The 57,671-nt window shown below is 55.2% G+C and carries 50 protein-coding genes and 5 pseudogenes (2 of these 55 cut by a window edge); 25 read left to right on the top strand and 30 right to left on the bottom strand.

The window, feature by feature from the left end:
- From rhaB to CVE23_RS02420, 5 genes are all read left to right on the top strand, one after another.
- Positions 1-968 carry the 3' portion of a rhamnulokinase gene (gene rhaB, locus CVE23_RS02440; protein ID WP_100848798.1) on the top strand. The gene continues 505 nt to the left of window position 1, outside the view, so 968 of the gene's 1,473 nt are visible here — the last part of the coding sequence; the start codon falls outside the window, past its left edge; it ends in the stop codon at positions 966-968.
- Positions 965-2,221 (top strand): L-rhamnose isomerase, encoded by a 1,257-nt coding sequence (locus CVE23_RS02435; RefSeq protein ID WP_100848797.1) that lies wholly within the window; start codon positions 965-967, stop codon positions 2,219-2,221. Before rhaB ends, CVE23_RS02435 begins: the two co-directional genes overlap by 4 nt.
- 9 nt (positions 2,222-2,230) lie before the next feature.
- Entirely contained in the window at positions 2,231-3,058 is an 828-nt protein-coding gene (gene rhaD, locus CVE23_RS02430) for a rhamnulose-1-phosphate aldolase (protein ID WP_100848796.1), read from the top strand.
- Between the two features lie 197 nt (positions 3,059-3,255).
- Positions 3,256-3,570 (top strand): L-rhamnose mutarotase, encoded by a 315-nt coding sequence (gene rhaM, locus CVE23_RS02425; protein ID WP_100848795.1) that lies wholly within the window; start codon positions 3,256-3,258, stop codon positions 3,568-3,570.
- 345 nt (positions 3,571-3,915) lie between these two features.
- Positions 3,916-5,505 (top strand): methyl-accepting chemotaxis protein, encoded by a 1,590-nt coding sequence (locus CVE23_RS02420; RefSeq protein ID WP_038917681.1) that lies wholly within the window; start codon positions 3,916-3,918, stop codon positions 5,503-5,505.
- Between the two features lie 87 nt (positions 5,506-5,592).
- Here the strand turns inward: CVE23_RS02420 and CVE23_RS02415 are convergent, their stop codons facing one another.
- Positions 5,593-6,399, bottom strand: a complete 807-nt coding sequence (locus CVE23_RS02415) for an IclR family transcriptional regulator (protein ID WP_049854644.1) — start codon at positions 6,397-6,399, stop codon at positions 5,593-5,595.
- Between the two features lie 1,326 nt (positions 6,400-7,725).
- Here CVE23_RS02415 and CVE23_RS02410 point away from each other — a divergent pair.
- Together CVE23_RS02410 and CVE23_RS02405 are read left to right on the top strand one after the other, a co-directional pair.
- The gene (locus CVE23_RS02410; protein WP_100848794.1) at positions 7,726-8,355 is read left to right on the top strand and encodes a carbonic anhydrase; all 630 of its coding nucleotides are present in this window, start codon (positions 7,726-7,728) and stop codon (positions 8,353-8,355) included.
- Entirely contained in the window at positions 8,352-9,821 is a 1,470-nt protein-coding gene (locus CVE23_RS02405) for a SulP family inorganic anion transporter (protein WP_049854646.1), read from the top strand. Before CVE23_RS02410 ends, CVE23_RS02405 begins: the two co-directional genes overlap by 4 nt.
- A 56-nt stretch (positions 9,822-9,877) precedes the next feature.
- Here CVE23_RS02405 and CVE23_RS02400 read toward each other — a convergent pair whose 3' ends face one another.
- On the bottom strand, positions 9,878-10,588 hold the full coding sequence (locus CVE23_RS02400; protein WP_038917676.1) for an HD domain-containing protein: 711 nt from the start codon (positions 10,586-10,588) through the stop codon (positions 9,878-9,880).
- A 418-nt stretch (positions 10,589-11,006) separates the two neighbouring features.
- On the opposite strand from CVE23_RS02400, the gene CVE23_RS02395 reads away from it, so the two are divergent.
- The 3 genes from CVE23_RS02395 to CVE23_RS02385 all read left to right on the top strand — a co-directional run bounded on the left by CVE23_RS02395 (position 11,007) and on the right by CVE23_RS02385 (position 13,839).
- Positions 11,007-12,239 carry an MFS transporter gene (locus CVE23_RS02395; RefSeq protein ID WP_049854647.1) on the top strand — a complete coding sequence of 411 codons (1,233 nt, stop codon included), beginning with the start codon at positions 11,007-11,009 and terminating at the stop codon, positions 12,237-12,239.
- Positions 12,240-12,630: 391 nt separating this feature from the next.
- Positions 12,631-13,161, top strand: a complete 531-nt coding sequence (locus CVE23_RS02390; protein WP_038917674.1) for a chorismate mutase — start codon at positions 12,631-12,633, stop codon at positions 13,159-13,161.
- A gap of 174 nt (positions 13,162-13,335) precedes the next feature.
- A complete protein-coding gene (locus CVE23_RS02385) occupies positions 13,336-13,839 on the top strand; it encodes an Lrp/AsnC family transcriptional regulator (protein ID WP_033568499.1) in 504 nt (167 codons plus the stop codon).
- Between the two features lie 365 nt (positions 13,840-14,204).
- Here CVE23_RS02385 and CVE23_RS02375 read toward each other — a convergent pair whose 3' ends face one another.
- From CVE23_RS02375 to CVE23_RS02330, 9 genes are all read right to left on the bottom strand, one after another.
- On the bottom strand, positions 14,205-15,194 hold the full coding sequence (locus CVE23_RS02375) for an IS110 family RNA-guided transposase (protein WP_100850391.1): 990 nt from the start codon (positions 15,192-15,194) through the stop codon (positions 14,205-14,207).
- Positions 15,195-15,554: 360 nt separating this feature from the next.
- On the bottom strand, positions 15,555-16,571 hold the full coding sequence (locus CVE23_RS02370; RefSeq protein WP_038917673.1) for a 1-aminocyclopropane-1-carboxylate deaminase: 1,017 nt from the start codon (positions 16,569-16,571) through the stop codon (positions 15,555-15,557).
- Positions 16,572-16,813: 242 nt separating this feature from the next.
- The gene (locus CVE23_RS02365) at positions 16,814-17,746 is read right to left on the bottom strand and encodes a LysR family transcriptional regulator (protein ID WP_100848793.1); all 933 of its coding nucleotides are present in this window, start codon (positions 17,744-17,746) and stop codon (positions 16,814-16,816) included.
- Positions 17,747-18,102: 356 nt separating this feature from the next.
- Positions 18,103-19,521, bottom strand: a complete 1,419-nt coding sequence (locus tag CVE23_RS02355; protein WP_100850390.1) for a M20 family metallopeptidase — start codon at positions 19,519-19,521, stop codon at positions 18,103-18,105.
- 40 nt (positions 19,522-19,561) lie between these two features.
- Entirely contained in the window at positions 19,562-20,425 is an 864-nt protein-coding gene (locus CVE23_RS02350; RefSeq protein ID WP_038662849.1) for an ATP-binding cassette domain-containing protein, read from the bottom strand.
- Positions 20,422-21,447: an ABC transporter ATP-binding protein gene (locus tag CVE23_RS02345; protein WP_049854648.1), complete on the bottom strand. Its 1,026-nt coding sequence runs from the start codon at positions 21,445-21,447 to the stop codon at positions 20,422-20,424. Before CVE23_RS02345 ends, CVE23_RS02350 begins: the two co-directional genes overlap by 4 nt.
- A 37-nt stretch (positions 21,448-21,484) precedes the next feature.
- Positions 21,485-22,411 (bottom strand): ABC transporter permease, encoded by a 927-nt coding sequence (locus CVE23_RS02340; protein WP_100848792.1) that lies wholly within the window; start codon positions 22,409-22,411, stop codon positions 21,485-21,487.
- A gap of 9 nt (positions 22,412-22,420) precedes the next feature.
- Positions 22,421-23,338, bottom strand: a complete 918-nt coding sequence (locus tag CVE23_RS02335) for an ABC transporter permease (protein WP_100848791.1) — start codon at positions 23,336-23,338, stop codon at positions 22,421-22,423.
- Between the two features lie 46 nt (positions 23,339-23,384).
- Entirely contained in the window at positions 23,385-24,917 is a 1,533-nt protein-coding gene (locus CVE23_RS02330) for an ABC transporter substrate-binding protein (protein ID WP_038917669.1), read from the bottom strand.
- 746 nt (positions 24,918-25,663) lie between these two features.
- On the opposite strand from CVE23_RS02330, the gene CVE23_RS02325 reads away from it, so the two are divergent.
- On the top strand, positions 25,664-27,100 hold the full coding sequence (locus CVE23_RS02325; protein WP_100848790.1) for an SGNH/GDSL hydrolase family protein: 1,437 nt from the start codon (positions 25,664-25,666) through the stop codon (positions 27,098-27,100).
- 92 nt (positions 27,101-27,192) lie between these two features.
- Here CVE23_RS02325 and CVE23_RS02320 read toward each other — a convergent pair whose 3' ends face one another.
- The gene (locus CVE23_RS02320) at positions 27,193-28,530 is read right to left on the bottom strand and encodes an MFS transporter (RefSeq protein ID WP_188726115.1); all 1,338 of its coding nucleotides are present in this window, start codon (positions 28,528-28,530) and stop codon (positions 27,193-27,195) included.
- Positions 28,531-28,797: 267 nt separating this feature from the next.
- Between CVE23_RS02320 and CVE23_RS02315 the strand changes: the two genes are divergently transcribed.
- The gene (locus CVE23_RS02315) at positions 28,798-29,574 is read left to right on the top strand and encodes an HNH endonuclease (protein ID WP_049854653.1); all 777 of its coding nucleotides are present in this window, start codon (positions 28,798-28,800) and stop codon (positions 29,572-29,574) included.
- A 145-nt stretch (positions 29,575-29,719) separates the two neighbouring features.
- On the top strand, positions 29,720-30,346 hold the full coding sequence (locus CVE23_RS02310) for a LysE/ArgO family amino acid transporter (protein ID WP_100848788.1): 627 nt from the start codon (positions 29,720-29,722) through the stop codon (positions 30,344-30,346).
- Here CVE23_RS02310 and CVE23_RS02305 read toward each other — a convergent pair.
- From CVE23_RS02305 to CVE23_RS02265, 9 genes are all read right to left on the bottom strand, one after another.
- On the bottom strand, positions 30,306-31,319 hold the full coding sequence (locus tag CVE23_RS02305; protein ID WP_100848787.1) for a ribokinase: 1,014 nt from the start codon (positions 31,317-31,319) through the stop codon (positions 30,306-30,308). The genes CVE23_RS02310 and CVE23_RS02305 overlap by 41 nt on opposite strands.
- 38 nt (positions 31,320-31,357) lie before the next feature.
- Positions 31,358-32,254 carry an allose kinase gene (alsK, locus tag CVE23_RS02300; RefSeq protein ID WP_100848786.1) on the bottom strand — a complete coding sequence of 299 codons (897 nt, stop codon included), beginning with the start codon at positions 32,252-32,254 and terminating at the stop codon, positions 31,358-31,360.
- Complete coding sequence (gene alsE, locus CVE23_RS02295; RefSeq protein ID WP_100848785.1) at positions 32,251-32,943, bottom strand: D-allulose 6-phosphate 3-epimerase; 693 nt, start codon at positions 32,941-32,943, stop codon at positions 32,251-32,253. The genes alsK and alsE overlap by 4 nt, the downstream gene beginning before the upstream one ends.
- The gene (locus CVE23_RS02290) at positions 32,943-34,007 is read right to left on the bottom strand and encodes an ABC transporter permease (RefSeq protein ID WP_100848784.1); all 1,065 of its coding nucleotides are present in this window, start codon (positions 34,005-34,007) and stop codon (positions 32,943-32,945) included. Before CVE23_RS02290 ends, alsE begins: the two co-directional genes overlap by 1 nt.
- 19 nt (positions 34,008-34,026) lie before the next feature.
- On the bottom strand, positions 34,027-35,016 hold the full coding sequence (locus CVE23_RS02285; RefSeq protein ID WP_038662887.1) for an ABC transporter permease: 990 nt from the start codon (positions 35,014-35,016) through the stop codon (positions 34,027-34,029).
- A complete protein-coding gene (locus tag CVE23_RS02280) occupies positions 35,009-36,514 on the bottom strand; it encodes a sugar ABC transporter ATP-binding protein (RefSeq protein WP_100848783.1) in 1,506 nt (501 codons plus the stop codon). Before CVE23_RS02280 ends, CVE23_RS02285 begins: the two co-directional genes overlap by 8 nt.
- A 3-nt stretch (positions 36,515-36,517) precedes the next feature.
- Entirely contained in the window at positions 36,518-37,498 is a 981-nt protein-coding gene (locus tag CVE23_RS02275) for a substrate-binding domain-containing protein (RefSeq protein ID WP_042858441.1), read from the bottom strand.
- Positions 37,498-38,343, bottom strand: a complete 846-nt coding sequence (locus CVE23_RS02270; RefSeq protein ID WP_100848782.1) for a DeoR/GlpR family DNA-binding transcription regulator — start codon at positions 38,341-38,343, stop codon at positions 37,498-37,500. The genes CVE23_RS02275 and CVE23_RS02270 overlap by 1 nt, the downstream gene beginning before the upstream one ends.
- 362 nt (positions 38,344-38,705) lie before the next feature.
- Positions 38,706-39,509, bottom strand: coding sequence for a hypothetical protein (locus tag CVE23_RS02265; protein WP_100848781.1), 804 nt, complete (start codon positions 39,507-39,509; stop codon positions 38,706-38,708).
- A 280-nt stretch (positions 39,510-39,789) separates the two neighbouring features.
- On the opposite strand from CVE23_RS02265, the gene CVE23_RS22600 reads away from it, so the two are divergent.
- Together CVE23_RS22600 and CVE23_RS02255 are read left to right on the top strand one after the other, a co-directional pair.
- On the top strand, positions 39,790-40,395 hold the full coding sequence (locus CVE23_RS22600) for a hypothetical protein (RefSeq protein ID WP_145958394.1): 606 nt from the start codon (positions 39,790-39,792) through the stop codon (positions 40,393-40,395).
- A gap of 225 nt (positions 40,396-40,620) precedes the next feature.
- A pseudogene (locus CVE23_RS02255) lies at positions 40,621-40,737 on the top strand (transposase); the annotation flags it as partial.
- A 218-nt stretch (positions 40,738-40,955) separates the two neighbouring features.
- Here the strand turns inward: CVE23_RS02255 and CVE23_RS02250 are convergent.
- Positions 40,956-41,978 (bottom strand): IS110 family RNA-guided transposase, encoded by a 1,023-nt coding sequence (locus CVE23_RS02250; protein WP_100848778.1) that lies wholly within the window; start codon positions 41,976-41,978, stop codon positions 40,956-40,958.
- A 66-nt stretch (positions 41,979-42,044) separates the two neighbouring features.
- On the opposite strand from CVE23_RS02250, the pseudogene CVE23_RS02245 reads away from it, so the two are divergent.
- From CVE23_RS02245 to CVE23_RS02225, 5 genes and pseudogenes are all read left to right on the top strand, one after another.
- Positions 42,045-43,039 (top strand): annotated as a pseudogene (locus CVE23_RS02245) (IS3 family transposase); the annotation flags it as partial.
- An 18-nt stretch (positions 43,040-43,057) separates the two neighbouring features.
- Positions 43,058-43,756, top strand: a complete 699-nt coding sequence (locus CVE23_RS22595) for a hypothetical protein (RefSeq protein ID WP_145958393.1) — start codon at positions 43,058-43,060, stop codon at positions 43,754-43,756.
- 387 nt (positions 43,757-44,143) lie between these two features.
- Positions 44,144-44,482 (top strand): hypothetical protein, encoded by a 339-nt coding sequence (locus CVE23_RS02235; RefSeq protein WP_100848776.1) that lies wholly within the window; start codon positions 44,144-44,146, stop codon positions 44,480-44,482.
- Positions 44,483-44,934: 452 nt separating this feature from the next.
- The gene (locus CVE23_RS02230) at positions 44,935-45,192 is read left to right on the top strand and encodes a YjhX family toxin (RefSeq protein WP_049855262.1); all 258 of its coding nucleotides are present in this window, start codon (positions 44,935-44,937) and stop codon (positions 45,190-45,192) included.
- A gap of 7 nt (positions 45,193-45,199) precedes the next feature.
- The gene (locus CVE23_RS02225) at positions 45,200-45,922 is read left to right on the top strand and encodes an SAM-dependent methyltransferase (protein ID WP_100848775.1); all 723 of its coding nucleotides are present in this window, start codon (positions 45,200-45,202) and stop codon (positions 45,920-45,922) included.
- A 262-nt stretch (positions 45,923-46,184) separates the two neighbouring features.
- On the opposite strand, the pseudogene CVE23_RS02220 reads toward CVE23_RS02225, so the two are convergent.
- Positions 46,185-47,303, bottom strand: a pseudogene (locus CVE23_RS02220) (IS3 family transposase).
- A 265-nt stretch (positions 47,304-47,568) separates the two neighbouring features.
- Between CVE23_RS02220 and CVE23_RS02215 the strand changes: the two are divergent.
- From CVE23_RS02215 to CVE23_RS02205, 3 genes are read left to right on the top strand one after another with little or no spacing between them, the layout of a single operon-like run.
- A complete protein-coding gene (locus CVE23_RS02215) occupies positions 47,569-47,841 on the top strand; it encodes a type II toxin-antitoxin system TacA family antitoxin (RefSeq protein ID WP_019843650.1) in 273 nt (90 codons plus the stop codon).
- The gene (locus CVE23_RS02210; RefSeq protein ID WP_015855199.1) at positions 47,832-48,311 is read left to right on the top strand and encodes a GNAT family N-acetyltransferase; all 480 of its coding nucleotides are present in this window, start codon (positions 47,832-47,834) and stop codon (positions 48,309-48,311) included. Before CVE23_RS02215 ends, CVE23_RS02210 begins: the two co-directional genes overlap by 10 nt.
- 28 nt (positions 48,312-48,339) lie before the next feature.
- A complete protein-coding gene (locus CVE23_RS02205) occupies positions 48,340-48,741 on the top strand; it encodes a hypothetical protein (protein WP_100848774.1) in 402 nt (133 codons plus the stop codon).
- 144 nt (positions 48,742-48,885) lie between these two features.
- Here CVE23_RS02205 and CVE23_RS02200 read toward each other — a convergent pair.
- Positions 48,886-49,098: pseudogene (locus tag CVE23_RS02200) on the bottom strand (transcriptional regulator); the annotation flags it as partial.
- Between the two features lie 105 nt (positions 49,099-49,203).
- On the opposite strand from CVE23_RS02200, the gene CVE23_RS02195 reads away from it, so the two are divergent.
- Positions 49,204-49,470 carry a helix-turn-helix domain-containing protein gene (locus CVE23_RS02195; RefSeq protein WP_013316114.1) on the top strand — a complete coding sequence of 89 codons (267 nt, stop codon included), beginning with the start codon at positions 49,204-49,206 and terminating at the stop codon, positions 49,468-49,470.
- A gap of 222 nt (positions 49,471-49,692) precedes the next feature.
- Here the strand turns inward: CVE23_RS02195 and CVE23_RS22985 are convergent, their stop codons facing one another.
- From CVE23_RS22985 to CVE23_RS02175, 5 genes and pseudogenes are all read right to left on the bottom strand, one after another.
- Positions 49,693-50,838 (bottom strand): helicase RepA family protein, encoded by a 1,146-nt coding sequence (locus tag CVE23_RS22985; protein WP_373287837.1) that lies wholly within the window; start codon positions 50,836-50,838, stop codon positions 49,693-49,695.
- A 9-nt stretch (positions 50,839-50,847) separates the two neighbouring features.
- Positions 50,848-51,735 (bottom strand): annotated as a pseudogene (locus tag CVE23_RS22980) (primase-helicase zinc-binding domain-containing protein); the annotation flags it as partial.
- Positions 51,728-52,267 carry an ash family protein gene (locus CVE23_RS23190; protein ID WP_100848772.1) on the bottom strand — a complete coding sequence of 180 codons (540 nt, stop codon included), beginning with the start codon at positions 52,265-52,267 and terminating at the stop codon, positions 51,728-51,730. The pseudogene CVE23_RS22980 and the gene CVE23_RS23190, both read right to left, overlap by 8 nt.
- Complete coding sequence (locus CVE23_RS02180) at positions 52,264-52,464, bottom strand: helix-turn-helix transcriptional regulator (protein ID WP_188726100.1); 201 nt, start codon at positions 52,462-52,464, stop codon at positions 52,264-52,266. The genes CVE23_RS23190 and CVE23_RS02180 overlap by 4 nt, the downstream gene beginning before the upstream one ends.
- 2 nt (positions 52,465-52,466) lie before the next feature.
- Positions 52,467-53,348 (bottom strand): integrase domain-containing protein, encoded by an 882-nt coding sequence (locus CVE23_RS02175; RefSeq protein WP_100848770.1) that lies wholly within the window; start codon positions 53,346-53,348, stop codon positions 52,467-52,469.
- Positions 53,349-54,547: 1,199 nt separating this feature from the next.
- On the opposite strand from CVE23_RS02175, the gene CVE23_RS02165 reads away from it, so the two are divergent.
- Positions 54,548-56,944: an SIR2 family protein gene (locus CVE23_RS02165; RefSeq protein WP_100848768.1), complete on the top strand. Its 2,397-nt coding sequence runs from the start codon at positions 54,548-54,550 to the stop codon at positions 56,942-56,944.
- Positions 56,945-57,006: 62 nt separating this feature from the next.
- Here the strand turns inward: CVE23_RS02165 and CVE23_RS02160 are convergent, their stop codons facing one another.
- Positions 57,007-57,671, bottom strand: the 3' portion of a protein-coding gene (locus CVE23_RS02160) for a tyrosine-type recombinase/integrase (RefSeq protein ID WP_100848767.1). 586 nt of this gene lie beyond the right edge of the window; only the last 665 of its 1,251 coding nucleotides appear in the window; its start codon lies beyond the right edge, outside the window — the gene reads right to left on this strand; it ends in the stop codon at positions 57,007-57,009.

Raw genomic sequence — 57,671 nt, 5'->3', positions numbered from 1 at the left:
CCGGCCAGATGGCCTGCGAATACACCAACGCCAGCACCACCCAGTTGCTGAATCTGGATAGCGGCGACTGGGACCGCTGTCTGCTGGATTATCTGGGCGTGCCGCCCAACTGGCTCGCCGCGCCGCGCCGGCCGGGCCGCCGGGTGGGCGACTGGGTAGCACCCAGCGGCCGCGCCGTGCCGGTAGTGACGGTCGCCACCCACGATACCGCCAGCGCGGTGGTCGCCACCCCGCTGACCGACGCGGACAGCGCCTACCTCAGCTCCGGCACCTGGTCGCTGATCGGTATTGAAAGCCGTGAACCGTTGACCGGTCCGGCGGCGCTGGCCGCCAATATCACCAATGAAGGCGGGGTCGGCGGCCGTTACCGGGTACTGAAAAATATTATGGGACTCTGGCTGTTGCAGCAGGTGTGTCAGGAACAGCAGATCGCAGACCTGCCGGCGCTGCTTGACGCCGCGGCGGCGCAGCCGGGCTTCGTCAGCCTGATCAATCCGAACGACGCGCGGCTGATTAATCCGCCGTCGATGAGCGACGCGCTGTATGAACTCTGCCGCGAACACGGCCAGCCGCGGCCTGCCAATACCGCCGCGCTGGCGCGCTGCATTCTGGACAGCCTGGCGCTGTCCTACCGTCAGGGCCTGCTGACGCTGGGTGAGCTACGCGGTGCGCCGCTGCGCCATCTGCATGTGGTGGGCGGCGGCAGTCGTAATAGCCTGCTGAACCAACTGTGCGCCGATGTCTGTCAGGTGCCGGTGCTGGCCGGCCCGGCCGAAGCCTCGACCCTCGGCAACATCGGCTGTCAGCTGATGGCGCAGGGCGACGTGGCGGATCTGGACGCCTTTCGCCGTCTGCTCACCGACAACATCCCGCTGCAACCGTTTATCCCCCGACAGGATAGTGATTTTGCTGGTCACTGGCGCCGTTTTCAGGCGCTGTGCCAGGTTAACGAGGAGCTTACCGTATGAATACCGCGATAGAAACCGCCTGGCGGCTGGCCAGAGAACGTTACGCCCGACTGAATATTGATGTGGATGCCGCGCTGCGCCAGCTGGATCAGATTCCGGTCTCCATCCACTGCTGGCAGGGCGACGACGTCGCTGGCTTCGAGCACGACAGCGGCGCGCTGACCGGCGGTATTCAGGCCACCGGCAACTATCCTGGCAAAGCGCGCAACGCCGCCGATCTGCGCGCCGATCTGGAGCAGGCGTTCCGCCAGATCCCCGGCCCGAAGCGGTTGAATCTGCACGCCATCTATCTGGAATCGGATACGCCGGTGGCGCGCAACGCCATCGAACCGCACCATTTCAGCCACTGGGTAACCTGGGCCAAAACACATCAACTGGGGCTGGACTTCAACCCCACCTGTTTTTCGCACCCGCTTAGCCGCGACGGTTTTACCCTGTCGCACCCGGATGAAAACGTGCGCCGTTTCTGGATTGAGCACTGTCAGGCCAGCCGCCGTATTTCCGCCTGGTTCGGCCAGGAACTGGGCACCGCTTCGGTAATGAATATCTGGATTCCGGACGGCATGAAGGACCTGACCGTCGACCGGCTGGCGTTCCGTCAGCGGCTGCTGGCGTCGCTCGACGAGGTTCTCGCCGAAAAACTGGACCCGGCGCACCATATCGACGCGGTGGAGAGCAAACTGTTCGGGCTGGGGGCGGAAAGTTTTACCGTCGGCTCCAGCGAGTTTTATCTGGGCTACGCCACCAGCCGCCAGACCGCGCTGTGTCTGGACGCCGGTCACTTCCACCCCACCGAAGTGATTTCCGACAAAATCTCCAGCGCCAGCCTGTTCGTACCGCGCCTGTTGCTGCACGTCAGCCGACCGGTGCGCTGGGACAGCGACCACGTGGTGCTGCTGGACGACGAAACGCAGGCCATCGCCCACGAAGTCGTGCGCCACCGACTGTTCGATCGGGTGCATATCGGGCTGGATTTCTTCGATGCTTCCATCAACCGCATCGCCGCCTGGATTATCGGCACCCGCAACATGAAAAAAGCGCTGCTGCGCGCGCTGCTGGAACCCACCGACACCTTGCGTACGCTGGAACAAAACGGCGACTACACCGCCCGGCTGGCGCTGCTGGAAGAGCAGAAATCGCTGCCGTGGCAGGCGGTGTGGGAACACTACTGCCAGCAGCATGACGTCACGCCCGGCGGCGACTGGCTGCAGTCCGTGCGTCATTACGAAAACACCGTTCTCTGTCAACGTTAAGGATTTGCCATGCAATCACTACTCACCTCCTGGTTTGTACAGGGAATGATCAAGGCCACCGGCGACATGTGGCTCAAAGGCTGGGATGAACGCAACGGCGGCAACATCAGCCTGCGTCTGACCACAGACGACGTAACGCCGTTCGAAAGCGACTTTTATCCGCAACCGCGGCACGAAGCGCTGTCCCAGCCGATGCCGGAACTGGCAGGCTGCTGGTTTATCGTCACCGGCTCCGGCAAGTTCTTTCGCAATGTCCAACTGGACCCGGCCGACAGTCTGGCGCTGTTGCAGGTGGATGATGATGGCCGCGGTTACCGTATCTTCTGGGGGCTGACCCACGGCGGCCTGCCGACCTCGGAGCTGGCGGCGCATTTTCAGTCGCACATCGTGCGCATGAACCTCAGCGACGGGCGGGATCGGGTCATCATGCACTGCCACGCCACCAACCTGATCGCCCTGAGCTACATGCTGGAACTGAACAGCGCGGCGTTTACCCGCGAGCTGTGGGAAGGCAGCACCGAATGTCTGGTGGTATTCCCGGACGGCGTCGGCATTGTTCCGTGGATGGTGCCGGGCACCGATGCCATCGGCAGCGCCACCGCCGAACAGATGCAACACCATTCGCTGGTGCTGTGGCCGTTTCACGGCATCTTCGGCACCGGCCCGTCGCTGGATGACGCCTTCGGTCTGATCGATACCGCCGAAAAATCGGCAGAGGTGATGGTCAAGGTGCGCGCGATGGGCGGGAAGAAGCAGACGATCTCGACTGAAGAGTTGATCGCGCTCGGCGAGCGGTTTGGGGTCACGCCGATGGCGTCCGCCTTACGTGTCGGGTAAATGGCGCTATGTCGGGTAAATGGCGTCATGCCGGGTGAATATAACCATCAGGATACCATGCGGGCAGAAACGCCGTCGGGGTTCACCGGTAATGGTGAAAAGCAGGCGGAACCCTGACGTCGTGCGCGGCCGGCATGGAACACAAGGATGTTTCCCGCCGAATGCGGGCCACTGTCACTGTCTACAGGATGACGAATATGTTGAAAAAAGCCTTTGTGATGCCGATCTTTCCGGATTGCCACGAGGAATATCAGCGTCGCCACAACCCAATCTGGCCGGAGCTGGAAGCGGAACTGAAAGCGCACGGCGCACACCACTACAACATCTTCCTCGACCCGGCGCGCAACCTACTGTTCGCGTACGTGGAAATTGAATCGGAAGAACGCTGGAACGCCGTCGCGCAAACCGACGCCTGCCAGCGCTGGTGGAAATACATGAAAGAGGTGATGCCCGCCAACCCGGATAATAGCCCGGTCAGCACCGAGCTCAAGGCGGTTTTTTATCTGGATTAATTCGCGTCAGCACGCCAGCCGCTAAAATTAATAGCGCCGAATCATACGATTATTTATTTTGTATGAATTCGTCTCGCAAATAGAAAACTTCCCTTTCTCCCCAATAACTTGAGGCGCAGGACAACGCGCCCGCGCCTTGCACAGCGTGACGCGCTGCTCCTGCAACCTGCATTATGTTGGGCATATTCACAAAAAGAACAAAAAATCATAAATCGGCATCACAAAATCACCATTCAAAAAATAAAAAACAATTCGTCAAAATGACGACTCCCCCCTATGAAGGGAATAAATTTTTGAATTACCCTGCCGTTATTAAAGATACTTTCCCTTGCCAAGAAAAAAACTATGAAAAAATTCTCGCAATTAACCGTCTTTTCCAAGCTGCTGTTCGGTTTTTCCGTGCTGATCGTGATGATGTTGCTGATTGGCGCCGTTTCCATCTATCAACTCAGCGCCAATAATGACCGTATCGACGCCTACCGCGACAATCGCCTGCCGGGGGTGCGCTATACGCTGGAAATGCGTGGCGTCCTGTCTGAATTACGTCTGCAGCAGATACAGTACATCTCTTCCAAAACGCCCGACGAGCGAGAGGGCCATCGCAAGGAACTGTTGCAGAATCAGGATGTATTTCTGAACGCCCAGGCCAATTACGCCAAACTGGTGAAAAACGACGCACAGGACAAACAAGCGCTGTTCGGCCAGGTAACGGATAATTTCAAGAATTTCGTGGACGTCAACGCCAAAGTGATTGACGCGGTCAACAGTGAAAAACTGGACGATGCCAGCAAAATCAGCGGCGCGGTTTCGGCTAAATACCGCACCCAGTTGATGAAGGATCTGGCGAAACTGGTGGAAATGGAGATCGCCAGCGGCGATCAGGCCGCCGTTGAGGCAGCAACGGGTTATCGTACCGCGCTTTATATTCTGTCCGGTTTGTTACTGCTGGCGCTGATCGCAACCGGCGTTATCGCCACGCTGATTGCCCGCAACCTGTCCCGTCAGCTTGGCGGCGAGCCGGCCTATGCGGTATCGATCATGAACCAGATCGCCGCCGGGCACCTCAATACCGCCATCAACCTGCGCGCTGGCGACACCCAGAGCCTGCTGGCCACCATGAAGAACATGAATGAAAAGCTGGCTGACATCATCCACAACATCGTGAACGGCAGCGAATCCATCTCGCTGGCGGCCAGCGAAATCGCTCAGGGCAACAGTGACCTGTCGCAGCGTACCGAGGAACAGGCGGCGTCGCTGGTGCAAACCTCCTCCAACATGCAGCAGATCACCGAAACCGTGAAACGCAACGCCGATAATGCCCATCAGGCCAGCGAACTGGCGCGTCAGACGTCGCAAACCGCGGTGCACGGCGGCAACGTGGTGGACGACATGCTCAAGCGTATGCATGAAATTTCCGACAGTTCGCAGAAAATCGTCAACATTATCTCGGTGATCGAAGGCATCGCCTTCCAGACCAACATCCTGGCGCTCAACGCCGCGGTGGAAGCGGCGCGTGCCGGTGAGCAAGGCAAAGGGTTCGCCGTCGTTGCCGGGGAAGTCCGCAATCTGGCGCAGAAGAGCGCGAACGCCGCCAAAGAGATCAAAACGCTGATCGAAGGCACGGTGGAGAAAATCACCGATGGCTCCCGCCACGCCGACACCGCCAGCCACGCGATGGAAGAGATCGTCAGTTCGGTCACCAAGGTCACCGACATCGTGGCGGAAATCTCGATGGCTTCCAACGAACAGCATCAGGGGATCAAGGAAATCGGCATCGCCATTGACCAAATGGACCGCGTGACCCAGCAGAACGCCGCGCTGGTCGAGCAGGCCGCCACCGCCGCCCAGTCCATGACGGAACAGGGTGAGCAGTTACGCGACTCCGTGCGCTTCTTCCATCTGGAAGCACAACAGTCTCCGCTGCGCCTCAACTGATCCATCCCGCCGGGTCGTCGCGTCGACGGCCCGGTTTTCCTGCCTTCCTTCTTACCCCCTCGCCCCGCTGTACGGATTCGCGCTTATTTACATGTCGTCGGGCAGGGTTTTCAGCGCCTGAGAAAGCGCGTCAGCGGTCTGGCGCAACGGCGTCAACAGAGTTTCCTCATCGATTTGGCGCAGCTTGGCCGAAGAAAGCGATAACGAAATGGCGTATTTCACGCGCTGCTGCGCATCAAATACCGGCGCCGCCATGCAGGACACCCCGACTTCGTGCTCTTCCCGATCGAACGCCACCTTGCGCTGGCGCACGTCTTCCAGCTCTCGCTGCATGTGTCCCGGATCGGTAATGGTATACGGGGTTAGCTTGCGGATATGCGGTTGATGGCGGCCCCAGTAGGAAAAGAGCGCGTCTTTGGTGTCGTCAGCCAGAAACAGTTTCCCCATCGCCGAACTGAACAAGGTCATCTGCTGCCCGAGGTAAGCGCGGGTGCGCAACATACCGGTGGTGGGCTCCAGCTTGTGGAGCAGAATGCAGTAATCGCCGTCGCGCCGGGAAAAATTGACGGTTTCTCCGGTCGCGGCGTTCAGCGCCTGCAACGGCGGTGTAATCAGCCGGATCACCTCTGGCGGCGCCAGCGATGTCAGCCCAACCGTAATGAACCTGGTGGTCAGACGATAACTGCCTGCGGCGGGCGCCGGGGTGACGTAGCCACACGCCTGCAATCCCTGCAACAGGCGATGCACGGTGCTTTTGTTGAGCCGGGCCAGCCCGGCCAAATGCGCCAGCGGGCACCCGTTCGGGTAATTGCTTAAAATCTCAAGCAGCAGAAATCCCCGCAGCAGGCTTTGGTTCCCCGCGGGTTTGTCATGACCGCGCGACATCGTTTCCATGCATCGCTCCCTCTGGCTAAACATTAGCGTCTATCGATACCACGATTCAGCGCAACATGACGTGATCCCAGCCCGCTCTGCTTCACATCGTCAGAAAAAAAGCCGCCTAAGTAGTACGGACACTTTCTACGCGGCGCGACAATAGCTGACAATCATTTACAACGAAAAAGAAAAAATTATCTATTTCCGCAATACCAAATAAATTCGAGTCGCCTTTTTTATCTTCAAAAAAGAAGATAAACATATTATCCGTTATTTATTCGATAAGAAAAATAATACACACCAGGAACAAAACCAGTCCAAAGTCAATTCACTTTCCGGATTAACCGTCTTAACTAAAAATAAAACCCGTCTCTTGATGTGGATTTATTGAAAATAAATTTTATCATCGGACTGGTATTGTCAGATTATTGTTGCTATACATTTAGGCAGTGTTGAAAATAAGGGTGACAGTCAAACCGTGACAGGACGACGACGTAAAAGGACAACAACACAACAGAAAAACACATTGTCACCCTGGTGATAATCGCTGTGTTAAAACGGGTAAGGATGCCTTTCCCTCCGGCGTATTTCCGCTGTACATACGATGATTTTTACAGAGAAACCTGATACTTAAATTAGAAGATAATTTGATAAAAATCATACTGTTAATTTTTTATGACATCCCCACAGGCTTATCTGCTATCGCCTGCGGCGGCTGGCGCTTGCCATGAATAAACCAGACGGCGATCCACGATGCAGGACGACCGGCGCCGTAAAATAACTAAATAAAACAAAGCATAACGAGCGTATCCAACATAATTCGAGTTGCAGAAAGGCGGCGACGCAGCGAATCCCCAGGAGCTTACTCGATTAAGTGACTGAGATGAATGATAAATATTCTTTGAGCAGCGTTAAACGCCACGTGCTGCGGCCCCGAAGGAGCGAGGCTCATGTATGGCCGAGATGGATGGCCGGGTAATGTAATAAAGCCAACGTACCTGCGACTTGAAGTATGAAGGGTATAAAAATAATGCTGACTGGGACTGGGTAATATTATTACCTCCTGAACTGTCGTTATTTCCCCACAGCAGCAACTGACAGATGTCGTCATTCTTTTTTCTTATTGAATAAAGAATGACAGAGATAAACCGCAGTAATTACTGATCGGAATTATCTTATTTAACAGAAAAAATCATTCCGAATAAGAACGGATGTGACAGTTCCGGTATCGGATAAATACGCGCCGTGAATATGCGACGCGTTAATTAGGCCGTGTCCCGCCATTATCCGGCGAGGCACCTTCTCATTGTGAGTTATGTTCAACCTGGTAGAGAGAGTTCTGTTGTGACGACGCTAAAACCTTTGCTCGCCAAAAACCGCAGTTGGGCACTGCAACGGCGGCAGCGCCACCCCCACTATTTCAGGAAGCACGCGCTGGTGCAAAAACCTCACTCGCTGTGGATCGGCTGTTCCGACAGCCGGGTGCCGGCGGAAGTGCTCACCGGATCCGATCCGGGCGAACTGTTCGTGCACCGCAATATCGCCAACATGGTGAGCCACGACGACGACAACTTCATGAGCGTACTGCAATACGCGCTGGAATACCTGAAAGTGTCGCGCATTGTTCTGTGCGGCCACTACGGCTGCGGCGGGGTGCAGGCGGCGGTCAACCTGCCGGGCATGCCACTGGTGAATGAAGATTCGCCGCTGTCCCGCCGCATCCGATCGTTGCGCGCCTCGCTGGCCCACCATATCGCTTTGCCGGACGACGGCGCGGACGACGCAGCCCAACGTCAGAATCAACTGGTGGAAGCCAACGTGCTGGAGCAGTTCGCCCGGCTGGTGAACGCGCCGCCGGTGCGGCAAGCCTGGCGCGACGGCGTCGAACTGGGCGTCTATGGCTGCGTTTACGACCTGCACAACGGTCATCTGAAAGAGCTTATTCATCAATACGCCGTGGAGGAATCGACATGAACCTGAGTACGCTTCGGCAGGATATTCCCGCCGGTCTGGTGGTTTTCCTGGTGGCGTTGCCGCTGTGCCTCGGCATCGCCCAGGCCAGCGGTCTGCCGCCATTCGTCGGCCTGCTGACCGGCCTGATCGGCGGGCTGGTGGTCACCCTGTTCAGCCCATCCCGTTTCGCAGTCAGCGGCCCGGCCGCCGGGCTGGTCACCATTGTTTCCGGCGCTATCGAAACGCTGGGCTCATTCTCCGCGCTGTTGCTGGCGATCATGCTGGCCGGCGTGTTGCAGTTCCTGATGGGGGTCGCCCGCGCCGGACGCTTCATTTCGGTGATTCCCGGCAGCGTCATCCGCGGCATGCTGGCCGCCATCGGTCTGCTGCTGATCATCCAGCAGTTCCCGCTGGCGCTGGGGGCGGACGCCAAAGCCAAGTTCAGCAGTCTGTGGCAAAACCCGGCCGCGGCGCTCTCTATCGGCGCTATCGTCGTCGCGGGCGGCGGTTTGCTGCTGCAATGGCTGTGGGGAACCTCGGCGGTAAAAAACCACCGCTATCTGACCTGGCTGCCAGGGCCGCTGGTCGCGGTGCTGTTCGGCGGGATATTCACCCTGTATGGCGCGCAGGCGATGCCGGAAATCCTCGGCAGCATGCCGCGCATCGTACTGCCGGAATTCGCCGGCTTCACCGAAATGACCGACGAGCTGCTGCGCCCGGACTGGCTGGCATGGCGTAACCCGGCCGTCTACATGGTGGCGGTTACGCTGGCGCTGGTCGCCAGCCTGGAAACCCTGCTGAGCCAGGAAGCATTGAAGAAAATCAAGCCGCAGACGCCACCCCCATCGCCGGACAAGGAACTGCGCGCCCAGGGGATCGGTAATTTTCTGAGCGGCTTTCTCGGCGGTCTGCCCATCACGGCGGTGATCGTGCGCAGTTCGGTCAACGTCAACGCCGGCGCGCGCAGTAAAATCTCCATCCTGCTGCATGGCGTGCTGTTGCTGTTGAGCGTGCTGTACCTAACCGACCTGCTCAACGCCATTCCACTGGCCAGCCTGGCGGCGGTACTGCTTTATACCGGCTACAAACTGGCGTCGCCGTCGCTGTTTGTCGAACAGTGGAAACAGGGCTGGCAACAGTTCGTACCGTTTATCACCACCATCGTCGGCATTATCGCGCTGGGCATGCTGGCGGGGATCGCGCTGGGGATGGTGACGCAGTTGCTCATCAATTTCTACGGCAGCCACCGCAACGCGCTGCAGCTCACCCGCTACAGCGATCACTTCGTGCTGCGTTTCCAGCAGAACCTGACGTTTGTCCACAACCCGCGTCTGCAGGGCCTGCTGAACCGCATCCCGGCCAACAGCGTGGTGATTGTGGAACACGACAACGCGGACTATATCGACCCGGATGTACAGGCCGTGTTGCAGGATTTCCGCGATAACGCGCCAGCGCGCGGCATCCGGCTGGCGCAGTGGCCGGTGTGAGATAAGCGTCGTACCGGCAACAGCCGGTACGACGCTTCGGGATTAGCTGGCGCGCGTCAGGTCAGCCAGGGATGCCAGGCGCTGAATTGCGCGCGAACCAGCGGATCCAGCAAGGTCGGGTCGCCATTGACTTCCCCGGCCAGCTTGGCCAGAAAATCCACCAGCCAGGATGCATTGGCTTCGGCGATGCGTTTGCCTTCCGCCGTATTCATGGTTTCCGGCAAGCGCATCAGTTTGACGCGGAAGTGATCCAGCGTGTAGAGGCGATCGTCCAGCTCGCGATCGCAAGCGAACAGATCCTGCGGATCAAACAACGGCCGCCCCATCATGCCCGCCACATAGAACACCCGCGCCAGCCCCAGCGCGCCGAGCGAATCTAACCGGTCGGCATCCTGCACAATTTTGGCTTCCAGCGTTTCCGCCGTAATGCCGGCGCTGAAGCTGTGCGCCTCAACCGCATGAAACACCGCCGGGTACAGCGCGTAGGGAAAATCGGGGAAATCCAGCGACAGAATACGCACCGCTTCTTCCGCCGCCATGCGCGAAGCCCGGCTGCGATCCGGGTGATTTTTCGGGATCAAAACAATGTCATGCAGCCAGGCGGCGGCGATAATTACCCGCAGGTCGCCCCCTTCCGTGCGCTGAATGTGCCGGGCGCTGTTCGCCACCCGCACCAGATGGTGGTGATCGTGCGCGCTATCCACGGAGTCCGCCAGATGCCGGGCGACGTACTGACTGAGCGTCTGTTCAAAACCAAGTAAATCCATGCCGTTCTCCTGCACCAATCCATTTAGATCACCACAGAATAGCCAAAAAGTAATGACAGCAACATGACTGATGTGGGCAGCGCATTTTTCAAAATTGATAATAAGCGGTAAAATTATTTTAAACAAAAAATGTTTACCCCGGTTTTGTCAATAAATAAACATTTACTTTCCCGACGACACATTATTATATTGAGGCGCTTATACGGTGCCGTAGCGTTTATTTTTTGTTTCCGCTTACGTCATTTTTTTAATTTACAAAACATGACCTGATATACCCGAAATAATTCGAGTGGCAGGACGACGGCGACGCAGTGAATCCCCAGGCGCTTACAACAGCAGGCGGCCGGGGTGGCGGAGAAAACCGATGTCCCCGCAACTTGCAGCTATGGAGGGTTATGCTGTCAGGGGTATTTATCCCATGAGTCCGGTTTTGCTTTTTTTTCTTGCATTGGTGTTTATCGCCGATGGTTTGATGGTGTTCCTGATTCCGGTGCTGGTCTACGCCGAAACCCAAAGCCTGACCTACTCCGGTTTGTCTTATACGTTATGGTGGCTGCCGCGCATTGTGCTGATCCCGGCGCTGGGCGCGCTGATTGATCGCTGGGGCGTCCGCCCCATTTCTATCGCGTCCGACGCGGTCAAGGCGTTTGGCTGCCTGCTGCTCTGTCTGGTGCTGAATTTTGCCGAACAACCGTTGACGCTGGCGCTGGCCTGCGGGCTACTGGGCGCCGGGGTGTCTATCGGCAACGCGCAAACCCTCACCGCCGTGGAAAAGCTGATCGCCGCCCATAGCCGCCACATCGATCGGGACGCCAACCTGCTGACCCGGCTGGATTTACTCGGCATGGTGTTGGGGCCGTTGATTGGCATACTGTTGTATGAATACGGTTTTTTGACGCTTTTGTATATCGCCGCCACATTCTATTTATGCAACGCTTATTATTTCCTCACCTCTCGCTTGTTTTCTTTCACCCCGGACCCGGCGCCGGAAAATAAAATCAACTCGCCTCGCCCAGCGCCAAAAAAATTATTCCCGCTACTGATGATAATCAGAAATCCATTTATTATTTTGATGATCGTACTGGCGGCCGGAAATAATATGTTCGATGGGCTGGTGGAGTCCGGCGGCGCCGCCCTGATTGAAAATCAGATGGGGTTATCAGTGAAATATTTTGGTTTCATTGATATTTGCGCCGGCGCGGCAGGATTTTTATCCACGCTGGTTTACGGCGCGGCGCTCAGTCGCCTGAGCCGGGAAGCGCTGCTGGCGGCAGGACTCGGCCTGATTGTCGTCGCTTCGTTGCTGCTGACCACCACGCTCGATCACCTGGGGCCGTTTCTGACGTTCTACGCGCTGGGCATCGTCGGTAAGGTCTTCACCGGCAATATCATGCGCACCCTGCGCCTGACGCTGATTCCCTACGAGCGGCTGGCCAGCGTTTCCTCGCTGATCCTGATGCTGAACCAGTCGGTGCTGCCGCTGATGGGTGTGTTCCTGTTTCTGTCCGAGCGCTACGACTGGCCGCTGACCTGGTTCATGCATATCGCCATCGCGCTCTCGCTGCTGGCCGGCATCGGATTGCTGATCGGTCTGCGGCGCAAACTGGCGGACACATCGCTGCCATCGCCCCGTCCCGACCACTCCGGATGACGCCGCGTTCCGCCACGCCCGCTGGCGGAACGTATCAATATATGTCCAACAGTATGAAAATTTTATAAAAATGAAGCGGCTTCTACTATCGCTTCCCTTTCCGGCTCCAGCGATTACGGGTGAAATAATCTACGGCAGCGCGCGTGGAATCAGGGTAGCCGCATCGGCTGATAACACGAATTCATACAATCACATCCAGTAATCACCGCACAGAATGCAAAACAACATGTACGTCTGGTTACGAATCCGCCATCGCCGCGTTGATCACAACGCTATGCCATGCACTTAAGATGGTGGCGCGATGATTGCCGTGTTCGCCGCAGGCGTCCGTGGCGACGGCAGGGTCGATATGGCGGCTTTGCCTTCTTACTTTCAACCACCTGGAGACAATATGTTACGGACAATGTGTCTGGTAGCCTGCCTGATCAGCACCAGTGCGCTGGCAGCGGAAAGCGCCGATCTGGCATCACTGGTTAACCAACGCCTCGGCTATATGAAGGATGTGGCGGGCTACAAAGCGGCTCATCATCTGGCGATTGAGGATCTGCAACAGGAAGACAACGTACTGAAAGCCAGCCGACAGCAGGCGACGCAGTACGGGCTGGACGCCGACTCGGTTACGCCGTTCATTCAGGCGCAGATGGATGCCGCCAAGGCGATTCAGTATCGCTACCGCGCCGACTGGTTGGCTGTGCCGGAGAAAGACTGGCAGCCGCGCCCGCTGGACGAAGTGCGCGCCCAAATCGCCAAACTGAACGGCGTGCTGCTACAGCAACTCGCCGATACCCTGCACAAACAGGGCGGCAGCCTGAGCCGGCTGAATCACGCTGCGTTTATGCACGCCGTGACCCAGAAGAACCTCAGCGAGCACGATAAGGCGCGGTTATATACCACGCTGAAGCAGGCCAGATTACAGAAATAACCCTCAGACGGCGCGCCTCATGCGCGCCGTTTTACGCCGTCCGCACATACCCTTATCCGCCATCAAGCGCGTCGCCCTGAAATAGTCGGTGTTATGTTGAAGGAAATTGCGCCATACTCATCTAATGCGCAATTTTGCTGCGTCAATGTGACTTCCAGTGGAGATTAAACCACCATGAAAACCAAAACCGCCGCCGCCGATAGCCCGGACGAAAAAAGCCTCAATCTTGACCGTTTTGATCTCGCCATCCTGCGTTATCTCCAGTCCGACGCCTCCATCTCCAACGTGGCGCTGGCGGAAAAGGTCAAGCTCAGCGCCCCGGCCTGCCTGCGCCGGGTGGAGCGATTAAAACAGATAGGGCTGATCAAAGGTTATGTCGCCCTGTTGAACCCGCAGGCGCTGAATGTCGGCATGGTGGTGTTAATCGGCGTGGTGCTTGACCGCTCTACCCCGAAAAGCTTTGAAGACTTTGAAGCGGCGGTGCAGAAAATCAGCGGCTGCATGGAGTGCCACGTGGTCACCGGCGAGTTCGATTACATCCTGATGATCCGCACCAAAGACAACCAGAGCTTCAACAAACTGCATGCCGAACAGTTACTGTTCCTGCCGGGCGTACGTCAGATCCGCTCTTTTATCGGCCTGCGGGAAGTGCTGTCGACAACGCAGTTGGTGTTTTAAAGGCGAGCACACAAAACAATAACGCCGGGATATTCCCGGCGTACAGTGCTGACAAATTCTATAAGTGCCAGATTAAGGGTTTTCCCGGCGTTAAAAACTGTGCTGAGGCAAACGACTTCGCCGGATGCGCGGCAGGGAAGCCGCGCAAGCCCGTGCCGTGTTGGACAAAAACGTCGGGAACGTTTTTGAACAGCGTTTACGCTGGCACGAAGGGCGAGCCCCAGGGATGGGGCGAGTAAACACGTCACGGGCGGTCCGAATAGCGAAGGCGAATGCCGAAGGAACCGCGTCAGCGGCACAGTTTAGCCACCAGCCAGTGGTCAAGGAGAGGCGGCGTTGAGTAACCGTGTTGCCAGTCAAGTATTTCAACTGACTACCAACCCATAATTCTTGTCATAGCGCTGCTGCGTATGCAGCACGCCATAACACAGATGGACCAGTTTCCTCATCGCCGCGCCTACCGCCAACATCTTCGCCTTGCCTTTCAGCAAAAGTCGCTCGTATTGCGCTTTTACATGACGATTGTGACTGATGGCGGCTATGGCTCCCATATACAGCTTTGCCCGCATCGCGGGCGGCCCTATTTTCGACAACCTGGCTCTGCCTCGTACCGAGGTGCCTGAGCGACGCTCTACCGGGATAACCCCCAGATACGCCGCCACCTGCTCCGCGCTCCTGAAGTGACCGCTCCGGATGGTGGCTAACATATTCCAGCCGATTTGGTCGCCAACACCATCAATCGATTTCAGGAGCTTCAGGTCGTTTTTTAGTCCAGGATGCTTGTCTATGTGGTCTTCTATCAGTCGCTCAATACGTTCCAGTTCACTCTTTACATGCCGCACCATCGAGTCCAGCGACGCCACAACCTCTTCCGGGGCCTGTGTGGATGCTAACGTGCTCAGCCGATTTTCTATGCGTTGTTTATCACTCAGCAGACTATCCCTGTGCTGGAGTAATGCCTTGAGTTTCCTTATTTCTGGCGAAGGCGGGCTCCAGCCCTCCGGTTGGCGCAAACCGCCATAACAGGCCAGCACATAGGCATCCACTTTATCCGTCTTCGTGAGTATCCCCATTCCCCTGGCGAATTCACGCAACCGATGAGGGTTTATCACGGATACGGCAATGCCTGACTGATGAAGACCATAAGCGAGGTGTTCGTGATAAACCCCCGTGGCTTCCATGATGATATGGGCCTGACCCGGGTCACATTTTTGTCGCGTTAGCCATTCAGCCAAAGCCTGAACGGCGTTGGGGCCATTGGGTAACGTTTTCGTCTTCCGTTTACCTTTCATGCCATCAGCTAACAAACACACATCGACAAAACGCTTACTGATATCAATACCAACGTAATACATAATGATGTCCCCTTTCACTGAAGCCATCACGCCCGTTCCGCTTGTACATTCAGAGTCAGTGCTCTGGGTAACCGTTCAATGTTAATGCTGGCGTGAAAGGTGAAACAGAGGGCTTAAACTCAACCACAAGGTTTATAGCCCTGGCTCTCCTTCGAAGCTCACTCTGTTTCATGTCGTGATAGCTAATCACGACATGAGCAAGATACAAGCCTCTCCTTGTCGTGCGTGTGGTGGTGGTGCAAGGGATGACCAATGCCGTCAAGCACGAAACTACGCACCGTTCTGGCATAAATCGACGATAACAAAATAGTGAGACTGTTTGTCTACAGTCTCAACGCCGGAACATACCCGGCATGGTACTCAGCCATTGCGGAAAATATAGCTGTAAGCGCTCAATGCCGGCGCGCCGCCGAGGTGGGCGTAGAGCACTTTGGAGCCTTTCGGGAATTCGCCGTTGCGCACCATGTCGATCATGCCGTGCATCGACTTGCCTTCATACACCGGGTCGGTCAGCACCCCTTCCAGACGCGCGCACAGGCGAATCGCTTCCAGCGTGCCGTCGTTCGGCAAGCCGTATTCCGGGCCGCCGTAGCGGGTATCCAGCACCACGTCTTCTTCAGTGATCTCGCGGCCCAGCTCCACCAGCCCGGCGGTGTTCTGCGCGATGCGCAGGATCTGCGCCTTGGTTTTTTCCGGCTTGGCGGAGGCGTCAATGCCGATCACATTGCGGGAACGGCCGTCGGCGGCAAACCCTACCACCATGCCGGCCTGGGTGCTGCCGGTTACCGAGCACACCACGATGTAGTCAAATTTGAAGCCCAGCTCTTTTTCCTGCTGGCGCACTTCTTCAGCGAAGCCAACAAAACCCAGACCGCCGTAAGGGTGCTCGGAGCAGCCGGCCGGGATCGGGAACGGTTTGCCGCCGTTCTGCGCCGCTTCGTCCATCGCCTGCTTCCAGCTTTCGCGGATGCCGATGTCGAAACCGGCCGGATCGAGACGCACGTCGGCGCCCATAATGCGCGACAGCTCGATATTACCCACCCGGTCGTACACCGCGTCGGCGTAATTCACCCAGTTTTCCTGTACCAGAATACATTTCATGCCCAGATGCGCGGCGACGGCGGCCACCTGACGGGTCTGGTTCGACTGCACGCCGCCAATCGACACCAGCGTGTCGCAGCCTTGCGCCAGCGCTTCCGGAATCAGGTACTCCAGCTTGCGGGTCTTGTTGCCGCCGAACGCCAGACCGCTGTTGCAGTCTTCACGCTTGGCGTAGATCTCCACATCACCGCCCAGGTATTCACTCAGGCGTTTCATCGGGGTAATCGGCGACGGTCCGAAGGTTAAGGGGTGACGCGGAAATTTTTCCAGGTTCATAGTCAGGCTCCGGTGGCTAACGTGGGTCAATCAGGCATCAGATGACCGCTTTCCGGCAGGAAAACCGCGTCATCGCTTACCCCTGATACTACACAAAACCAACTTGATTTAAATTGCGTTTTTAACCATTATTTTTTTAAAAAATTAACCAATTTATATTTTTATGAAACTTAAAATAAAAATAAAAACGAAAAATAGAAATAAAATTAAATCACAATTTGATGCATTAAAACCGATGCCGCTCAACGCAGCGGCAGCCCGAAATCCTGCCGGCATTGCAGGTCATATTGCTGCAACGCCTGCTTCAGGAAGGTAAAAAAGCTGTTGAGAATGGCGGTGCGGGGTTTCCCCATTTCGGTTTGCAGTTGCAGCGTGCGCTGGCTCAGTTGATCCAGATTGACCGCCTTCATCGTCAGGCCGTCGCGCCGGGCGCTGCACAGAATGGAGAAATGACTGCACACGCTGACCGCCGCCGGCGTGTTGCGCACATACTCGTACAATGAAGAAAAGTGATTACAGGTGAATACCGGTTCGATAAAGACGTTGTTCATCCGGCAGGAGAGATCAAACAGTTGCCGAATGGTGGCGGACTGATCCGGCAACACCACCGGCCAGGCGTTGAGATCCGCCAGTTGGAAATCCCGGTTGGCCAGCGGGTGGTCCGCCGCCATAAACACCAGCACCGGCGCCGGAAACGACGCCAACACCTCCACACCATGCTCCGGCGCCAGACTGAACTTGATGGCGACGTCGCATTCGCCGTTACGCAGCAGCTCCGGCACCTGCCGGGCGCTGCCGACCGTCAGGTAAAAATTGACGCGCGGGTGCTGTTCGCGAAAGCGCGACATGAGGGCCGGCAGTAGGTTGAGCGCCAGACCATCGGTGCACACCACCCGCAGGGTAGTCTGGCGCGCCGACTTCATGCCTTCGATTTCCGCCATCGCCAGTTCCATGTCGGCCATACTGCGCCGCACATGATTCGCCAGAATGTGCCCGGCGTCGTTCAATATCATGCCGCGGGTGCTGCGCTCAAACAGCGGCATACCCAGCCGGGTTTCCAGCCGCTGGATCTGCCGGCTGATGGCGGACACCGCCACAAACAGCTGCTGACTGGCGGCGCTGATGGAGCCGGTATTCACCACCGCCATGAAGTAACGAATTTCGCTATTGTGCATGGATTATCTCCGAGAGATAGAATCTTTCGGAAACGTTATGTCATCACATTCAGAATCCGAGAGGATTTCGGGCGAATTAACCTCATATTTTCTCTTTAATATCTACCGCTCCGCCCGACACAGGGAGGCTCAAACGCCGCCTCCCTGTGAACCCGGGCTGCTGGCTAAATTTTGCCGCTAACGCGGTCCCTTCGGAATACGCGGCCGCTTAACGGGCCGCTCGTGACGCGCTCCCGGCGCGGCACGAGCTTTCGCCGCGTCCATGCGGCTCACCCTACGGCCACTTATCCCTCAGCAAAATTTTTTACGCCAGAAGACAACACGCTAGTATCAAGATATGAGTGACATCTGCGAACTTACGACATTACCTGTTGATCTCTTAACTGCTTCACCTTGCTGCCCTCTTCCGCCAGATCCCAAAATAGGCCGGTCATGATTTGCAGCGCTTCGCGCGCCACGTCCGCCAGCAGGTGCTCGTTGGGAGCGTGCTGGGAGCAGGCGGGATAGGAGTGCGGCACCCACAACGTCGGCAGGCCGAGCGTGCGCAGGAAGCAGGCGTTGGGCAGGCCGCCGCCGAAGTTGGGCAGCACCGCCGCCTGCTTGCCGACCGAGCGTTCGATAGAATCCACGCCCCAGCGCACCCAGAGGTCGTCCGGGTCGATGCGGGTGGCTTCGAAACAGTTATCCGGTTTGACGATCGCCACATCCTCGAACCCGCAGGCATCAAGACGGCGGCGAATATGCACGGCAAAATTATCGACATCGCTGCCCGGCACGTAGCGCATATGGCATTGCGCGCGGGCGCTGGGCGGAATGGCGTGTTCCGGTTTGTCCGGATTGCCGGTAACGAACGCCAGCACATCCAGCGTGTTCCAGCCGTACACCTTTTCCGCCGCGTTCAACCCCGGCTCGCCCCAGTGCGGATCGATAGCCGGGTCGCCCGGCGCGCCGCCAAGAGCCAGATCCGATAACGCGCTGCGGATCGACGCCGACAGCGGCGGCGGCAGTAATTCCAGCACCAGAATACGGCCGTTGGCGTCCACCAGACAGCCGATGGCGTGCGCCAGCCGGATACCGGGATTGCTTAACAACCCGCCCCAGTTGCCGGAATGGTGCGCGCCGTCGCGCAGCGTCAGTTGCAGGCCGAAGTTGAACACCCCGCGCGAACCGAGAAATAACGTCGGCCGGTCGGCGGATACGCGCGGGCCGTCCGAGGCGATAAACAGATCCGCCGCCAGCCAGTCGCGGTATTGCTGGCACACCGCCTCCAGGCCGGGAGAACCGCACTCTTCGCCCATTTCCAGAATCAGCTTCACGTTGTAGCCCAGCCGGCCGCCGCGCGCCTCCAGCACCAGCGCCAGCGCCGCCAGATTGATGGTGTGCTGGCCTTTGTTGTCGGCAGTGCCGCGCCCGTACCAGTGGTTGCCGTCCGGCGTCAGTTCCCACGGCGACAGCCCGCTGCGCCAGCGCGACGCGTCCCCCATCACCACATCGCCGTGACCGTAGCTCAGCACCGTCAGCGCCGCGTCCGGTTCAATGCGCCGCGCCAGCAGGAATGGCCCACGGTCCGCCACTGGGTTGGGAACAATCCGGCACTCGAACCCCATTTCCTGCAGTAACGGAATCATCTCGTCGGTCAGGTAGGCCATCAGCGCCGGCGCGCGATCCGCGTTCTGACTTTCGGTCTGGCAGGCCACCCGGCGCGCCAGAGTGTCGCGAAATGCGCCGGATTCGAAATACGCCGCCGCGGCCTGCATCATCTCTTCACGTGTCATCATCTGTCCTTTTTTGTTCACGCCATACCGGCTTTGCGGCTTACGCCGCCCCAATATCCGGAATGCCCAGCCCCGGCTCCGGCGTCAGTACCGACGCCAGCAGCGCGCGGGTATAAGGATGCTGCGGCGCGCCGAATACCTGCTCGCGGGTGCCCTGCTCCACAATCGTGCCTTTGCTCATCACCGCCACGTGATCCACCAGATGTTCCACCACCGACAGGTTGTGGCTGATGAACAGGTAGGTCAGACCGAACTCTTTTTTCAGCGTCAGCAGCAGGTTGAGGATCTGCGCCTGCACCGACACATCCAGCGCGGAAGTCGGCTCGTCGCAAATCAGAATCTCCGGCTGCAGGATCAGCGCACGGGCGATCGCCACCCGCTGGCGCTGACCGCCGGAGAGCTGCCCGGGATACTGGCCGTGGGTACGTTCCGGCATCCCGACCACGTCCAGCATCTCGCGCACCCGTTGTTTGCGCTCCGCCGGCGTGCCGATGTCGTGCAGCCGCAGCGCCACCTCTACGATATCCGCCACCGTGCGGCGCGGATTGAGCGAGGAATAAGGATCCTGAAAGATCGGCTGGATGCGCGACGCCAGCTCGCGGCGATCGCCGGCGTCGATCTCGCGCCCTTCGATCAACACGTTGCCGGAGGTCGGCGGCAGCAGGCCGAGCAGCATTTTCGCCAGCGTGCTCTTGCCGCAGCCGGACTCGCCCACCAGCCCCAGCGTCTCGCCCCGGCGAATGCGCAGCGATACATTGTCCACCGCGCGGATCTCGCCGGGCCGTGAGAACAGCCCGCGATTAAGGCGAAACACCCGGCTTAACGCGCACAGTTCCAGCGCGATGTCGTCGTTGCCTGGGATGTGCGGCAGCGGGCGACCGCGTTCTTCCGCCATCTGGCTCATACCGGCTCCTCCGTCATCAGCGCATCGACACAGCGCACCGCGTGCTGCTCAGTCACCGGCACGTAGGGCGTTTCCTGCGCGCAGCGATCGCGGCACTGGCTGCAACGGTTGCGAAACGCGCAGCCGTGCTGCGGGCCGATCAGGCTCGGCACCACGCCGGGAATGGCGTGTAGCGGCTCACCCGGCACGGTGCGCCCGGCTACCGGAATGCATTCCAGCAGCCCGCGGGTATAGGGGTGACACGGCTGATGAAACAGCTCCATCACCGGCGCGGTTTCCACCACCTGCCCGGCGTACATCACCGCCACCCGGTCGGCGATGCGCGCCACCACGCCCAGATCGTGAGTAATGAAGATAACCGCGGTGCCGAACTCCTGTTGCAGTTCACGCAGCATCCGCAGGATCTGCGCCTGAATGGTGACGTCCAGCGCAGTCGTCGGTTCGTCGGCGATGATCAGTTCCGGGCCGCACATCAGCGCCATGGCGATCATGATGCGCTGGCGCAGGCCGCCGGAGAGCTGATGCGGGTACTGCCGCAGCCGCTCCGCCGCCATCGGGATGCCGACGCGATCCATCAGGTACACCGCCCGTTCGCGCGCCTCGGCTTTAGAGACCTTGCGGTGCGCCAGCAGGGTTTCGCACAGTTGGTCCCCCAGCGTGAACGACGGGTTGAGCGAGGTCATCGGCTCCTGAAAGATCATCGCCATCTGGTTGCCGCGCAGCGCCGTCCGTTCACGCGGGCGCAGCGACAGCAGGTCGGTATCCCGAAAACGCAGCGTATCGGCGGTGCGCACCGCGTTGCGCGGCAGCAGGTCCATCAGCGCCAGCGAGGTCATCGACTTGCCGCAGCCCGACTCCCCCACCAGGCACAGCATTTCGCCGCGCCGTACCGAAAAATCGATGCCGCGCACCGCGTGCAACGTGCCGCGCGGCGTCGTCAGATCGACCCGCAGGTTCTTCACTTCCAGCACCACCTCGTCCGAGCGACTGGCCGACGGGTTTGTCTTAACAGCAGAATGCATAGCGACCTCCTTAGCGCCTATCCCAATAGGCTCTTAGTTACGCACGCCCGTCCAGCGCGGTAATATCGCGCAGGCCGTCACCCACCAGATTGATGCTCAGCACCAGCAGCGCCAGCACCACGCCTGGAATCACAATCACCCACGGTTGGAAGAACATGTAGGCTTTGCCTTCCGCCACCATCAGTCCCCAGGACGGCATCGGCGGCTGTACCCCGAGGCCGAGGAACGACAGCGTCGCCTCCAGCAAAATGGCGTGGGCGATCTCCAGCGTCGCCACCACGGTGAGCGGCCCCAGCAGGTTGGGCAGAATCTCGCGCAGCATGATGAACAGCGACGAGGCGCCGAGCGTGCGGGCGGCGGCGATAAATTCCGCCTCGCGCAACTGGCGCGTCACCGAGCGGGAGACGATCAGAAAGCGGTCCCACAGCAGCAGGCCCAGCAGCATGATCACCACCTTGACCGAACCGCCCACCAGCGAGGCCAGCGCCAGCGCCACCAGAATCACCGGCATCGACAGGCGCACGGTGAGGAAATAGCTCACCGCCGCGTCCACCCGGCCGCCGAAATAGCCCGCCAGCACCCCGAGCGCAATGCCGATGGTGCCCGCCAGCATGACCGACACCAGCCCGATGGTCAGCGACACCCGCGCGCCGTACAGCAGGCGGCTTAAGTAATCCCGCCCCAGCTTGTCGGTGCCGAGCCAATGTTCCCAACTGCCCTTTTCATGCCACACCGGCGGGATCAACCGGCGGCTGACCTCCTGCGCGTAAGGGTCGTGCGGGCTGATGAACGGCGCCAGCACCGCCAGCAGCACGATCGCCCCCAGAATCACCAGCCCCAGCGTCATGCCGTGGTGACCCAGCACCTTGCGCTGCCAGCGCCGCCACGGCCCAGGTTCCGGCAGCAGGCCCGGCTGCGGAGCGGTTTTCATCATCACGGCCAGTCGTGCCATTGCAGTTTTCATCACGGCTCCTTATTTGCTGCGCAGTCGTGGATCCAGCGCGGCGTTAAGCACATCCGCCAGAAACGTCAGCCCGATATAAAACACGGCGATAATCAATACGATGGCCTGTACTACCGGAAAGTCGTTACGCGAGATGGAGTCCCACGCCAGTTGCCCCAGCCCCTGCAACGAAAACACCGATTCGATCACCACCGAGCCGCCGAGCATGAACCCCAGTTCCACCGTCGCCAGCGCCACTACCGGAATAATGGCGTTGCGCAGGCCGTGTTTGACCACCACCTTAAAGGCGCTCAACCCTTTGGCGCGCGCGGTACGGATGTAATCGGAGCCGAGCACGTCCAGCATGCCGGAGCGGGTCAGGCGCATCAGCGACGGCATGGCGTAGTAGCCGAGCGCCACCGCCGGCAGCACGAAGTTCTGCCAGCTGGCGTTGCCCGCCACCGGCAGCCATTTCAGCCCGACGGCGAAGATAAGAATCAGCACCAGCGCGAACCAGAAATTAGGCATCGCCTGACCGAGCACCGACACCAGCATGGCAAGGCGATCGACCCAGGTGTCGCGGAACACCGCCGCCAGCACCCCGAGCGGGATCGCCACCGTCAGCGCCAGCAGCAGCGATACGCCGCCCAGCTTGAGGGTGACCGGCATCCGCTGGCCGACCAGCTCCATCACCGTGTTTTCAAAGTAGAACGAGCGGCCGAAATCCAGATGCATCGCCGACCACATCCAGCTGGAAAACTGGCTCAGCAGCGGCTTATCCAGCCCGTTCTGCACCCGGATCTGGGCGATGGTTTCCGCGGTGGCGTCCGGCCCGGCGATGGCGGTCGCCAGATCGCCGGACAGGTGCAGCAGCGAAAAGCTGACCGCCGCCACGGTGAACAGCACCGCCAGCGCCACCAGTAACCGATGAAAAATGTACTTCACCATAAGCGAACTCCTTACAACTCAAGCGCGGCCGGTTCCCCGACGGCGGTTACTTCCAGCTCGCTTCGGCGAAGCGCGGCAGTTCGTCCGGCCAGTCCTGGAAGTTCAGATCGGACGTAAAGGCGTAATGGGTGGAATAGGAGAACAGCGGCGCCATATACGCCTGCGACGAAATACGGCCCAGCAGTGCGGCGTACAGCGCGCTGCGCTGCTGCGGGTCCACCACTTCATCCGCTTTCGCCAGTTCGGCGATGACTCTAGGGTCTTTCCAGATATCGCTGCCTTTACCGCCGAAATAGGGGGTAACGAACGCAGTGGCGTCGTTGATGGAGAAGGAACCCCAGGTGCTGAACGCCAGCGGCGCCTGACCGGACGCCAGCGCGTTGGCCATCACCGGGTATTGCACGAAGTGCAGACGGGCGCGGATGCCGACCTTGCGCAGATCGCCGATAATCGCTTCGGCGTAATCACGCTCGCGGTAGGCCCACAGATCGGTGTCGAAGCCGTTGGCGTAGCCCGCCTCCGCCAGCAGTTGTTTGGCTTTGGCCGGGTCGTAGGGGTATTGGATCACCTGGCTGGCGTCGCAGGCGGTCTGGGTGCGAAAGCAGGCGGAATACACCGGTTTGCTGCCGCCGCGCACCAGATTATCCACCATCGCCTGGCGGTTGACGGCGTAATTGATGGCCTGACGCACGCGCACGTCTTTGAACGGCGCGCCTTCCGGGCCGCTGGCGTTAGTGTTCAGTTCCAGAAAGCCGACGCGCATGGTTTCGCCGCTTTTCACCGCAATGTTCGGCATGGCGGACAGCGATTCCACCTGATCCGACGCCACGCGCCAGATCCAGTCCACCTGGCCGGTCATCAACTGGGCTACGCGTGCTTCCGGGTCGCGGATCACCACAAACTGCAGCTTGCCGATTTTCGGCTGCCCGATCGGACTGTCTTTGAAATAGTCCGGGTTTTTCACCATCGACACACCCTGCCCCGGCGTCACCTTGACGATTTTGTACGGGCCGGTGCCGACAGGCGCTTTGCTAAAGCCCTCCAGCTTCACCTGCTGGAAATATTTGGCGGGGTAAATCGGCGTCGGGCCGGAGAGGTATTCCAGCGCCGCCGGGAACGGTTTTTTCAGATGCAGACGCACGCTGTAGTCATCGACTTTTTCCACATGGTCGATCCAATCGACGCTTTGCGGGATCACCGAGGCGGTATTCGGCCCGGCGATACTCTGAAAGGTATACACCACATCATCGGCGCTAAAGGCATCGCCATTATGGAAAGTCACGCCTTTACGCAGATGCAGCAGCAACACCGTCGGCGACTCCCATTTCCAGTCGGTCGCCAGTTCGCCTTTATATTCCCCGGTTTTCGGATCGCGATAGATCAGCGTATCCCAGGCGAGATGCGCCAGAATCACCCCTTCGCGCATGTTATTGTGGTACGGGCTGACGTTTTCCACCTCGCTGTCGGAGGCGTAAACCAGCGTGTCATTTTGTTTGCCGGCATAACTGGCGCAGGCAAAACCTGCCAGTAACGCGGTTAATGCATATTGACGGATATGTCTTGCCAGATTACGAGCCATGCTGTTCTCCACCACAATAAAGGACGAATAAAAATGGTCACCAACAAAAACATTCGTCCGTTACGTTGCAAGAGCAGCGCCAGATAAGGATTATTACCGTTACCGATTTTCGACACACACTTTCTCAAAAAGAGAAACCACCGATAACAGCTGGATTCATTTGTCCAGACAATAATAAAAATGAATGGTATTGATTACGCGGCAAGCCGCTGCCGACGCCGCATTGACAACGCCGGGTACTATTTCAGTGCAAAAACCCACCAGCCTGCACCATTTGCGTGATTATCGATAAGGGGAGGTTATTTCTTGTTTTGCGAAAACAGCGTTACGAGAGAAGGAAAGGAAAGCAAAACAGCGCATATAAAAATCAGGAATAAAAATAACTCGCTGATGGTTAATTTATATTAACCTCACCAATAAAATTAAAACTAAAAAAATCATTTAAAATCAAATGCATTTACAAAACTCCCGCTAACGCCTCACTTCTCACCCCCCAAAGACATATCAACATTAAAGCCAACGTTCAATCTAAACATTATGAAAAATAAATAAAAAAACAAACTCTGTTTTGATGGAAGTAATCATACCTCACGCCAATGGATAAAAAACAAAAAGCATATAGTCTAAATTTAAAAACCCCGACAACAGGAGATCTCAGCGGCACAAAAAATAACACATTAATAAACGCAGAAATTATTTCATTGTTTTCCATTCATATTAATTCATTGCAGGTGAGGAAGACGACTATGCTGACTACCACTCAATACCGCTCGTTACTATTCATGTTTATTACCTCTTGTCTGCTGTTAGCCGGTTGTGTTAATACAATCCCGGATAAACAATGGCAACACGTATGTAAAAGCGGCGTGTGTACCAAAGAGGAGTTGACCAATTTTATTCAAACAAAGTATTGCACTATAGACACCAACAACAGGAATGCTAAATGCCCTGATAATATCATTACCAACACACGTACCATGACCGCCTTCCAAAAGAGCTACCTTGAATACAACGCAGTGGATGGTTCTCTCAGAGACCCGCAACAACTCAAGGCAATTAAGGGATATATTCAACAAAAGGTCGATAGCGGAAAAAATATACTGATCGCCGTTTATATTCATGGCTGGCACCATAATGCCGCCCCGAAAGACAGTAATCTTATCCAGTTCGATAATCTGCTGGCTCGCTATGTCGGCGGGCTGCAACAGCTTGGCAAAAAAGATGTTGAGGTGCTGGGTATTTATGTCGGCTGGCAAGGTGAGATATACAAAGGGGCATTTAATTTTCAAACGATTGGTAACCGGGCTAACGTTGCCGACGTCATCGGCAGCCGGGGAGCGGCTATCAATCATCACGGCCGGGGTTTAAAGCAGGATTTGACAGAACTGGCCGACACCATGCGTAAAGCCAACGCCGACAATCATATGATTGTCATGGGACATTCGCTTGGCGGTCGAATGATCGCACGCGCATTTTTGCCGGGTCTGGTCCATAACGCTCAGACCCTCGGCGATAATACGTTACTGGTCACGATTAACGCCGCCGTCGATTCCACCACGTTCGACGATGCCTATCGCCCGGATCAGCTCTCATCGCAGCCTGACTACCCAATATGGCTCAACCTGACTTCAAAGGAAGACACCGCGACCAAAGTCTATTATCCCTGGGCTCATAGAATGGGATACCTCGCTCCCTGGGGGTTCTCCAATATAAAAACCTTAGGTCATACGACGGAGCGCATCACGCACCAGCTCGGCGTGCAGTTTTGTTCACCGGATAAAAATACGCCGTCTCAATGCGCGCCGTGGGAAAAATTGTTCAGCGCCATTCAACCCGTCTGGACCACAGCTGAGCCCTATCACTTCAGCGTTCTGACTTATGGAGCCAAGCCACGGTTGAACAAACGCCCACCGCTAACCCAATGCGTGCTGTTAACCCGCTATCCATTAACGGAGCAGGCAAAAGCGGCGCTCAATAACTCCCCCCTCTGCCCTGGATTAAGAGAAGATTTTGATACGGCCGCACAGCCCAACCCGCTACCTGCCAGGGGAAAAATGTGGAATATACATACTGACGCCAGCGTGATTGATAATGAAACCGCTAAGCGAAGGGAATATCCTGACCACAACGCGTATATCCAAACCGATCTGGTGACCATGCTATTACAGCTGGTATATCGCTAAGAAAAGGCAGGGAATGGATCAAATCATCCTTTCCCTGCCACCAGCGGTTGCATCCGTCACCTATTGGCGCATTTACCTGCCGTTGACACACCTCAGGACGAAGCCAGACGCGAAATCCGCTGACCGCTGACCACGGCGGCCAGCGCGGCGAATATACCGGCGGCGATCAGCGATGCATGGGTGCCTTGCGCGCCGAACAGGTTGAACATCAGCGCCACCAGCGCCGCGCCGGCGGTCTGCCCCACCAGCCGGGCCGTGCCCAGCATACCGCTGGCGCCGCCGCTGCGATGACGGGGCGCCGCGCTGATGATGGTGTGATTGTTCGGCGACTGGAACAGCCCGAAACCGATGCCGCACAGCACCATCCGCAGGCAGATATCCAGATAGCCCGGCGAAGCCGGCAGCCAGGCCAGCGAGAACAATCCCAGCGCGAACAACGACAGCCCGATGGTGCACAATACCCCGGCGTTAACGCGCTCAAGCCAGCGCCCCGCCAGCGGCGCCGTCGCCATGATCGCCAGCGGCCAGGGGGTGAGCAGCAGGCCGGTTTCGATTTCATTCATCCCCAGCGCGCTCTGGAAATAGAACGGCAGCGACACCATCGCCAGCATCTGGGCGCAGAACGAACCGATCGACGTGCCCATCGACAACGCAAACACCGGGATGCGCAGCAAGTCCACCGGCAGCAGCGGGTACGACTGATTCAGTTGCCGCCGGAAGAAATAGCCGCCCACCAGCAGCGTCAGCGCCAGTTCGCCCAGCACCAGCCACAGATTTTGACCGTGAGCGAATCCGCCCAGCGCAATGAAAAACAGCCCGAAAGTCAGCGCGTTCAGCAACGCGCTCGGGGTGTCGAAGCGCTGCGCCCTCACCCCGTCGTTACGCGGCAGGAAACGCCAGCCCAGCAGCAGCGCCACAATACCGAACGGCACGTTGATGGCGAACAGCCACTGCCACGACGCCACGCCCAGAATTCCCGCTGCAACGGTCGGCCCGGCGGCGGTGGACACCGCCACCACCAGCGAGTTGATCGCCATGCCGCGCCCGAGCCGGACTTTGGGGTAAATCAGCCGGATCAACGCGGTGTTGACGCTCATCAGCGCCGCGGCCGCCAGCCCTTGCAGAATGCGCGCCAGCGTCAGCGTCGGCAGCGAATCCGCCAGCGAGCACACCACCGACATCAGCGTAAACAGCACCAGTCCCACCAGATAGACGCGGCGATAACCGACGATATCGCCAAGCGACGACAGCGACAGCAACGTCATGGTGATCGCCAGCTGATAGGCGTTGACGATCCAGATCGACGACGCCGGGCTGGTGTTGAAATCCGCGGCGATGGTAGGCAGCGCCACGTTGACCAGCGCCCCGTCCAGCACCGCCATAGCGATGCCGAAGGCAATAGCGAAAATGGCGCCGATACGCGCCGGCATCGGTAATCCGTCGACGGCGGATCCCGCGCTCTGAGAGGTAACAGCAGCGTTCAAAATAATGTCCGAAGATGAAAGGCGTGGAGTGCGCGGCAGGCCGCCGCCGCACGTTTTTCGTACCCGTTACCCTACTGGGTTTAGCTGGAGGGTGCAATTGATGCGCCCGGCAATTCGTGCTTCATCTCGTTGACGAAGCGCATGATTTTTCCGACCTCGCCTGGCATAGTTAACGCATCGATTAACGCGATACGCTAACTCGCAGGAAAACGCATGGCAGCCTCCACGCTCTGGACGCGTGACCAATTATTGGTTGCGTTTACGTTGTACAGCCAATTACCGTTCGGCAAGCTCCACTCCCGCAATCCCGAGATTATCCACTACGCCAAGCTGATTGGCAGAACCCCTTCCGCGTTAGCGATGAAGCTGGTGAATATCGCCAGTCTGGACCCGGTAATCATCAACTCTGGGCGTACCGGATTAAGCCAGGCTTCCAAAGCCGACCGGGAACTCTGGCAGGAATTGGAGCAAGACCCGGAAGCTTTCGACCAGCAATGCCAGCAAGCGATCGCCGCGCTGACGGCACCGGATGAAACACTGCCGCAAGCGCAGGAAGAAGATGCGCCCGATTATTACGGCCACGAGCGCCTGACCGCCACCAAAGTACGCGTCGGCCAGCAACAGTTTCGCAAGCGGGTGTTGAATGCGTACAACGAACGCTGCTGTATTACCGGGCTGGAAGAACCGATCTTATTGATTGCCAGTCATATTCGCCCGTGGAAAGACATCGCCGAACATCGTCTGGACCCCAGCAATGGGCTCTGCCTGTCCGCACTGCACGACAAAGCCTTTGACCAAGGGTTGATCGGGTTTAACGATCATCTGGAGTTATTGATCTCGCCGCGTATCAAGGTATTGAAAAGCGATATTATTCAAAGCCAGTTCGAACAATATGAAGGCAAGCCGCTGCATCTCCCCAACGAAGAGAAACATGCGCCGAAGCTCGCACATATTCAGCACCATCGGGATAATATCTTTTTAAAGCATTAGCCTGCCTGATTGCCGATTAAATCTATTCATTGGCCTTAGCGCCGTAATTTATCAATGATGCACGCCGAGCGCCGGACGCGGGGAATAATGCCCGCCCCGGCCTCATTCCTCACGTTATTGATTCATTCGGGATTAAAGAGAAACCATGCCAATGCCTGTTTTTATCACCGGTTTTATGACCAGTGCCGGTTTGATCGTCGCGATCGGCGCGCAGAATTCGTTCGTGTTGCGTCAGGGGATGCGCCGGGAGCACGTGTTCTGGGTCAGTTCGGTGTGCTTTTTATGCGATATGGCGCTGATGACGCTCGGCGTGCTGGGTCTTGGCAAAATCATCAACGACAGCAAACCGGCGATCACCGCGCTGACGCTGGCCGGGGTGCTGTTTCTGCTGTGGTACGGTTATAACGCGCTGAAAAGCGCCTGGCGCGGCAACAATCAGCTGACGCTCACCACGCAGGGCGACGGCCTGCGCCGCCGGCGCACGGTGATCGGCGCCTGTCTGGCGGTCAGCCTGCTGAATCCGCATGTCTATCTGGACACGGTGGCAATCATCGGCGGCATTTCCTCCGGCATCGCCCCCGACCTGAAACTGTTTTATCTGGCCGGCTCCATCAGCGCGTCGTTGATCTGGTTCTACACCATCGGCTACACAGCCGCCGCCTGCTCGCGCTATTTCGCCAACCCGCTAACCTGGCGCATCATCGATAGCCTGATCGGCTGCTACATGATTTTTATGGCGTTTCAGCTGTGTCGTTTTCTGTATCAGCAATAACGCTATCCGACGCGGTCGCTCCGCCGCGCAGCCACTCGATTGCCAGCGCCGGCCAGGCTTGCAGGCGCGCCAGCGCATCGGCGTAGAGCGGCATGGCGTTGGCTGCGCCTTCCCGTTCAACGCACACCGCCGCGTAGGCGGAGGCGAACAGCGCCGCCTCGGCCAGCGCTTCCCCCGCCGCCAGCCGGGCCGCCAGCGCGCCGTTGAAGGCATCGCCCGCGCCGGTGGTGTCTTTCGGTTGCGCCGGGAATACCGGAATACGCGCCAGACTGTCGCCGGTGGACAGCAGCGCGCCCTGCGTGCCCAGCGTAATCAGCAATTTCGCCACGCCCTTGTCGTGTAGCACCTCGGCGGCGCGTTGGGCGCTGTCCCAGTCACTGACGGCGACGCCGGTGAGCTGAGCTACTTCGGTGCTGTTGGGGGTGAGCAGATCGACGTGACGCAGAAAAGCGTTGCTGACCTTCTGCCACGGCGCCGGGTTGACGATGACGTAGGTGCCCGCCTCGCGGGCGGTGTCCATCATGCGCTGAATGGCGCTCAGATTATTTTCCAGTTGCATCAAAAGGATGTCTGCCGCCGCCACCGTCGGCCGACAGCGGGCGACTTCGACGGCGGTGACGGTGAGATTGGCGCCGGGGTAGACCGAAATCATGTTCTCGGCGTCGTCGCCCGCCACATAAATCAGCGCGTTGCCGGTCGGTTTTTCCTTGCAGGTGAACAGGGTGATGGCGTCAAAACCGCTGTGTTCCAGATGGCGACGGGCGTAGGAGCCGAAATCATCCCGCCCGACCTTGCCGATATAGTGCACCCGCGCCCCGGCCCGCATCGCCGCCATCGCCTGATTGGCGCCCTTGCCGCCCGGCCCCATCATACTGTGCTGGGCAATCAACGACTCGCCGGGCGCCGGAAAGCGCTGCATGTGCGAGACGATATCCAGATTGAACGAGCCAAACACGCACACCTTACCTTTCATACCTGCTCTCCCCAAATATGTCATCGCCCCACATCACGTTATCTCCCGAAATAACGTTCCGCCGCCAGACAGGCGCCGCGGCATCCGGTGTGATCGGTGGCGGCGCTGACGACCAGTTTCAGCCCGCGCCGGGTCACCGGCGGGCGCAGATGGCGCACCAGCAGCGACTGAAGCTGTTCGAGCGGGAAGTCCGCCATCGCCAGCACCCCGCCGCCCAGAATCAGGTATTCCGGGTCCAGAATATTCATTTCCGCCGCGATGGTTTTCGCCAGCCGGTCGATGAACGCGCGCAGATCCGGGTGGTCACGCTGCGCTGAAAACAGCGCTGAAAGCGGCAGTTCCGGGCAGTGCGCCTGCGCCCACTGACTCAGCCAGTGACCGCTGGCGATAGTCTCTACGCAGCCTTCGTTGCCGCACGGGCAGGCCAGCGGATTGTCCGGCCACGGAATGTGCCCCAGTTCGCCGGAACCGCCGTGCCGGCCGTGGTAAAACTGGCCGTTGAGCCACAGGCTGTTGCCCATGCCGGTGCCGAGGTACACCCCCACCGCATGCTGCGGCAGGCGTTCCAGTTGCAGCAGATCCCACAGCATCAGGTGGTTGACGTCTTTGTCCATCGCCACCGGCACGCCCACCCGCTCCGCCAGTTGGCGCGCCACCGGTTGATCATCCAGCGCGGGGATAAACGGCAGCGACACCACCTGCTGGCGGTCGTGGCTGAGGATACCCGGCAGCCCCAGCATTACGCCGCCGATGGCGCATTCAGCCGCCGCCAGCGCCGGACGCAGCACCCCGGCCAGCGCGCCGAGCGCGTCCGGCTGACGCGCCCAGCTGGCGGTAGGCACTTTGTGAAACCCTGACCAGCGACGCTGCGCGTCCATCACCAGCAACCGGGTGCTGGTGCCGCCGATATCCACCCCCAACCAGCCGGTCATCACGCGGACTCGCTTAGCGCGCCCTTCGCCTGCGCGATGTGCCTTTGCATCAGGTCCCACGCCTGCTCCAGCCGATCGTGCAGGCCGAACAGACCGGAGGTGCCGACGATCAGCACCTCGGCGCCCGCCGCCAGCAGCGTGCCGTAAGTGCGCTGGTTGCAGGAGCCGTCCACCTCGATTAGATAGCGGTGGCCGTGCCGCGCTTTCAGATCGCGCAGTTCCGCGATCTTGTTCACCATTTCCGGAATAAACGGCTGGCCGGCGTAACCAGGATCCACCGTCATCACCGTGATCTTGTCCAGCAGGTGAATGTAGTGACGAATGAACGACACCGGCGTCGCCGGGTTGAGCACCACGCCGACCCGGCGATTCAGCGCGCGGATCTGGTTGATGACCCGGAACGCGTCGCGGTTGATGGTTTCGGCGTGCGGGCAGATGACGTCCGCCCCGGCCTTCGCCACCGCGTCGATAAAATCGGTCGGCGCTTCCACCATCAGATGCACGTCGATAGCCACGCGGGTAAACGGCCGAATCTGCTCGATGAAAAACGGCGACAGGGTGATGTTCTTGACGTAGTGCCCATCCATGATGTCCACGTGCAGAAAATCGGCCCGGGTGTCCAGCACCGCCAGTTGCTGCTTAATCTCCATGAGATTCATGCACATCAGCGAGGGGGAGAGTTGAGTACGCATCAGACGTCCTTTTTATCGTTTAACGGTGACTGGCGGGCCAGCCGCACGCTGCGGCGCACGGCCCGGTAATGGATGTACTGGTTTTTGAAGAACTTGAGCGACAGCACCACGATCAGCACCGCGCCCCACATCGCCAGGCTGAAGTGCTGGCTGATGTTCAGCAGGTTGAAACCGGTGGAGAGGATCTGTAGCGCCACCAGCGCCAGCACCACGCCGGTGACGCGGCCGAAACCGCCGTTGGGGTCAGCGCCGCCGAGAATGATCGCCAGCACCGTCAGCAGCAGGTAGGAATCGCCGTAGCCGATGCGCGCCGAGTTAAAGCGCGCCATCATCACCAGCCCGGCCAGCACGCACAGCAAGCTGGAGATGACGTACACCAGCACCAGCATGCGGTGGGTGTTGATGCCGCTGAACCAGGTGGCGTTGATGTTGCTGCCGCCCATATAGATGCACTTGCCGGCGCGGGTTTTGCCGAGGAACAGCGCCATCGCCGCGGCCGCCAGCAGAAACAGGTAGAGCGGCAGCGGCACGCCGAGCAGGGTGCCGGAACCGAGCGTGCGCACCACCTCCGGCATACCGCTCACCGCCGCGCCGCGCGTCAGCCAGATGCCGATGCCGTTGACCGTCATCATGGTGGCGAGCGTCACCAGAATCGGGTGCGCGCCCACTTTGGTCACCATCAACCCGGTGACGCCGCCGATCAGCACCGCAATCGCCACCGCCCCCAGCACGCCGATGCCGAGCCACAGCAGTTGCAGCGCGGTGCCTGCGCCGGACGGCAGATAATTCAGCAGCACCCAGGCGATAAACAGGCTGGTAAGGTTGGCGGTGGCGATGATGCACAGATTCAGGCCGCCGCTCAGGATGGCGACGAACATCGCCAGCGTGAACAGCCCCAGTTCCGGCAACTGGAACGCCATGCTCATGAAGGTCGAGCCGGTGAAAAAGCGCCCCGGCAGCGCCAGCGTAAAGGCGGCGACAGCGATGGCGATCAGCAGCAACAGACCGGGATGCGCGCCGCCCGCCAGACGGACAGCGGCGCGTAACCGGGTAACGGGGTTCATGGCGGAATACGCCTGTCGTTCAGGTAAAACTGACATCGGTTTCCTTCCGTTTCTTGTAGTGGGTAACGGTTATCGCCAGCATGATCACCGCGCCGATGACGATGTTCATGAAGTAGCTGGAGACGCCAATCAGGTTGAGGCCGTTTTTGAGGATGGCGATCAGAAATACGCCCATCAGCGTACCGGTGACGGTGCCTTTGCCGCCCATCAGGCTGGCGCCGCCCAGCACGGTGGCGGCCAGCACATCCAGTTCGCCGCCCACCAGCGCGTTCGGCACCACTTCGCCGACGCGGTAGACCTGCACCAGCCCGCCAACCGCCGCCATCACGCCGAGATAGCCGTAAGCCAGCAGGTGGATCAGCCCGACGCGAATGCCGATGCGCCGCGCCGACTCCTGATCGCCGCCGGTGGCGTACAGCTGGCGGCCAAGGTGGGTTTTGTTGAGCAGGATCCAGGTGAACAGCGCGATCGCCAGCATCAGCGTCAGCGGCAGGCCAAGCTGATAACTCTGACCATTGACGCTAAACGGCAGCACGCTACGCAATGTCACCCACCACTCCGGCAGGCTATACAGGCTGTGGCCGTTGGTGAGCCACATCAGCAGCCCGAACAGCAGCGACTGCATACTGATAGTGATGATGATCGACACGATGCGCAGCGAATAGATCAGCACCGCGTTGATCATGCCGAACAGCGCGCCGCACAGCACCGCCAGCCCGATGCCGAGCAGCGGATTGTCGATGCCGGCGCGTACGAACAGCGAGGCGATCAGGTACTGCGTCACCGAGGCCACCGCCGCGAACGAAATGTCGATGCCGCCGGTCACCAGCACCACGAACAGCCCCAGCGCGAAAATACCGGTGACGGCGTAGGTATCCGCCAGGTCGAGCAGATTCTGCAACGTCAGGAACTGGTCGCTGGCGAGCGAGAAAAACACCACGAAACACAACAGCACCCAGGCCAGCCAGCCCTGACTCGACTGCGGTTTCAACCAGGATACGTCAGGCATTGATCACCTCCGCCAGTTGCTGCTGCGCGATGTCGTGCGGCCGGTATTCGGCGTGGATAGTGCCGTCCTGAAAATGCAGTACCCGGTCGCAGTTGTAGTAGACCTCCGGCACTTCATCGGAAATCAGGATGATGGCCAGCCCCTCGCGGGCCAGTTGGTGGATCAACTGATAGATGCTGGCCTTGGCGCCCACGTCCACCCCGACGGTAGGCGAGTCGAGGATCAGGATCCGCGGTTGGGTCAGTACCCATTTCGCCAGCACGATCTTCTGTTGGTTGCCGCCGGACAGCGTGGAGATCGCCTGATCCGGATCCGCCACCCGCACGCCCAGTTGCTGGATCCAACGCAGGATCAGCGTGTTCTTGCGGTATTCGTCAATCAGGTGGAAGCGGTTGCGCAGTTGATCGAGGATGGTCAGCACCATGTTGTCCGCCACCGACTGCTGTTGGATCAGCCCCAGCGTTAGTCGGTCTTCCGATACATAGCCGATACCGGATTTGATGGCGTCTTCATGGTTGCGAAAGCGTACCGGTTTGCTGTCGAGCCAGATTTTGCCGCCGTCGGGTTGGGTCATACCGAACAGCGACAGCGCCAGTTCGGTGCGCCCGGAGCCAAGCAGGCCGCACAGCCCCAGCACTTCGCCCTGATGCAGCCGGAAACTGACATCGTGGTACTGCCCGGCGCGGCTCAGCCGTTCCACCTCCAGCAACACGCGATCCGGATCGCCGGTGGGCGTTTTCAGTTGGTAGTCGAGCTTCAGGCCGGTCATCAGTTCGGTCAGCCGGGCGCCGTCCATCTCGCTGGCAGGCCAGGTGCCGACCTTGCGACCATCGCGGATCACCGTCACCCGATCGGATATCTCCAGCACCTCGTCCAGCCGGTGGCTGACGAACACCACGCAGATGTTTTTGTCCTTCAGGTAACGCACGGTGCGCAGCAGTTGATTAACTTCGGTGCGGGTGAGCGAGGCGGTCGGCTCGTCCATGATCACCAGCCGCGCGTCCGCTACCAACGCCCGGCAGATCGCCACCTGCTGACGCTGCGCAATGGACAGCGCCGCTACCTTTGCATCCAGTTGCAAGTCAAACTGCAACTCGCTGATGATGCGCTGCGCGGTGTCCCGTACCCGGCGGGCGCTATACCAGCCGAACAGCCCGTTCAGGTTGTGCTCGAAGGCGATATTCTCCGCCACGCTCAGGTTAGGAAACAGCGACAGATCCTGATAGATCACCTGAACGCCAAAATCGCGCGCCTGCCGGGCGGTGAGACGGGCGATCGTGTCGCCCTCCCCCAGCCGGATACGGCTGCCGCTGTCTGGGGCATGCACCCCGGCGATCACCTTGATCAAGGTACTTTTGCCACAGCCGTTGGTGCCGGCCAGACAGTGCACTTCTCCCGCCATCAGCGACAGCGAGATATCGCTCAGCGCCCGGTTGCCGCCAAAGGTCTTCGACAGGTTATCCAGCGCAATCAGCGTCTGTGGTTCGGCCGTGTTCATCGCTTACAGCCCCATTTTGACCAGTTTCGGCAGGTTGGTTTTATCCAGGCTCTCGGTGGTGTTGCCGAGGATGGTGTGGGTCTGGCTATCCACCTTCACCTTGCCCAGGCCGTCGATGGTCATGCCGTCGGTGATGGCTTCCTTCTTCTGGATCATGTCCGCCAGCCGCACGAATACCTCGCCCGCCGTCATCGGGTTCCAGATATAGCCGCCCTTGATGGCGCCGCGGTTGACCAGCGACTGGCCCTGACCGGGGCTGAACGAACCGATAACGCAGATCTGGTCAATCTTGTTGCGCGCCATCACCGCCCGCCCGGCGCCGATCGGCCCCTGTGAACCAAAGGCGATGATGCCTTTCAGGTCGGGGTATTTGGACATCAGTTCGTTGGTGGTGCGGATGGAGTCATCCAGCGATTCGCCGACGCCGAACTTGTCCGCCACCAGTTGCATCTTCGGGTAATGGGCTTTCTGCCACGCCACGGCGGAATCAACCCAGGCGTTGTGCAGCGGCACCGTCAGGCTGCCGACGTAAGCGGCGTATTTGCCCTCGCCTTTCATGCAGTCCGCCAGCGCTTTCATGTGGTTCTCGCCGTGGGTTTTGGCGTCCACCAGTTCAAAATCCCAATCGGCGTATTGCTGCCCCGGCGACTCATGCACCAGCACCTTGATGCCCGCTTCCTGCGCGCGTTTCAGCACCGGTTCCAGCACCTTCGGGTCGTTCGGCACCACGCCGATGATATCCACCTTCTGGGCGATCAGATCTTCGATGGCGCGCACCTGAAGCGCCGGGTCCGCCGAGGTCGGCCCCACCTGCCAGGCATCGATGCCGCGTTTGGCCGCTTCGCTCTTGATGCCGGCTTCCATGGCGTTGAACCACGGAATGCCGCCGATTTTCACCACCACCCCCATGCGCAGCTTATCGGCGGCGTGGGCAGAAGCGGCGAACAGCGCCAGCAGGGTACAGGCGAGTAAGGTTCTTTTCATTATGCTTCTCCGATCGAGTTATTAATTAACTGCATGGCGGACGGCCGTTGCGAGCAATCGATAATATTGACGCCATTCCATGCCAGTTCCTGTTGAAGCGCTTTATCTTTCAAACTGTCGGTAATCAGAAAATCCACATCGCGGTAATGACAAATACGGGCGAATGACGGATGAGAAAATTTACTGGCGTCCATTAATAAATATTTTCTTTCCGACGCCAGCAGCATTTGTTGTTTTAAATGGGCGCTATTTTCATTTCCCTCGCGTAAATAACCGTCATTGCCCAGACTGCTACAGGAAAAGAAAATCTTATTAATTAAAAACTCCTTTAACGGCTGTTCCGCCACCACGCCGCTAAAATCTTCATAGCGATCGGAATATTCCCCGCCCAGACAAATGGTGCGAATATTGCCTTTCGGCGCCAGCGTTTGCACCGTACGCAATGAATTGGTTAATACCGTTAATTCAATATCTGGTAATTGCCGCGCCAGAAACCAACAGGTGGTGCTGCTGTCCAGTAAAATACAATCGCCGGGGCTGATAAAATCCAGCGCACGTTTAGCCATTTGCATTTTCTGCGACACATTTTCATTCATGCGCTGACGAAATGTGGCTTCCTGTTCACTGTGGCCGCTTGTTATATTCGGAATATTTCCCTGGCTGCGCTGCGCGATAACCGCGCCGCCGTGACTGCGTAATAACACGCCTTTCTTTTCCAGCAGCGATAAATCCCGCCGGATGGTTTCCTGCGACACCTGGCATAACCTCACCAGCTCTGAAACCAATACACGACCATGCACGGTTAATTGCTCGACAATGCGCTGTTGACGCTCAATCGGCAACATGGCGACCTCCTGTGGGAATAAAGGTAATGGATAGCGGGAACACAAAATGTGCCCTGGGCAAAAGACCGGGGGCAGGAAAATGACGGGGCTGCATTCAGTGATCCTGGTGGAAAATAAAAATGAAATTTGCATCACCGGCAGATTAAAAGGTGATGAATATCACAAAAAAGTGCCGTTTTAACGGCCATCATCGCGCCTTAACATAAGCACGCTAATAAATGTAGCAATAAATTAACCTGCCCGAATGTGACCGTTTCTGTGGATTTGACCGGTTTGAGAGAACAACGAGGAAGAACAACATCAGAAGACGGAGCGGCGCACCACACACCACCCCGATAAAAGACATGAAGAATGCAACGATACTACGCGCCGCGATATGCCGTATTGGCGCCCATACCGCTAACATACACATTATGCGCCAGCCCGGTTTCCTTCATCGCTTCCCAGAAATTAACGTCTTTCACCAGCGCTGACAGGCTTTGCCACTGCAACGCGCTCCCCGCAACGCCTTTGCGCTGATACAGACCGAACCAGCCGGAAAAACCGTACGATTCCGCCACCGGCGCCAGCACCACCACCGTCGAGGACGGATGACCGTGCGCCTGCCGCATCCGCTCAAGCCAGCCTAACAGTTGCGACGGTGACAGCGGTTGACCGTCATGTCCATGCAATACCCCTGCGTAGAGGCAGGCCGGCTGGGGTTTTAGCTCCAGAAAATCGCTCGCCGACATGTCTTTACCGGTCAGATGATTGTCGCTCCAACCCTGCGGCGAGATGCAGATATCCCCTTGCTCAACGGCGCCAAACAAATCCAGCCCCAGCAGCAGGTAATGTTTGTCTGGCAATACGTGGTCTTCCTGCGCGATCACCGGCAGCGCCAGATCGGCGCCGGGCACCCACTCCGGCGTAAACTCTTCTTTCACGGAGAAGATCTTCTCAATCTGGTGGATGTTTTGCCGGGCGTTGAAATCACACCGGTAGAGAATATCGAAAAAGGTTTCACCCTCAATGTCGCGGGTAATCACCGACGGCGGCACCGGCATCGCCAGCCCCAGCGCACTCAACAATTCGGGCAGATAATTAAGCGATGCCGCTTCCGCATCGGTGTTGGTATCACGCACCCAGGATTTCCGGCGATGTTGTTCTTTCAAATGGTAGCCTTTCATGGTGTTTCTCCCGACAGATGAATGTCTTCACACCATAATTCAGCACGGGAAAATCCCTCTGGTGGTAAATGGGGAAAAATGGGGGAGGAATGGGGATTTCGGTAGGCATAGCCACACTGCAATAGCAGGAAATGGAGGGTAAATAACTCGGCTATCACAGCAAACAAGACATAAATTATTGCACACATAAAAAAATACCAGTACGCTTCAGCCTCTCTGTCGGTACACACATCTATCAGTACACACAATAGTTACCATAACGACATAGCCAGTATTCCTCATGATGAAATCCATACGTGAATTGACGATAAAAGATGTTATCCATCTCGTTTTTTCCATACGCACGCTGTGCCTGTTGGCTGCCAATATTTCCGCTCTATCTCTCGGATATTATTTATTATGGTCCTCCAATATTGCCGACCATACTATTCTGGTATCAGGATTACCGAAACAAGGCATAGCATTAACGGTTGCGGCAATAACAGGCATCAGTATTACATTTGCAGTCAGTATCTTTAACCCAGCCAAAAGGATGTTCGAGAAAATCAAACAATGGATCTTCTATTTTATGCTCAGCGCGGCTTTTGGATATGCATCGGCTATTAATGTGTTTGAAGTTCACGTCTATCTCTACCCGGAAAAGGTTATTGATTACATCACCGATTATAAGGTTTCTTTCCCCGGCCCTACGAATGGCAAGCACCGCTGCGAAGCTGGCATCTGGATAAAAGAACAACACACCGGGCGCTGGCTGGAACTATGTTCATCCAAAGAACAGCTCAAACTCGGTGAAAAACGCAGGCAAGGAATGAATGGTATGTATGTCGTTGCACAAGTGAATCGCTATGGCAGCTATATACAGCATTACGAATTTGCATTTAAGTAAGGAAGATTATCTATCACTTGTAATAAAAGATTGATAATTTTATACGCAAATGTAATGCCAATGTAAAAACGTAGCATTGTTAGATTGCTAGATTTTTATTATTAAGTGATTTTAACATTTCATTAAAAATGTTAAAAAGCAGATTTGTAAGTATCCCGCTAAACCGAACCATTCACTTTTAGAGATCTTCCGACATACTGATTATGTCCCGTTGAGGAGATCGCTATGCGCAAAGCCCGATTTACCGAGCACCAGATCATCGCCGTTTTGAAGTCCGTTGAAGCCGGACGTACCGTCAAAGACGTCTGCCGCGAAGCGGGAATATCCGAGGCTTCGTACTACATCTATGGACTACCTCCGTTTTGCAAGCACTGATTCTGGTTTTGGGTTGTTGCTTACATCTATCCGGCATCAGGAAAACCTGTGCCCAAATGGGTAATCCGCACACGATCGCCTCAACAACTGGACGGCCTCTGAGGCCAGTATAAAAATCAGGTTCCGATTGTGCAGGTGCAACCTGTCACCATTTCTCAGTACACTGCAACTTTTCTGGCTGGGAATTAACTTCCGGCTGCCTGATATTCTGTATCATTTCTCAGCATCGACCAGATTATTCTCGCGTTCTTGTTAGCTACCGCCACGGTCGTTTTATTAAACCCTCGCCGTTCCCTCAACTGATTAACCCACTGATGCAGACAGCTATCATTCTTATTCGTGGCAACCCTGACGACAGCGCGGGCACCATGAATAAAAAGAGTCCGCAGATGCTTGTCGCCTTTTTTCGTCATATTCATGAGAACTTGCCTGTCACCACTTGAGTGTTGCCGGGGAACCAGACCAAGCCACGCGGCGAAGTGACGACCATTTTTAAATTCAGTTCCTTTGCCAATAGCGGCAACAACAGCCGTTGCCGTTTTAGGACCAATACCTTTAACTTTGGCAATGCGCTGGCAGGCTTCAGATTGCCTGAACACAGCCTCTATTTCTTTATCAAAAAAGTTTATGCGACGACCAAGATCGTTAAAGAGATCATAGAGTTCTGCAATCGTCCTGCGCATTCTGGTACTGAGACCATTTTCTGCATCTTCAAGGATCAGCGGAACTGCATGACGAACTCTTGAGACCGCTGCACCGATTGTTATTCCCCGGTCAAGCAGCAGTCCTCTGATTTGACAGACGGTTGCAGTACGATGATTGACAATACGTTGTCTTGCACGGTGCAGAGCCTGAATATCCTGCTGTTCGGGACTTTTAGGCGGAACAAACTGCATCGTGGGTTGCATAAGGGCCACAGCTATCGCCTGTGCATCATTACCGTCATTTTTTTGCCCGCGAACAAAAGGTTTTACATACTGTGGGCTGATGACTTTTACTTTATGTCCCAGTTTTTCAAACTCGCGTTGCCAGTAAAATGCCCCTGTTGACGCTTCGATACCAATCAGACAGGCAGGAATATTTGCCACCGTCTGGAGTAATTCTTTTCGGCCGGTACGTTTTGTATAAACCGGTTTGCCAGCCTGGTTTAATCCGCAAAGCTGGAAAACATTTTTAGCCAGATCAATACCCAGAAATACGATATTCATGGTGACTCTCCTGTTGAGCATATTTCGTACAGTTAACCGCAGGGGGAGGAGGTAGTCCATCCCATTAACTGGAAAGCGAAGTTTGGCGGAATGGAAGCCTCTGATATCAAAAAGATGAAAGATCTGGAGGACGAAAACCGGCGACTGAAACAGATGTTTGCCGATCTCAGTCTGGAGTGCCGGGCACTCAAAGATGTTATTGAAAAAAAGCTTTAAAACCAGCGATAAAGCGTGAGCTCGTCAGTTATCTGACCGCGCAGTTTACGATGAGCATCCGCCAGGCATGCAGGACGTTATCGTTGAGCAGGACGGTCTATTTTTATCAGCCTGACACCCGGCGTGATGAGCCGGTCATTCAGGCACTGACCGACATGGCGGAACGCTATCCGCGATACGGCTTCAAGAAGTTGTTCCAGAAGCTACGCAGGCAGGGGCATGCATGGAATCACAAACGCGTTCATCGTATTTATTGCTTACTGAAACTGAATTTTCGTCGTAAAGGAAAGCAACGTTTGCCCGTGCGTGATCCAGCACCATTGGCGACGCCGGAACACCTGAATCAGAGCTGGTCAGTGGATTTTATGCATGATGCGCTGGTCTGCGGCAGACGCTTTCGGACCTTCAATGTAGTGGATGATTTTAACCGCGAGGCTCTCGCAATAGAAATCGATCTGAATATCCCGGCGCAGCGGGTGGTCAGAGTACTGGACAGGATCGTGGCAAACCGTGGTTATCCGCTGAAACTGCGGATGGACAATGGCCCGGAGCTAATCTCGCTGACTTTGGCGCAGTGGGCTGAAGAGCATGGCGTGATGCTGGAATTTATTCAACCGGGAAAACCAACGCAGAATGCCTTTATCGAACGTTTTAACCGAACGTACCGGACAGAAATACTGGATTTTTACCTGTTCAGAACACTGAATGAAGCGAGGGAAATCACAGAGCGCTGGCTGACGGAATACAACAGCGAGCGGCCTCATGAATCCCTGAATAACCTGACGCCGGAAGAATACCGGCTGATGGCCGAGGAACCGGAAATCTCAAAAAGTGTGTGGAACTAAAACGGGTGCGCTTACATCATGATTCCATCACTTGTACAGATAATCCCATTTTCTTTATTCCTTTCTCAAGTTACGTTCCAAAAACAAACCAGTGAATTTCTTCAGCTTCTATTCATTCTAATGCTTTTCATTGCCTTTTCAACAATTTCATTTCTTCCTGGCATACAGTTTATATCCAATATTAAAAGCAACATTGTCAAAAGAACCATATTAACATTTACACTCTCAATCATTAGCTTGATCACATTAACCTCTTTAATCCCAACGATACCAATTATGCTCACTAATGCAACCATGCATTTAGCTGGGATTGCTGACTGGCGGGAACACCAATTTTCAATAAAGGAAAATACTTACCCACATAGTATGTTTTCTGGAAAACAGTGGAACACACGTTATTACGTGGACATTACAGATCGCTTTTTTATTACTGGAGTTACCGTTTTTTATTTTGGTAGCATTAAATTAATTTGCCCAACATCAATTAATGAATCAAGAATTGAAAATATGAAATTTAGTCCAAATAACCCTGAAGAAAATCATAAAAAAAGTGAGGCCTTCAAAAATGCCGCAACGCCGTGTTTCCCTATCGATAAAAAGGACATCGTACAATGGGATAGTCCATTAAGTGATCCAATTTATTACGAAAAGATCCGACTAACTACGCCACGCTTTCCGTCAGATATTTTTAATTACCTGAAAAAAAGTAGAAACTGAAATTATGCAGAGTCACACCACACGGCCTCCCCATATATCACGCTCTGTCAGCAACGAGATTGCGATCCATTTTGCGAGGCGCATTCCAAAACGCATCGCAACACCACTGTAAATTCATCCAGCCTCTTTCACCCGGTTGGCCGCTGGCATAGAGTGTCTGTGCTGCGGCAACATCCGCAGCCGGGCGTGGAACCCCGAATATCTAGAACTGGAAAACGCTTTGTTTTTTCAGGGGCTGCGTGCACACTCATTATCCGTGGCTCAGGCAGGGCAACCGTAAGGTTGGCCGGTCGCTAGATCCGGTGTTCCAACCCTGTCTGGGTCACACCTTTAGTTTGGAACCTGAAGGCGTGATGACATAACTATCTAGCAATGGAAGACTTAACCATGACAGACACCCACGCCACACCCACTGACAGCAGCATCAACATTTTCCGCGACCTGATCGCCAGCCTGCCGTTCCATCAGCTTGATGAGATTCAACTGTGTGACCTTGGCGCTATCGCCGCTGAATCCGTTGCCGGGCTGTGCCACGGGCTTAACGAACTCGGCGACCGGTTGCAAAACGGCGCCGACATCGAACCCGAACAGCGCTACCAGTTGGGCGCCAGCCTGAATGCCGCCGCGCACCTAATCCCGGCGCTGCTGGAAATCTGCGAACAGGCGGAACGCCACACACGAGTGGTGCCACATGCGGGTGAATTAATACCGCTCTACGTTATTTAAGTTCACCAGCATGGCCTGACAGCCGTTGACGGCATACGGCGATAGATGCCGGAGTCTGGATGAGTTGAGCGATGTCGCATTCATTGAACACAGTGAGTAATAAAACCAGCAGTGGCGGTTGCAGTATGACGAATGATATAGCGGCTATCTGGTCCAAAAACCGCGTCTTATATTCCCGTCCTGACGGACGGGACTTTACACCGCACTGGATAACATTATTAGAAATCACATTTCTACTGCGGGAGCATTTTTAAAAAATCCAAGTGTGCTAGCCTTAACAGCGTAATGACCTTTCAACTCGTACCGAGGCTTTGATGCTGGAGAATGTAATCATCAGATAATCAGCTTTCCGACCTTCTCAGGCCGGACTGGTTATCGCTGCGCTTAAACTTTACGCAAACACCTGCGGGTGTTGGCTCGTTTTAGCACATGATGATTAACAGGTTTCCAGTATGAATTTATCCCGTCAGGAACAACGTACCTTACACGTTCTCGCTAAAGGCGGTTGTATTGCGCACGTGCGCGATGCTTCTGGGCACATCACTTCCGTTGAATGTTATAGCCGTGAAGGACTGCGACTCAGCGACTGCACGCTGGCCGTCTTCAAAAAACTTAAAACCAAAAAACTGATCAAATCCGTCAATGGTCAGCCGTACCGCATCAACACCACCGGGCTGAGCACCGTTCGCGCCCAACCGGACAACCGTTAAGGTACAGATGATGAATATGCCTATTAATACCCCGTTTACCGATAGCTATGACAAAGCTTTTTTGCTGGACACGATGATGGGGCCGAATGCCATGCGCATTACGGAAGAAATGGCCAATATGCTCCCCATTTCGCCGGGCATGCGTATCCTTGACCTTGGTTGCGGGAAAGGAATTTCGTCCATCCTGCTGGCGGAAAAGTACGACGTGACGGTGTTTGCCGCCGATTCATGGATCCCCCCGACCGAAAACGCACAGCGGTTCACCAGTCTGGGGGTTGATTCTAAAATTTTTCCCCTGCGGGTAGACGTAACGAAGGAGATCCCCTTTGTTGATGAATACTTTGACATGATCATCAGCGTGGACGCCTGGCAGTACTTTGGCAGCAACGACGGCATGCTGGCGAAACTGCTGCCTTTTGTGAAAAAAGGCGGGCTGATAGCGGTTGCCGTCCCCGGTTTTATACAGGACTACTCAGAAGGCAACTTGCCAGAGGTGGTCAAACCTTTCTGGACACCAGACTGGTATTTTTATTCCTGTCACTGGTGGAAAGCGTTATGGGAAAAAGAATCCGGCATAGAAATTACCATGCTGCGCGAAATGGATTCATGCCGGCAGGCGTGGGATGACTTTATGGAATGCACGCTTGCTCAGGAAATGATGGTTCCCATCATGGAGGCCGGGGCCGGAGAATATTTCAACGTTATTCAAATCGTGGGGCGGAAAAAATAAGATTAAAAGTTTATTTAATAGTCAAATATGAACATTAATAGACGATAACGGGCACAAAAAAAGCCACCCAAAGGTGGCTTGATTTTTGAATTTTGGTGCGAAGGCCGGACACGCAAAATGATGTAATTAATTGAATAATAATATTTAATACTCAACAATCTAATTTAGGTGCCCCCTTTTATGCCCCCACTTCATTTTTAGCCCATGTTTTCAATGACCCTGACCCCGAATCTGATCCACCCATAATCAGAAATTCTCGACTTCAGGATGGCTGCATATTCTGGCAACCGACAGATTTTTGAGCAAATTCGGATGGCGTCATCCAACCCAGCGCAGAATGGGGACGTCTCTGATTATAGTGTATGCGCCAGGCTTCGATTTTGCACCGTGCATCCTCCAGAGACATGAACCCGTTCTCGTTCAGGCATTCCTGCCGCAACCTGCCGTTGAAGGATTCCACCGTGGCATTGTCCGTCGGTGTTCCCGGCCGGGAAAAATCAATGCGGATACCCCGTTCGTAAACCCATTTATCCAGCATTTTTCCTGCAAATTCAGAGCCATTGTCGGTTTTCAGCCACTGAGGCAACGGGCGATGACTGGCGATGACTGGCGATATGGTTCAGCATCTCAGCGACCTCTGTTGAACGAAGGTTCTGTCCCACACAGATCCCAAGACACTCGCGCGTGTAGAGATCGATAACGGTCAGCAGGCGTAATCGACGTCCGTCAAACAAGGCATCAGAGACAAAATCCATACCCCACACAGGGTTCGGATATAACCCCTGAGGTTGCGGCTGACGCCGCTGGGCAGATTTGTTGCGGTGTGGCCGCTTGAGACGTAACGATAGCCCCTGCTGGCTGTAAAGACGGTAGATCCGCTTGTGATTATCACGCCAGCCTTCGCGCCTGAGCATCACATGTACCCGTCGGTAGCCGTAATGCACCCGGGTTTCGGTGATCTCACGAATGCGCAGGCGCAGCGCACTGTCATCAGCGGCAACAGAACGGTATCGAAACGAACTACGACTGATCCGCAATGCCAAACAGACCTGTCTCTCACTGGCACCGTAGCGCGCTTGTAAATCCCTGACCCATTCGCGCAGACGTGCCAGCGTCAGCTCTTTTTTGCGAGGACATCCTGCAACATCGCTTTATCGAGGCTCAGATCGGCAACCAGCTTCTTCAACCGCAGGTTTTCTTCTTCAAGCTGTCGCATATGCTTGAGTTCTGACGGTGAAATCCCACCGTATTTTTTACGCCACGTATAAAAAGTGGCATCGGAAATCCCCAGCTTGCGGCAGACTTCCGGCACCGGCGTACCCAATTCAGCCTGCTTCAGGGCAAACACAATCTGTTCTTCGGTGAATCGCGACTTTTTCATCGGCACAACCTCCGTTCAGGGCGTCATTATCATGCCGGAATTCTGTTTCTGAATGGAGCAGGATTTTGGGTCAGGGTCATCAATGAGCTATATCACGTCATTTTCTCAATAAGATTAATTCTTATCCGTTCCGGTTCGATTCCGGGCAACAGATCCTAACCCAACCCCGCGATGACGAAAATGTTGTTCATAAATGGCGTATGGCTATTTTCTGTACCGTTCACTATACTGGATGTATAGCTATTCGCTACACAGAGAGGTCACGATGCGAACAGAGACAAAAGAAATGCCGATTAATATTCGTGCTAAAGCATCACAGCGGGAGCTGATTGATGTCGCTGCTAAATTGCTGTCGAAATCAAGAACAGAGTTTATCCTTGATGCTGCCTGCCGTGAGGCTGAGGATGTGTTGTTGGATCAACGGCTGTTTCTGGTCAATGATGAACAATATGATGCTTTCATTCAGGTGTTGGAATCACCTGTCACAGATAATCCGCGTGTGAATGCATTACTGAACAGGAAATCTCCGTGGGAATAACGGCACCTGAATTATTGCTGCCTCAACATGCGGTTGTGGATTTTCATTGTTCAGAGCCGTCATTGAATGAATGGCTGAAACGCAAGGCGTTAAAAAATCAGACACTGGGCGCTTCACGCACCTTCGTGGTGTGTGAAGCCGGTACACAGCGTGTGGTGGGGTTCTATGCCCTCGCGTCGGGTAGCATCCAGCGTCAGGTTGCGCCGGGCGCATTCCGGCGCAATATGCCTGACCCCATTCCTGTTCTGGTACTTGGCCGATTAGCCGTTGATGAACGTTATCAACGCATGGGGATCGGTGCCGGGCTCCTGAAAGATGCGGTACTCCGCTCCCGCAATGTAGCGCAGCAGGTAGGCAACAAAGCGTTATTGGTACATGCGTTATCTGATGAGGCAAAAGCGTTCTACCAATACTGGGGTTTTGTCGCGTCAGAAATACAGGAACACACCTTATTATTATCGTTATGGTAATAAATTTTTATCAAAATAAAGAGGGTTTATGAAGCATTTAATTAAGTTCTCTCTGATTTTAAGTACCTCATTAATGGCTATTCCCGCTTTTTCAGCTCCTTTCTCGAATGTTGAAATCTGTAAAGCGGCCATATCAATGGAGTTCGCAAAAGAACCCAAAATAATGAAAACAAAAGTGAATGGGGATCTCGTTAATTTGCAATATCACAGGCCAAGTGATAATAGCCTGTGGAAATATCAGTGCAAGATGATAGAAGGGTCACGGGTGCTATGGCGAAGCGCTGGAAGTGATTCAGAACCTAACTACATAGGCCGTTGGCGAGATAACCCGAATGATGCCTTAATCACTTATACGGAAGAGAATCGCGTGCTAAAAATGACAAATAGCCAGGCTGGCGAGCAAACATTTAAGCATGCTGATTTAAAATAAATGGCGTCATTTCCCATCAGTATTAGTCGAAGGTCAATTAATTAACGTTATTAGTCGCGACCAGATCTTATGGTCAGCCAATCATGATAGCGTCTGGCACCGCGCCCGCCCCCTTTTTTGGGAGGGGGCGGGCGCTCCGTGGCACTATGAAGATGGATTTTCCTTCGTGTCGTAAAACGACAGGATCATTTCTGCCAAATCATCTTCTACCGTATAAAAATAACAGGCCGGAACATGCAGTACAGCAGCCCGTCGGCACGCCAGCTCAAAATCCGGCGTGTGAATGCCGCGCTCATACTGATTCATGCAAGCGCTGGCCTTCGCTTCGTCTATCCCGGCAAGAATGCCTAAGCGCTGTGCTCACGAGACAAACCGGCTTTCATACCACTAAGTAACTCTTAGTAAATGCGGAAGAATTAGTACGTATGGTTACCTGACATCTTAATAAATAAGGAAGAAGGTATGACTACGTATAACGACTGGCATCAGGCGGATATCATCGCTGGCTTACGCAAGAAAGGCACCACGCTGGCCGCGCTATCCCGTTCTGCGGGACTTAGTTCTTCCACACTGGCGAATGTGCTGGTACGTCCCTGGCCGAAGGGGGAATGGCTGGTTGCCACCGCGCTGGACAAACATCCCGCTGAAATCTGGCCCAGCCGCTATTTTGATGAAACGGGTACATTGATTGACAGAAAACGTCGCATCAGGCAGGAAAGGGGTAAATAGCGTTCATGCTGGTAAAGCGGTTTTCTGTGCTGATGCCCCATCTTTCCCCCACTTTACCGCGTAATGCATTTCCCCCACTGGATAACGGCAGGAAAACAACAAATCATTGATATACAGTAAGTTAATTATTCTCCCCCACTTAGGGTATATAGGCATCCGGGAAGTGGGGGAAGCCGCCGGATACCATAGCCTGATACCCGGTGCCCCCCACATTTCCCCCGTTTATTCCCCCACGTTACTGCGTTTTGATAATGGCACGATGTTTTCACCATCCAGTGCGATCAGGTCATCCCTGACGAGTTTATCCAGCCAGCGGGTAAACTTTTTGGAGACATCAAACCCCATCGCCCGCATATCGTCACGCACCAGTGCGCGGGTGCAGCCGTCGCCACTGGCCGTGCGCGAGCGGATCGCTTCCCACAGCACTACATGGTTATCCGTCAGCCGGGTGATCCCACTGAGCGCCGGGTCAGCGTCGGTCGGGTCATCGCGGACTTCCCGGCCTTCATCCCGCAGAACCAGCGACGTGACCGGCTCGCCGTCATCGTCCACGTACAGATTCACCGCCGTCAGGTCGTAGGCCCGGCGTGGCGGCTCTTCGGCGTCCTTCATCTTGGTACAGGTCAGGATCAGCGCCTGCCCGTCGGCCTCGCGGCGCACATTAAACTCCACATCCAGCGCAGCCCGGAAGGCACTGGAGCCGCGAGCGCCTTTGTCCTGATCTTTGCCGGAGTGATGAATAATCAGTACCGTGGCCTGCGTGGCCGCCTTGATGTAGTCGCACCCCTGAATAAACGCCCCCATGTCTTTAGCGGCGTTTTCATCCGAACCGCCAAAGCAGCGGGCCAGTGTATCCAGAATGATCAGCCGTACCGCCATCCCGGTGGCGGCCTGCACGTCATGGGCGGCCTTGATCACCTGCTCCACGCTGTCGGGACTGGCCGGGAATACCGGGCAGTCAACGCGATAGAGTGCATCAATCGGGCTACGGTCGTTCAGCGTTTCCTCCCACGCCCGAATGCGGCGCGGTACGCCGATCCCGCCTTCGCCTACCACATAAATCACCGCACCCTGTGTGACCGGTCGGTTGGCCCACGGCTTTCCGGTGGCGATATGGCACGCCCAGGAAACAGCCAGAAAGGATTTATACGACCCGCTGGCACCGTAAGCACTGGCAACTGCGCCGCTCGGCAGGTAGCCCTTGATCAGGTAATCCTGCCGGGTATCAAACCCTTCCGAGCCTTTACGCAGAGGCAGGGCGGAAGAGAAGACCGCAACGGGAGATTGCCCGGCGTCAGGCAATGGGGCCGGGCTGATAACGGCAGGCCGGGTAAGCTGACGCCGGAACGCGGCTTTGGTGGCTTCCATGCCGTGCCGCTGGCGAAAATCATCCCAGTCACAGGCGGTATCGGTCGGCGGCAGGGATACCCAGCCGTCAACGGCCAGCGCTGCTTTCTCCGCCATCAGCTTGCCGGTGTTGGCCGCGCCATCCGAGTGAATATCGTTATCCCCGGCCAGAATCAGACAGCAATGGGGATAACGCGCTCTGAATGCCTGCGCCACGTTCAGCAGGTTATTGGCCGATACCGCCACCACATGGCATGACGAGCACTGTTGCAGGGTGAGTGCGGTGGCATACCCTTCGGTAATAATCAGCTTCGACGGCTCCGGGCCGTGGTTGACCGGAATAAACGCCCCTTTCAATTGCGTGCCGGGATACAACCGCTTTTCACCGCCGGGCGTGATCAGTTGCGCGCCCGCCAGTTCACCGGAGGTGCGGAACATCGGCAACAGTAGCGATCCTTCACCAAACCGGACACGCCCGATGGTCATCGCCTGTGCGGCAGTCAGCCGCATCGCCGGTGTCATCAGCCCTCTGGCTTTCAGATACGGGCTTTCCCCGGTGCTCGCGGCAGCCATCAGCGCCTTGATGCGCTCCGCCAGCGGGCGGGGATCAACCGCCTTTTCTCTGGCGGGCGGTGTTTCACTGGCTGATGACGCCAGTGCCGTCACCATTCTGGCCGCTTCTGCAATGTCACACCGCCTGACGCGGGCGACCAGATCCAGACCATCACCGTGGCCGCAATGATTGCAGAACCAGGTGCCACGCCCACGCTTATCATCAAAGCGGAAGCGATCTTTTCCACCGCAGACAGGGCAAGGGCCATGCTGGCCCCCGGCAGGAAAGTAGATATCTAATGCCGCCAGAATCGACGGCCAGCGGTGGCGGGATTGTGCAACACTTTCCGAGACAAACTTACTCATTGTCCGGCCCCTCCGCATCCAGCGCGTCATTCAGCAGGTTAAGTCGCTCCCATAAGATGAACATCAGCAGCTCTTTGGCAACGGGGTTTTCTAGCTCAATGATGGCGTAGGCCAGCACCCGGCAGTGATCGGCGATCTCTTCCAGTAACAACGGTGTGGGGTTATACATAGCGCACCTCCACAAGAGAGGTGAAAGATTGCAGGCAGGAATAGCTAAGGGTCGTAGCCATAAGGCAGCCTCCGTGGTAAGCAGAAAACAGCCACCACCTGAGACGCCAATCCCGTGGGTGGTAGCCCAGACGGGGTTGGCGTAACCGGCTACCACGGGCTCCGGCGCTCCTTTCGGAGCCCCCGCCTGAGCCACCATTGACAGGTGTGCGCAAGCACTGTCTATAAAAAAACACGCAACATGATGTACGTGTTTTTTAGACACCGTGGTAATCGTCGGAACGCCAATTCCGGCTACGGATTTTGCCGTAGCCCGCGCAGTATAGCCCAATTTGCCCGCCAGAAGAAAAGCTGAATGACTCATTTTCGCCCCTCCGCCCGCTGACGGATACGCTCGGCAATCCAGTCGTTGATTTCACTCTCCACCCAGGCGACAGAACGTGCGCCCAGCTTCACCGGCTGGGGGAACTCGCCACGATCGATCAGGTAATAGATCCAGGATTTTTTGAGGCTGGTTTTTTTCATCACATCGGGCAAACGCAACAGAGTGAGACTGGACATCATTACGCCTCCTCCTGACGGGTGTAGACACGTTCAACATAACGGCCACGGCCATCGCCATGACCCAAATCCATCGACACCAGCGCCCGTGCCTCCTGACGGCTAAACCCGTCGGCAAGGTAGAAACGCATGGCATCCTGCGCCCAGGCATAACGCAGACTGTGGGGGGAGTGTTGGCCGGTCAGGCCAAGGCGGGTAGTACGGGCACGCCAGAAATTCATGGCGGTTTTCAAATCCGGCTTATCGATGAGTTTACCGTTGCGGTTGTCGGCGATGACGAGTGCCTCACGCACAGCAGCAAGTACCGCTGCGCTGTCCAGCACACGGGTTTCACGCGGTCGCCCGCCTTTGGTGCCAAACACGACAGTGAGCCGGTCAGCCTGCCGGGTCAGTTGCTGCTCCCAGCGCTTGAGCGAGGCGCAACACTGCACCGCTTCCTGCGAACGCAACCCCAGCAACCGGGCAAGCTGGAGCGCACAGGCCAGACCGGCATCTTCCCGGCGGGCGGACTCCAGCACGGACTGATAGAGCGCATCCGGGATGGCATATTTAGTGCCTGCCCGGCTGGCACCACCCAGCCCCAGCGCCTGATTGCTCAGGCGGGGGTCATCCACCAGTTTGCCCCGGCCTGCCAGACGCAGCACGCTGCGCAAGGCGGACATCTCGTTATGCAGCGTGCGCAAAGCCATGCCCTGAGAGCGGCGGGCCGACACATAGCTTTCGATATGCCGGGCTTTAACGTGCTGTACGCTGCGCACCTGAATGTTGAGTGCCAGCAAATGACGGCACAAACGCTCAACAATACGGAGGCGATCATGAACCGTTTTATGGCTGCCACCCGCCTGTTTCGCCCATGTTTTCATTTCACGACTGAGTTTTGTCATGCTCTTATCTCGACTTCAGCCCTTCGGCGCATGGCTGCTATGCAGAGTCGGTGCTCTGCCTGAACGATACCTGTGCGCCTGAGGGCTTGGGTTTTGTTGAGGTATCGGGGGTTCGGTGATGCACACAGTGCAACCGCTGTTCACACAGTCATACCCCCAGGCAAATCGCCTGCCTCGGTATCGATCCAGAATGCTTTTAAACACAATGAGGCGCGAAAACGGTGGTGTCAGAATGTTGACACGCAGCGCAAACGGCCATGAGTAAAGTCGAGAAAGACGTCAGTGCGCGGCGTCACTTTCACCTGCTTGCGCGGTAAAAGTGACGCCGGGTGAAAGCGTGACAGGCGGATACAGCCCTGATGCATTACGGCATCATGCGGTACAACCCGCACGTTCACACGTACAGACGGCAATCGTTGGGACGAGTAAAATCGAAGTTGCACGCTAACGTGAACTTACGAGAGTAAGCGCCAGTTAAGTCGCTTAGTATGTGAAATCACTACAACGATAAACGTTGCAGCTACAAGCCAGTGTCCTACGGTACGGGAAAACCGCGCTCTGGCTGGGTATAGTATAAGTGAAGCATTTTACGCCGCCCGGCAAGCCGGGTTATGGGTAAAACTTAGGGCCCAATGGGCTATGGTTTAGTTTAACTGACCTTCATCGTCACGCTCGTAACGGCGCTCAAACTACCTGACGACATCTGCTCCCAAAGGCTGGCAGATTTACCGCGCTTCTTCATCACGCTCTCTTCCTTGCAGGCGATGGAAGAGTAACAGTACCGGTGTGGTCGCCCGAAGGCGTCAGTCTCAGACCACGCTCCATTCCCTATGACTTTGGCGTTGTGACCACCCGAAGGCGTTTCTCACGGGTCACTCGTATCATCCTGATACTGGAAACATTGGTGGCTGTCATCGACAGCGGTGTTGCGTGGACAAAATTACGACAGTTTTGGTGGGATTTCAAGGGGGTGAGAGTCTGATTCTATAGCTATTAACGTAGCGAACAGGGCACAGCGGAGACATTTTAAGGCCAACGAGTGAGTCAGACCATGTAAAAACAATTCATAAGAAATGATTATGAATCACTCGAAATCTCGATTGATAAAAAAAATTTATTCTGCTAAAAATATCGATACAAGTCTCATGAAAATATTAATAAATAGTAATATAAAATTTATTTAGAGTTAGAGGAAACCCATGAGTAAAATTTCTTATTATTCACATGATTGCCAAGAGATTGTTGAATTATTAGCAAACTGTTTCACCAATAACAACCTCATACCTATTATTGGTTCAGGATTTACGGTTGGATGCCAAACAAAATCTGGAAAGCAAGTCCCTTCAGGCACACAATTTGCTAAAAAGATGGTTGAAATAATAGTTGAAGAAAAAAAATTATCTGATGAAAAAAAAGAAAAAATAAAATCAAAGAAATTCAGCGAAATTAGCGATCTTTTTTTTAATGATGATTGGGTTAACAAAGAAAAGAGAAGAAAATATCTTATAGATAGCTTCGATGGAGCTGCTTTGGATACACCTCAAAGAGCATTTATACGAGATATAAGATGGCCTTACATTTATACTCTTAATGTAGATGATGCAATTGAAAATTGCTCTGATTACAAAATAGCCTTACCTTATGATCAGCACTTATCATTTGATTCTAAAAATCATCCAACATTATATAAAATACATGGAGACATACAATATGAAATGAGACATGAAGTTAGTAGGTTGATTTTTAAGAGATCAGATTATCTCACATCATTAGAATCAAATCGCAGAATGCTTGAATTATTGCAATTAGACTTTAAAGAAAAAAACATTATTTATATTGGCTGTAGTTTAACTGATGAGATTGATCTGGCGTTTGTTGTAGCCCAACACTCACAAATTGGAAGAAAACAGACACAAAACATCATGTTTTTAAATGAAAAACCTGATGAGATTGATGAGCAAGATTTCATAAATATGGGGATTAACAATATAATATTATTTGATGAAGGGAAATATGAACAAATATACTCATTAATAAATTCAGCTTATCAATTATCCTCAAGAAACTCTCCAGAGCTTAACGAGTTCAGATGTAAAATAAAAAAACTATCACAATCCCCAATAGAAAATAAAGAATATCTTCTAACTGGCATAGCACATCTAAATGATGGAAGACAGTATAACAGCCTGATAGTTCCGTACTTCTATGGAAAAAGAAAAATAGAAGATGAAATTACAAGATCGTTGCAAGAAAAAGAGATCACAATTATCAAAGGGACGAGGGTTTCTGGTCGTACTTTACTTTGTTATAGTATACTTAGCAATATAATAGATAGGAAAATATTCATTGTTAGTTCAAATAACAAACTAAACAATCACGCATTAAACAGACTAATTGGACAGGAAAATTCTATAATATTTTTTGACTCTAATGTCTTAGATGCTGAGTTACTCAAGAGGATTAAGGCACAGAGAAAATTCTTTAAAAACAAGAAAATATCAATTTTACTTTGTTCTGATCTGAATAATAGTGATGAAGAATATTTTTTAGATGTTGACGATTCAACAGTCGTATATACATTATCTAACAAGCTGTCAGAAAATGAGGTATTGAAAATCAACGAGGGGGCTATAAAGGTCAGCCTTCCTACATTTACCACAGGAAAGTATTTACTCGAAAAAATATTCAACGTCTATCAAGTACTTGGTGAAAATAATTATTTAAAAAGAATAGATGCCAGTGAAGAACTTTATATTTGTTTATGTACCATCGCCACAAAATACAGTATCACGGGACAGGAAATAATAACTGGTGGCTTTAATATAAATAAGACAAAAGGAATTACTAACCAGCATAGCCCATATCTTGAAATTGAGAGAATAAAAAATGAAGAGAAATATGATCACACTAGTTTCAAAATAACTTCTTACGCGTCAAGTTGGGTAGTTGCTTTATTAAGGGAGTTTTATCGTAATAAAGGAAAGGATTGGTGCGTTGATAACTTAATTAGATTCCTTAAAAACACTTATCCAAAAGATAAAAGCCTAGCAACCTCGATAAGAAAGTTTGATAATTTAAACCATATTTTTACAGAAGGTGATAGAGGTGCCGCAGATATTATAATTGACTTATACAACCGTCTTCAAGAAATTGAAGGGCAAGAACCTGATTTTTATGTTCAGAAAGCAAAAGCCTATTATAACATTTATCAAGGCAATAACCTTATTGCCGAAATAAATAATAGAATAAGAGAGTTAAATACAGCATTTACATGGGCTAAATCATCCAAAAACCTAACTGCCGAAAGAAATATAATACATATCACAGCACTATTATGGATTCAAAAAATGAACCTACTTGATATAGAGTTCATCAATGAACATGAGTTCTCAGAATCATTTAAATGGATTTCGAGCGCTATAGGTAATGTGGAAAACAATAGTTACCGTGATACATTACTGAACGGCAGAAGTAAATCTGCAAAAAATCTCAAAAAGTACATTGAAAAAATGGAAAAATTCAAAGGAAAACTCCCCTTCATGTTAAAATACCGAGTCGAGTGGGATGAACTAAAGTCAATATTTAACACCTATTAAAAATACTCAATCTCGTTATTTTATTAATAGCGAGATTGATAATATTGCCCTTGCAATAATAATTATTTCGCAAAATCGAATGGTGTCACTTCAGCTATTTTATTAGCATCAAGATAATCCGCCCACCACTGCACCATCAAGCGACGTTCATCCAGATACTCAGAAGTGTGAGTATAAGCCGCCCGGACATTATTCCGCTCAGAATGACTTAGCTGACGCTCTATCGCGTCGTCACTCCACAGGCCAGATTCCCCTAACGCGCCTCGCGCCATCGTTCTGAAACCGTGTCCGCAAACTTCGGTTTGCGTGTCATAACCCATCGCTCGCAGCGCGTTATTGACTGTGTTTTCGCTCATCACTTTTTCCGGGTCATGATCACCTGGGAAAAGGCATTTGCTGTCGCCGCTAATTGCCTTTAACTGCTCCAGCAGCGCTACAGCCTGACGACTGAGCGGCACGATGTGCTCTTCCTTCATCTTCATGCCACGATAGGAGTAACGCACACCTTTGATCGCTTCTCGCTGTGCCGGAACCCGCCAGTAAGCCTTATCAAAATCAAACTCGCGCCATTGGGCAAAACGAAGTTCGCTGGAACGTACAAACGTCAGCAACGTGAGTTCGACTGCGATACGTGTCATCTGGCGGCCACGATAAGCAGCAAGCCGTGACAGGAACTCATGAAGACGTTCCGGCGGCAATGCGGGATAGTGTCGTGCTTTCGTCGTCG

Source organism: Dickeya fangzhongdai, from assembly GCF_002812485.1.
In the GTDB taxonomy this organism is placed as follows: domain Bacteria; phylum Pseudomonadota; class Gammaproteobacteria; order Enterobacterales; family Enterobacteriaceae; genus Dickeya; species Dickeya fangzhongdai.
This window is presented reverse-complemented; position numbering and strand designations above follow the sequence as displayed.

Coding starts and splice junctions, on each gene's coding strand:
- CVE23_RS22600 (WP_145958394.1), top strand. CDS start 39,790: ATGATGAAATCCATACGTGAATTGACGATAAAAGATGTTATCCATCTC.
- CVE23_RS02325 (WP_100848790.1), top strand. CDS start 25,664: ATGCTGACTACCACTCAATACCGCTCGTTACTATTCATGTTTATTACC.
- CVE23_RS02230 (WP_049855262.1), top strand. CDS start 44,935: ATGAATTTATCCCGTCAGGAACAACGTACCTTACACGTTCTCGCTAAA.
- CVE23_RS02285 (WP_038662887.1), bottom strand. CDS start 35,016: ATGCCTGACGTATCCTGGTTGAAACCGCAGTCGAGTCAGGGCTGGCTG.
- CVE23_RS02335 (WP_100848791.1), bottom strand. CDS start 23,338: ATGGTGAAGTACATTTTTCATCGGTTACTGGTGGCGCTGGCGGTGCTG.
- CVE23_RS02165 (WP_100848768.1), top strand. CDS start 54,548: ATGAGTAAAATTTCTTATTATTCACATGATTGCCAAGAGATTGTTGAA.
- CVE23_RS02370 (WP_038917673.1), bottom strand. CDS start 16,571: ATGAACCTGGAAAAATTTCCGCGTCACCCCTTAACCTTCGGACCGTCG.
- CVE23_RS02195 (WP_013316114.1), top strand. CDS start 49,204: ATGACTACGTATAACGACTGGCATCAGGCGGATATCATCGCTGGCTTA.
- CVE23_RS02235 (WP_100848776.1), top strand. CDS start 44,144: ATGACAGACACCCACGCCACACCCACTGACAGCAGCATCAACATTTTC.
- CVE23_RS02365 (WP_100848793.1), bottom strand. CDS start 17,746: ATGCACAATAGCGAAATTCGTTACTTCATGGCGGTGGTGAATACCGGC.
- CVE23_RS02350 (WP_038662849.1), bottom strand. CDS start 20,425: ATGAGCCAGATGGCGGAAGAACGCGGTCGCCCGCTGCCGCACATCCCA.
- CVE23_RS02310 (WP_100848788.1), top strand. CDS start 29,720: ATGCCAATGCCTGTTTTTATCACCGGTTTTATGACCAGTGCCGGTTTG.
- CVE23_RS02330 (WP_038917669.1), bottom strand. CDS start 24,917: ATGGCTCGTAATCTGGCAAGACATATCCGTCAATATGCATTAACCGCG.
- CVE23_RS02215 (WP_019843650.1), top strand. CDS start 47,569: ATGCGAACAGAGACAAAAGAAATGCCGATTAATATTCGTGCTAAAGCA.
- CVE23_RS02280 (WP_100848783.1), bottom strand. CDS start 36,514: ATGAACACGGCCGAACCACAGACGCTGATTGCGCTGGATAACCTGTCG.
- CVE23_RS02205 (WP_100848774.1), top strand. CDS start 48,340: ATGAAGCATTTAATTAAGTTCTCTCTGATTTTAAGTACCTCATTAATG.
- CVE23_RS02355 (WP_100850390.1), bottom strand. CDS start 19,521: ATGACACGTGAAGAGATGATGCAGGCCGCGGCGGCGTATTTCGAATCC.
- CVE23_RS22595 (WP_145958393.1), top strand. CDS start 43,058: ATGATTCCATCACTTGTACAGATAATCCCATTTTCTTTATTCCTTTCT.
- CVE23_RS02290 (WP_100848784.1), bottom strand. CDS start 34,007: ATGAACCCCGTTACCCGGTTACGCGCCGCTGTCCGTCTGGCGGGCGGC.
- CVE23_RS23190 (WP_100848772.1), bottom strand. CDS start 52,267: ATGAGTCATTCAGCTTTTCTTCTGGCGGGCAAATTGGGCTATACTGCG.
- CVE23_RS02180 (WP_188726100.1), bottom strand. CDS start 52,464: ATGTCCAGTCTCACTCTGTTGCGTTTGCCCGATGTGATGAAAAAAACC.
- CVE23_RS02415 (WP_049854644.1), bottom strand. CDS start 6,399: ATGGAAACGATGTCGCGCGGTCATGACAAACCCGCGGGGAACCAAAGC.
- CVE23_RS02275 (WP_042858441.1), bottom strand. CDS start 37,498: ATGAAAAGAACCTTACTCGCCTGTACCCTGCTGGCGCTGTTCGCCGCT.
- CVE23_RS02400 (WP_038917676.1), bottom strand. CDS start 10,588: ATGGATTTACTTGGTTTTGAACAGACGCTCAGTCAGTACGTCGCCCGG.
- CVE23_RS02270 (WP_100848782.1), bottom strand. CDS start 38,343: ATGTTGCCGATTGAGCGTCAACAGCGCATTGTCGAGCAATTAACCGTG.
- CVE23_RS02265 (WP_100848781.1), bottom strand. CDS start 39,509: ATGAAAGGCTACCATTTGAAAGAACAACATCGCCGGAAATCCTGGGTG.
- rhaD (WP_100848796.1), top strand. CDS start 2,231: ATGCAATCACTACTCACCTCCTGGTTTGTACAGGGAATGATCAAGGCC.
- CVE23_RS02385 (WP_033568499.1), top strand. CDS start 13,336: ATGAAAACCAAAACCGCCGCCGCCGATAGCCCGGACGAAAAAAGCCTC.
- CVE23_RS02250 (WP_100848778.1), bottom strand. CDS start 41,978: ATGAATATCGTATTTCTGGGTATTGATCTGGCTAAAAATGTTTTCCAG.
- CVE23_RS02320 (WP_188726115.1), bottom strand. CDS start 28,530: ATGCCGGCGCGTATCGGCGCCATTTTCGCTATTGCCTTCGGCATCGCT.
- CVE23_RS02340 (WP_100848792.1), bottom strand. CDS start 22,411: ATGAAAACTGCAATGGCACGACTGGCCGTGATGATGAAAACCGCTCCG.
- CVE23_RS02345 (WP_049854648.1), bottom strand. CDS start 21,447: ATGCATTCTGCTGTTAAGACAAACCCGTCGGCCAGTCGCTCGGACGAG.
- CVE23_RS22985 (WP_373287837.1), bottom strand. CDS start 50,838: ATGGAAGCCACCAAAGCCGCGTTCCGGCGTCAGCTTACCCGGCCTGCC.
- CVE23_RS02315 (WP_049854653.1), top strand. CDS start 28,798: ATGGCAGCCTCCACGCTCTGGACGCGTGACCAATTATTGGTTGCGTTT.
- CVE23_RS02175 (WP_100848770.1), bottom strand. CDS start 53,348: ATGACAAAACTCAGTCGTGAAATGAAAACATGGGCGAAACAGGCGGGT.
- CVE23_RS02375 (WP_100850391.1), bottom strand. CDS start 15,194: ATGTATTACGTTGGTATTGATATCAGTAAGCGTTTTGTCGATGTGTGT.
- rhaM (WP_100848795.1), top strand. CDS start 3,256: ATGTTGAAAAAAGCCTTTGTGATGCCGATCTTTCCGGATTGCCACGAG.
- CVE23_RS02395 (WP_049854647.1), top strand. CDS start 11,007: ATGAGTCCGGTTTTGCTTTTTTTTCTTGCATTGGTGTTTATCGCCGAT.
- CVE23_RS02225 (WP_100848775.1), top strand. CDS start 45,200: ATGATGAATATGCCTATTAATACCCCGTTTACCGATAGCTATGACAAA.
- CVE23_RS02390 (WP_038917674.1), top strand. CDS start 12,631: ATGTTACGGACAATGTGTCTGGTAGCCTGCCTGATCAGCACCAGTGCG.
- alsE (WP_100848785.1), bottom strand. CDS start 32,943: ATGCGTACTCAACTCTCCCCCTCGCTGATGTGCATGAATCTCATGGAG.
- CVE23_RS02435 (WP_100848797.1), top strand. CDS start 965: ATGAATACCGCGATAGAAACCGCCTGGCGGCTGGCCAGAGAACGTTAC.
- CVE23_RS02405 (WP_049854646.1), top strand. CDS start 8,352: ATGAACCTGAGTACGCTTCGGCAGGATATTCCCGCCGGTCTGGTGGTT.
- CVE23_RS02305 (WP_100848787.1), bottom strand. CDS start 31,319: ATGAAAGGTAAGGTGTGCGTGTTTGGCTCGTTCAATCTGGATATCGTC.
- CVE23_RS02420 (WP_038917681.1), top strand. CDS start 3,916: ATGAAAAAATTCTCGCAATTAACCGTCTTTTCCAAGCTGCTGTTCGGT.